Raw genomic sequence first — 56,262 nt, forward strand, 5'->3', positions numbered from 1 at the left:
GTCCCAAGGTGGCGTTTTTGTCCGCCACCGAAAGCCCGATCGACAGCGTGCCATCGTCGGTCGAAGGCCGCGACTTGCGGGACTGGGCGGCGGACAACATCGCGGACGCCGATTTCTCCGGCCCCTTGGCGTTTGATCTGATCATGTCGCCCAAGGCCGTTGAGGCCAAAAAAATCACAGGTGACCCCGTGGCCGGACAGGCGGATGCAATCATTGTGCCCGACATCGTATCGGGCAATGCGCTTTTCAAATCCTTCGTCTACCTTACCGGTGGCTGTGCGGGTGGCATCGTTATGGGGGCCAAGGTCCCAATCCTGCTGACGTCCCGCGCTGACCCTGCGGCGGCGCGCCTGTCGTCCATCGCCCTTGGGGCCATTGTGGCGGCTGGCTGATGATTTTGGTCGTCAATGCCGGATCGTCCTCGATCAAGGTGGCGGTGTTCCAGCCCACGGACACGGCTGACCTGACGGAGGTCATGGCAGGCCAGGTCAGCGGCATCGGCGGCCCCTTGGCCCATATCGATCTGGGCACCGACGACAAAGACATCGCAGCCCCCGATCATGACGCCGCCCTGACAGCGATCCTGACCAGCCTTGCCGCCCAAGGCATCACAACGCAGACACTGACAGCCGCCGCCCACCGCGTGGTCCACGGCGGTACGACCCTTGTGGCCCCCTGCCGCGTCGATGACGATGTGGTCGCAGGGATCGAGGCGGCCATTCCATTGGCCCCCCTGCACAACCCCAACAACCTTGCCGGTATCCGCGCGCTGCAAACGCTGGCGCCGGACCTGCCGCAGTTTGCCAGTTTCGGCACGGCCTTCCACGCGACCAATCCTGATGTGGCCACGTCATATGCGATCCCTGCGGAAGACCGCGCCATGGGTATTCGCCGCTACGGGTTTCATGGACTCAGCTATGCGTGGATCGTCACGCAGTTTGGCGATGACATCCCGTCCCGTTTGCTGGCCCTGCACCTCGGTTCGGGTGCATCGCTTTGCGCGATCAAGGATGGCAAATCCGTCGCCACTTCCATGGGTTATTCACCGCTGGACGGGTTGACCATGGGCACGCGGTCCGGTGCGATTGACGGCATGGCCGTCCTGCGGATGGCTGAAATTCACGGAATGGACGAGGCCGCGCGGCGTTTGAACAAAGACAGTGGCCTCAAGGGGCTTGGCGGGGCTAACGACATGCGCTTGCTGCTGGCCGCTGACACGCCGGAGGCGAATTTCGCCGTCGATCATTTTTGCTACTGGGCCGCACGGCACGCCGGGTCCGCACTGGTCGCCATGGGCGGCATTGACGCGGTCGTCTTTACGGGCGGCATCGGCCAGAACTCCGCTGACATTCGCGACCGGATCATGGCGCATCTGGCCTTTCTGGGCGACATCCCTGTCCACGTCGTTGAAACCCACGAAGAACGCCAGATCGCACTGGATGCCGTTAAACTGGGGGCCGCGTAATGGACTGGGCCTTGCAGATCACCGACCTGAGCCAAGGGACATTTCTAGCCCTCGTCGCGATCACATTTGTCGCGGGCATCGTGCGCGGGTTCTCGGGCTTTGCGCTGTCGGCCTTGGTGATGGCATCGGCGGCGACATTCCTTGCCCCCGTCCTGTTGATCCCCATCCTGTGGTTTTTGGAAATGTCCGCCAGCCTGATGATGGCGCGCGCGGGCATCAAAGACGCGGATCGCGGTGTGGCGATGTTGTTGGTGGCGGGGTCCGTCATCGGCTGGCCACTGGGGCTGTGGCTCACGCTTTCGATGCAGGTCGACACCTCCCGCGCGGTGGCCCTGTCGATCATCGTGGTCCTCGCTGTGCTGCAGCTGGGTAAGGTCCGTATCCCCGGCCTGCCGTCCAAGGCAGGCACCCTCACACCAGGCATTCTGGCAGGCATCGGATCAGGGCTGGCCCACGTCGGCGGCATGGTCATCGCGCTTTACGTGTTATCACTGGGCAGTGCGGCGCGGTCCATGCGCGGCACACTGGTGCTGTTTTTGTTTGCCTCAGGCTTTTTCTCTCTCTTCATCCAACTCGGGTTTGGCACCATGACGACCACCGCCGCTGCCCGTGGGCTACTGCTGATCCCGCCGACGCTGCTTGGCGTCTGGCTGGGCACCAAGTTGTTCATCCCCAGATGGGAATCCTACTATAAACCCTTCTGCCTCTCCCTTCTGATCGGCCTTGCATCCCTAGGCCTGATCCGCACCCAAATCGTCTGACATTGAAAGGTCCTGATATGCCCAAAGATCAACCGGTCCTCGACACATCCCCCAAGGTCTCAGACGAGGTGCGCAAAACCACCTGCTACATGTGCGCCTGCCGCTGCGGCATCAATGTGCACATGAAGGACGGCAAAGTCGCCTATATCGAAGGCAACAAGGACCACCCCGTGAACCAAGGCGTTCTGTGCGCGAAAGGCTCCGCCGGGATCATGCAGGTCAACGCGCCATCCCGCTTGAAGGCACCGTTGAAACGGGTCGGCCCGCGCGGGTCCGGCGAATTCGAGGAGATCAGCTGGGAAGAGGCCCTGACCATCGCCACCGACTGGCTGAAACCTGTGCGCGAAAAGCACCCCGAAAAGCTCGCGTTTTTCACGGGCCGCGATCAGTCGCAATCGTTCACGTCGCTTTGGGCGCAGGGCTTCGGCACGCCCAATTATGCAGCCCACGGTGGCTTTTGTTCGGTGAATATGGCCGCCGCTGGCATCTACACCATGGGCGGCGCGTTCTGGGAATTCGGCCAGCCCGATTGGGACCATACAAAAATGTTCGTTCTCTTTGGCGTCGCCGAAGACCACGACAGCAACCCGATCAAAATGGGGATCGGCAAAATCAAGGCCCGCGGCGCGCGTGTTGTGGGCGTGACCCCGATCCGGTCCGGCTATAACGCCGTGGCCGACGATTGGTTTGGCATCACACCAGGCACCGACGGTTTGCTGATCATGGCCCTGATCCATGAGTTGTTTAAGGCGGGCAAACTGGACCTCGACTACCTTGCACGTTTCACCAATGCGTCTTGCATCGTAAACGAAGACCCAAACAGCCCAGACAACGGCCTGCTGCTGCGTGACGGCGACGGCCAGCCGCTGGTCATCGACCGCAACACCGGCGAACTGGCCCCTTGGAACGGTCAAGGCGTTGAACCCGACCTGCGCGCCACCCACCGCCACGCAGGCGTCACCCACCGCCCTGTCTTCCACCTGATGGCCGACCGGTTCCTCGACGTGAAATACGCGCCTGAAAACGTAGCCGCCCAGACAGGGATCGAGGCGTCGCGCATCAAACGCCTTGCAGCCGACATGGCGCGCGTCGCCTTTGACGAAGCGATTGAACTGGACCGTCCATGGACAGACTTCCGTGGCAAAAAGCACGACAAAATGGTGGGCCGCCCCGTTTCCATGCACTCCATGCGCGGGATTTCGGCGCATTCCAACGGGTTCCAGACCTGCCGCGCGCTGCACACGCTGCAGATCACCTTGGGCGCCGTGGAAACGCCCGGCGGCATGCGCTTCAAACCGCCCTACCCCAAACCCGCCACAGCCCACCCCAAACCCCACGGCAAAGTCACACCGGGTGAGGCGCTGAACGGCCCGCACCTTGGCTTCACCCACGGGCCGGATGATCTGCTGCTGCACGACGACGGCTCCGCCATCCGCATCGACAAGGCGTTCACGTGGGAAAACCCCCTGTCGTCCCACGGTATGATGCACATGGTTATCGCGAACGCCCACGCGGGCGATCCGTACAGGATCGACACGCTGTTTATGTATATGGCGAACATGTCGTGGAATTCGTCCATGAACACGACCGCCGTGATGGACATGCTGACCGACAAGGACGAGGAAACAGGCGAATACGTCATCCCGCGCATCATCTATTCGGATGCCTATTCTTCGGAAATGGTGGCCTTCGCGGACCTGATCCTGCCTGACACCACCTATCTGGAACGCCACGATTGTATCTCACTCCTCGACCGTCCGATATGTGAGGCCGACGCCGTCGCTGACGCCATCCGCTGGCCCGTGGTGGAACCTGACCGCGACGTGCGCGGCTTCCAATCTGTGCTGTGCGACCTTGGCGCGCGCCTTGGCCTGCCCGGCTTTGTGAACGAAGACGGCACCCAGAAATACGAAGACTACGCCGATTACATCACCAACCACATGCGCCGCCCTGGCGTGGGGCCCTTGGCGGGTTGGCGCATGGGCGACGACGGCCTGACCGAAGGCCGCGGCCAACCCAATGATGCCCAGCTTGACGCCTACATCAAGAACGGCGGCTTCTGGATGAGCCACGTCCCCGAAGAGGCCGCCTATTACAAACCTTTCAATATGGCCTATCAGGATTGGGCGGTGAAAATGTCGTTCTACGACAGCCCCCAGCCCTATATCTTCACGCCTTACGTGGAACCGCTGCGCCGGATGCAACTGGCCGCCGAAGGTCATGGCGCAGTGCAGCCACCAGATCACCTGCGCGCGCGCATCACAGACACGATGGATCCGTTGCCTATGTGGTACGCGCCCCTCTCGGATGAGCTGACGGATACGTCCGAATACGACGTCCACGCCCTGACCCAACGCCCCATGGCGATGTATCACAGCTGGGGCACCCAGAACGCATGGCTGCGGCAAATCCACGGGGTGAACCCGCTTTATGTGCCCACCAAAATCTGGGAAAAGCATGGCTTTGCTGACGGCGACTGGGCCAAAGTCACCTCCCCCTCCGGCGTCATCACCGTGCCCGTCGCCCATATGGCCGCGCTCAATGAAAATACCGTCTGGACATGGAACGCTATTGGCAAACGCAAAGGCGCGTGGGCGCTGGACAATGACGCGCCCGAAACAACCAAAGGCTTTTTGCTGAACCACCTGATCCACGAACTCTTGCCCGAACAGGCCGACGGCATGCGCTGGTCCAATTCGGACCCGATCACAGGCCAAGCCGCTTGGTTCGACCTGCGCGTCAAGATCGAGAAAACCGCAGCCCCCAAAGGCCAGCAATCCCAGCCTGCGGCAGCTGCCCAAAAGGCCCCCGTGCCCAAAGGCCCCAAGGACCTGACATGGAAGGTGGGCAAATGAATAAAACCCTCGCCCTTATCTTCGCGGCACTGGCCCTGATGATCGGGTCCTTCGTCTGGTTCGTCGCCACATGGGATGCCTCCAAAGAGGAACCGATTGGTTTCGTTTTGCCAAAAATACTCGCCCCGCAGGGTCCATCCTCTGCCACAGGCACCGTCTTCATCGCAAAGGGAACAACATGACAACGCTCCCCACCTCCACCGACAAAAAGCTCGGCCTGGTTATCGATCTTGATACCTGTGTCGGCTGCCACGCCTGTGTGATCTCCTGCAAAGGGTGGAACACCGAAAACTATGGCGCGCCCTTGGCCGATACCGACGCCTATGGCGCGAACCCCTCGGGCACGTTCCTTAACCGCGTCCACTCGTACGAGGTTCAGCCGTCCGAAGGGGCAGCGCAGCTGATCCACTTCCCCAAATCCTGCCTGCACTGCGAAGACGCGCCTTGCGTCACCGTGTGTCCGACAGGGGCAAGCTACAAACGGGTCGAAGACGGTATCGTGCTGGTCAACGAACAAGACTGCATCGGCTGCGGGCTATGTGCATGGGCCTGCCCCTACGGCGCACGCGAAATGGACGCCGTCGAAAAGGTCATGAAAAAATGCACCCTGTGCGTCGACCGCATCTATAACGAAAACCTCCCCGAAGAGGACCGCGAACCGGCCTGCGTGCGCACCTGCCCCGCAGGCGCGCGCCACTTCGGGGACTTCGCGGACCCAACATCCAACGTCTCTACCCTGTCCGCAGAACGGGGCGGCATGGATCTGATGCCCGAAATGGGCACCAAGCCCGTGAACAAGTACCTGCCACCGCGCCCCAAAGACCGCGACAGGTCCGAAGACGTAGATATTCTGGCGCCTTTCCTTGAACCCGTCGCAGCCGAGGCCACCGGTTTCCTAGGCTGGCTGGACAAAGCCCTCGACGCCATGCCCGGAGGTAAGACCTAATGCATCCCGCACCATCCGTTATCCTGTTTTCCACGCTTTCCGGTCTGGGCTTCGGCCTGCTGGCCTTCCTTGGGTTTGGCATTCCGCAACCCACCGGTTTCTCGGCGTTCATCTGGTTTTTCAGCGCCTATGCACTGGCTGTGGGCGGCCTGATTTCATCGACGTTCCACCTCGGACACCCAGAACGCGCGCTGAAAGCGTTCAAACAATGGCGGTCCAGCTGGCTCAGCCGTGAAGGCATTTGTGCCGTGGCCGCCCTACTGGTCATGGGGCTTTACGCGAGTGCGGCCATCTTCTTTGCAACCCCCCTGCCTGTGATCGGGGTCATTGGCGCGGTCCTGTCCATCCTGACGGTGTTCACGACGGCAATGATCTATACCCAGATCAAGACCGTCCCGCGGTGGCACAACATCACCACACCCGCAATGTTTCTCAGCATCTGTATCGCCGGCGGCGCACTGTTGGCGGGACAAGCGGCCATCGCCATTCCCCTGCTGATCGTCGCGGCACTGGCGCAACTGGCCCATTGGATCATCGGGGACAAGGCGCTTGCGCAATCGGGCACCACCATGGCGACAGCGACTGGGCTGGGCGACCGTGGAACGGTCCGCGCCTTTGAACCACCCCACACAGGCACAAACTACCTGCTTAAGGAATTTGTCTATGTGATTGGCCGCAAACATGCCGCCAAACTGCGCATCATGTCGATGGCGTTGATGGTCATCATCCCAATTGTTTTCTTGGCGCTTACACAATTGGACAGCGTCAGCGGCAGCACCGATCACATCCTTGCAGGATTGGCCGTGCTGAGCCACCTTGTCGGCGTCTTTACGGCCCGCTGGCTGTTCTTTGCGCAAGCCGAACACGTGGTCGGGCTCTACTACGGCAAACGTTAAACGCAAAACGGGCCCCTAGCTGGGGCCCGTGTTCATTGGAGGGGGACCAAATCCTCCCAGAGGATTTGAAGTGACAGACTTTCAAAGAAAGTCTGCGCCCCGTGCGCTTTACGTACGGATGCGCATTTCTGTTTCACCGTCGAACAGATAAACGCGCTTGGTCTCAAAGGTGAGGCCAACCATCTGGCCTTCGCTCACCCGTTCATCACCACGTTCCTCGACAACAATCCGGTCGCCCGCCGGGCTGACCAGATAGGCGTAGCTGACGCCGCCAAGGCTTTCGACCAAATCAACGCGCAGCGCGCCGCCCGCATGATCAATGGCCAGATGTTCGGGTCGCAGACCCACATCCACCGACTTGCCTTTGTAGGCAGGTGCAATGCCGATCTCGATCGTTTGCTCCAGCCCCGGAACCTCAACCGCGCCGTCACCTGCGGTGCCTTTGATGAAATTCATCGCAGGCGATCCAATGAAGCCCGCGACGAATTTGTTGTCGGGGTCGCGGTACAATTCCATCGGCGCGCCCACCTGTTCGATATGGCCCAAACGCAGCACGACGATCTTGTCGGCCAAGGTCATCGCCTCAACCTGATCGTGGGTCACGTAGATCATCGTGGCGCCAATTTCTTTGTGCAGCCGCGCGATTTCCACGCGCATTTCTACCCGCAGTTCGGCATCAAGGTTGGAAAGGGGTTCGTCAAACAAGAACACCTCTGGCCCACGGACAATCGCACGGCCAATGGACACACGTTGACGTTGACCGCCGGACAAGGCGGCGGGCCTACGATCCAGATATTCATCAAGTTTGAGGATACGCGACGCTTCGGCCACCTTTTCCTCAATCACCTTTTTGGGGTGACCGTTCATCTTCAGGCCAAAGCCCATGTTCTCTTTCACGGTCATATGCGGGTAAAGCGCATAGGTCTGGAACACCATGGCCACACCACGCTGGGATGGGTCCATGTGGGTGACGTCGCGTGTCCCAATGCTCATGGAGCCGCCCGTTGTTTCCTCCAGCCCCGCAACCATCCGCAGCAAGGTGGACTTGCCGCAGCCCGACGGGCCGACAAAGACGCAGAACTCGCCGTCATCAATCTCAAGATCGATGCCATGGATCACCTGCACATCACCGTACTTCTTGATGACTTTGTTCATTGTTACGCCGGACATGTCTTAGCCCCTTTCTTAAGAAGTTGTCGCCGTGGCCGGAAAGTGCCAGGAACTGGCCTCTTTCGAGATGGCTTCAACAGTTGTTTGGATGCGCGGGACAAGGCTTTCCAGCCCCGCAAGGTTGGTGCGGGTCGTTGTGCTGGTGACAGACAAAGCCCCCAGCACACGGTTCGTTTCAGTCAGAATCGGCACTGCCACGCAGATGATGCCGGGTTCATGTTCTTCGCGATCAAAACCGTAACCGTTGGCGCGGATATCAGCGAGTTCATCACGCAGGCTTTCCGCCGATGTATGGGTTGTGTCCGTAAAGGCGTGGTAGCTTTGCTGGTCGAGAACCTGATCCAGTTCAGCATCGGGCAGATAGGCCATCATCGCTTTGCCCACGCCAGTGCAATAGGCCGGGCCGACTTTGCCCGATTGGCTGTACATCTGCACAGGTTCCGCCGCGTTGCGCTTGTCCACATAGATCACTTGCGCATGATCCAGCTGGGCCAGATGCACCGTTTCGCCCACATCCGCGCTCAACTGATCGATCTGCGCGCGTGCGATCGGGGCCAGTGACGCTGTTTGCCATGCCGCATGGGCAAGCCGGACCAGACGGACACCCGGTGAATAAGTCCCGCGTTCCGGATCGAACGACAGCATCCGTTGATTTGTGAGGGTTTGGACAAACCGGTAGAGAGTGGCCTTCGGAAAGGCAGACCCCTCCAGCAATTCGGCAAAACGCACCGGACGGCCATAAGATGCGACCTGATCCAGAACGTCCAATGCTTTACCAACTGTGCCGTCGCCCGACGTACTCACGGTATTTCCTCCCAATTCAGCGTGTCCTCCAACCTCGCCTGTTGACAACCATGGGCGAGTCGCGATTAAATTTCAATATTCAAAACCAAGTTTCAAATAATGAGACTGGTTAAGATGGAAGCTAAGGGAGGAAACCATGCATTCCATGATGAAAGCGTCCGTTGCGGCGCTCGCTTTGGGTGTCGCATCGACATCCGCATTCGCTGACGGTCACGCACTGTCCGGCGATCTTCGTATCGTATCCGATATGTCCAACCCTGCACCACGTGCAGTGATGGAAGGCCTCGTGGCCGACTTTGGGGAAATGCACCCCGACCTGAACATCGAGCTGACGATCGTTGATCGCGAAGCTTGGAAAACACAGATCCGGAACGCTCTGACGGCTGACGCGCCTGACGTTGTGAACTGGTATGCCGCGAACCGTATGGGTCCATACGTTGAAGCCGGTCTGTTCGAAGACGTGTCTGACATGTACGAAGACGGCAGCCTGCCAGGTCTGGACGCTGTGAAAGGCGCAATGACGCTGAACGGCGCACAGTGGGGCGTGCCATACACGTTCTACCAGTGGGGCATCTACTACCGCGAAGACATCTTCAACGAGCTGGGCCTGACTGAGCCCACCACGATGGAAGAAGAAATGGCCAACTGTCAGGTTATCCTCGACAGCGGTCGCAAGTGCTACGCCATCGGCACCAAGTTCCTTTGGACTGCTGGCGGTTGGTTCGACTACATGAACATGCGCACAAACGGCTTTGATTTCCACATGGAACTGGCCCGCGGCGAAGTTGAGTGGACAGACCCACGCGTTGTCGAAACATTCGAAAACTGGGCTCAACTGATCGAAATGGGCGCATTCATCGACGACCACCAGTCTTACAGCTGGCAGGAAGCGTTGAAGTTCATGACAGACGGTGACGCAACAGCATACCTCATCGGTAACTTCGCTGTGGCACCTATGCGTGACGCCGGTCTGGACGATAGCCAGATCGACTTCTACCAGTTCCCAACGATCGCAGACGTTCCACAGGGCGAAGACGCACCAACGGATACGTTCCACATCCCGGCTCAGGCGTCTAACAAAGACAACGCCCGTGCATTCCTGTCCTTCGTCGCATCTGCCGACGTTCAGACAGAAATCAACTCCGGTGACGCACTGGGTCAGCTGCCAATCAACGCAGACTCCAGCGTCGACGCAGACGAGTTCCTGGAGCAGGGCTTCGACATGCTGTCCAACAACGCCCAGGGCGGTGTTGCTCAGTTCTTCGACCGTGACTTCCCAGCCGAAATGGCATCTGTCGGCATGGAAGGCCTGCAGGAATTCATGGTGTTCCCCGAGAACCGTGACGACATCCTGGCCCGTCTGGAAGAAGCACGTCAGCGCATCTACCAGTAAGCTTTGACTTACCGGGGGCGGGCCGTTTGGTCCGCCCTCACCCCTGCCCTTCGCACCAACCCATCTGCAAGCCGCGCCAAGGCGATTTCCACATGTGTTGACCGTCAGGAGACCAAGCCATGACCGCACCCGCCGTGCCTGATACCCATCCGCCAGTAAAGCGCAGCTGGTATAAGGAAAACGAAATCGCGGTGACGCCTTGGCTGTTCTTGCTGCCCGGCATCCTGTTTTTTGCCTTCTACGTCGTCATCCCGATTTTTCAGTCCTTCTGGATTTCGTTCCATCAATGGGACGGTCTGGGCGAAAAGACATGGGTTGGTCTTGGCAACTATGAACGTCTGCTGGGCGGGGACCGCAAGTTTGAGGTGTCGTTCTGGAACAACCTGAAATGGCTGGTGCTGTACCTTTTGGCCATCCCCATGGGCCTGTTCATCTCGCTGTTCCTGAACCAGACGGTGCGCGGTATCCGTCTGTATAAATCTTTGTTCTTCTTCCCATTTGTGATTTCACAAGTGGTCGTGGGCCTTGTGTTTTCATGGTTCTACCTGCCCGGCGATCAGGGTCTTTTGAACAATGTCGTCGGCGTGTTCGGCCTTGGGCCGTACAACATCCTCGGCAGTCCTGACAGCGCCACTTACGGCATCATCGCCGCCGGTCTGTGGCCACAGACAGCCTATTGCATGATCCTGTATCTCACCGGTTTGAACGCCGTTGACCCCGAACAGGTCGAAGCCGCCCGACTGGACGGCGCTAAGGGTCACAAAATGCTGTGGTACGTGATTATCCCACAGCTGAAGCCTGCGACCTTCATCGCTTTCGTCGTGACGATCATCGGCGCGCTGCGGTCCTTTGACTTCATCGCCGTGATGACCAACGGCGGGCCGTTCGGATCCACCCGCGTGCTGTCGTTCTACATGTTCGAGGAATCGCTGTCTGAATTCGGGTTCCGCATGGGCTATGGCGCTGCCATTGCGGTGGTTCTGTTCTTTATCATGCTTGGCTTCATCACCTACTTCCTGTGGTCCATGTACCAAGACGAAAAAGGAGCACGCTGATGTTTCCGACACCTATCGAAAAAACGTCCCGCAGCTGGCAGATCACCTATCAATGGCTGCTGCCTGTCGTCCTGATCATCTGGCTGCTGCCGCTGATTGCAGTTGCCGTGTTCTCCATCAAACCGGATGCGGATTTCACCAACGGCAACTATTGGGGCATCCCGTCGTCATTCGAGATGTTCAACAACTACGGCAAAGTCTTTTTCGAAAGCGATATGCCACGGTATCTGCTGAATTCGTTCATGATCACGATCCCGACCGTGATCGGCGCTGTGGCCCTGTCGTCGATGACCGGCTTTGCGCTGGGCGTGTATAAGTTCCGCGGCAACCTGCTGATCTTTTTCATGTTCATCGCGGGTAACTTCGTGCCCTTCCAGATCCTGATGGTGCCGGTCCGTGACCTGACCCTGTCGCTGAACCTTTATGACACGAAAACAGGCCTGATCTTGTTCCACGTGGCGTTCCAGACCGGGTTCTGTACCTTGTTCATGCGCAACTTCATCCGCGCCCTTCCATTCCCACTGATTGAGGCCGCGCGCGTCGAAGGCGTCGCAGAATGGCGCATCTTCATTTACGTGGTTCTGCCCTTGATGAAACCTGCGTTGGCGGCCCTTGCGGTGCTGATTTTTACCTTCATCTGGAATGACTACTTCTGGGCAATCGTTTTGACCCAAGGTCCGGACAGCCAGCCCGTGACAGCAGGCATCACCTCGTTTAATTCGCAGTACCGTGCGGCCTACCATCTGATGTCCGCCGGCTCCATTGTGGCCGCGTTGCCGCCCGTTGCGATGTTCTTCCTGATGCAGAAGCACTTCATCGCGGGCCTTACACTCGGCGCTGTTAAGTAAGTAACGGAACAGACATGACAACGATTTCGACTTCTGCGGCGGATGCACCCGCCGCAGGCCTCCCCATTGGCGACACTGGCGTCAAACGCAAACCCGTAGACCACACATGGCGCCTTGATGATGGTCGCCAGACCATGGTCATCACAGCCACCGGTGAACGTTTGCCGCAAGTCGTCTATTGGGGCGAACGCCTGCCGTTGGGCGAAGACCTTGTGACGCTGCACAACGCCTATGCCATCGACGTCACCGGCGGGATGTTGGATGAAAATCCCAACCTGTCCTTGTCCCCCGAAGCATCGCGGACCTTCCCCGGCCAGCCGGGTCTGATTGTCCGATCCCAAGACGGCACGCCGCTGCTGCCGAAGTTCTGCTTTGAAAGCGTTGAAAACGGCAAAGACCTGACGATCCGCTACCGCGACGAAGAAAACGGCCTGACGCTGACGTTTGAATTCATCACCGATGCGGAAACACACATCATCCGGTCCAAGACCGTGCTGAACACCGACAATCCCGTGCACCTGCACTGGCTGGCCGCCCCCGTTGTGCCAGCCCCGCAAGCCAGCGATGAAATGATCGATTTCACCGGACGCTGGTGTGGTGAATTCCAGACCAACCGCACCGCGTGGTCGCCTGGTATCCGCTACCGCGAAAACCGCACCGGTCGCACCGGCCACGAACATTTCCCCGGTCTGATCATCCCCTGCAGCGGGGCCACCAACACCCTAGGGGAGGCCTACGCCTTTCACTATGGCTGGTCCGGCGGGCACCGCATGGTGGCTGAGGAACTGCCAGACGGACGTCGCCAAATCCAGTGGGGCCACGCCGCGCGTATGGAACACGACGCCGCGACAGAATTTTCGACAGCTCCCCTCTATATGACCTATTCGAACGAAGGCATGAACGGCTGCGCTTTGTCCTTCCAGCGCCACGTCCGCGACCGGATCGTCACTTGGCCCAAACCCGACCGCCCGCGCCCTGTGCACTACAACTGCTGGGAAGCGGTCTATTTTGATCACAAACTCGACGTGCTGTGCGACATCGCCGATCGCGCCGCGAAGCTTGGCGCGGAACGGTTTGTTCTGGATGACGGCTGGTTCGGCAACCGCGATGACGACACCCGTGCCTTGTCGGACTGGGAAGTCGACCCGCGCAAATACCCCGACGGTCTGACGCCGCTGATTGACCACGTGAAATCCTTAGGCATGTCCTTTGGCATCTGGTTCGAGCCTGAGATGATCAACCCCGACAGCAACATCCACCGCGCCCACCCCGACTGGGCGCTGGGGGCTGAGGACCAACTGTTGGGACGTCAGCAAAAGGCCATCAACATGGCCCTGCCCGAGGTGCGTGATTTCATCTACGATCGCATGTCCTCCATTCTGGCCAACCACGACATCGACTACATCAAGTGGGACCACAACCGCGTGCTGCCTATGCCCGATGCGGCCCAAACGCGCGGGTCCTATCGCCTGATCGACCGCCTGCGCGAACAATTTCCCAATGTGGAAATCGAAAGCTGCGCCTCAGGCGGGGGCCGGATTGATTTCGGCATTCTTGAAAGAACCCAGCGGGTCTGGCTGTCTGACAGCAACGACGCGTTGGAACGGTTGAACATTCAGCACAACGCCGCGCTGTTCTTGCCGCTGTCCATCACCGGCAGTCACGTGGGTCCGCGCCGGTGCCACACCTCTGGCCGGATTTTCGACATCTCGTTCCGCGCCTGGGTTGCCGCCCAGCGCCACATGGGGTTTGAAATGGACCCGCGCGAATTGGACGACTACGAAACCCGTGTCCTGACCGAAGTCACCAGCTGGTGGAAACACAACCGCGACTGGATGGAAGACGCCGACATCCTGCGTCTGGACAGCCACGACCCAGCCGTTATCGCAGAACAACAAATGCCCAGAAGCGGCGACCGCTTTGTCGTTTTCGCGGGCAAGGCCGCCACCTCTGCGCAGATTGCGCCACGGCCCCTGCGCCTGACGGGTCTGAACCCGCATGCCATGTATGAGGTCAATCTGGCCAACCGTCTGACGGCGTCCCACTTGTCACGCGGGATGCCAGCCCTCAAAGATGGGCCAATCACAGTGTCCGGTGCCTATCTGATGCGCTACGGCGTGACCTTGCCTTGGTCATTCCCGGACACCATGTGGGTCTTGGAAGGAAAGCGCCTATGACACCGACCTGGCTTGCCGCAGACTGGGGAACCTCGAACATGCGCCTTTGGGCCATTGCGGAGGATGGCGCAGTTCTGGGCGAACGCACGTCGGATCAAGGTATGGGTCAGCTTGACCCGTCCGAATTCGAAGACGTCCTTGTGACAGTCGCGGGCGATTGGCTGGATACGGCGGACCATGTTGTCGCTTGCGGAATGGTCGGTTCCCGCCAAGGCTGGATTGAGGCCCCCTATCAGACCGCCCCATGCGCCGTCTGTCCGCGCACCATGGTCACAGCCCCGGTCAAACGCACAGGTCTGACCGTGCATGTCATTCCAGGTATCCGCCAGATGGACCCCGCCGATGTCATGCGCGGCGAAGAAACCCAGATCGCGGGCTTTCTGGCCCAGAACGACGGCTGGGACGGCGTCTTGTGCTTGCCCGGAACCCACACCAAATGGGTCCATGTCTCAGCCGGAGAGGTCGTCAGCTTCCGCACCTTCATGACAGGTGAACTGTTCGCCCTTCTGTCGGGCCAATCCGTGCTGCGTCATTCCATTGCGGACAGCGGTTGGGACGACGACGCCTTCATGGAGGCGATGTCGCAAACCCTGTCGAAACCCGAAGGCATGGCCGCACGACTGTTTGCGCTGAGGGCAGGGCAACTGGTTCATGGTACCGACACAGTGACCGCGCGCGCGCAGCTCAGCGGGCTTTTGATCGGTGCCGAACTGGCCGCCGCAAAACCCTACTGGCTGGGCCAGCAGGTCGCGATCATCGGCGCCGATGCCATCTCCGCGCCCTATGTCTCAGGCCTGCAGGCACAAGGCATCACGGCCCCCCGTGCGGACGCAAAATCCACGACACTGGCAGGCATCAAGGCCGCCCAAGCCCTGTTGAAAGGCTAACCCATGACCCAGCGCACCCTTATCGCCATTCTGCGCGGCATCACCCCTGCAGAGGCCGTGCCCGCAGTTGAGGCCCTGATCGATGCGGGCATCACCTCAATCGAGGTCCCGCTGAACTCCCCCGATCCCTTCGACAGCATCAAAGCCATGGCGGATGCCTTCGGGTCTCAGGCCCTCATCGGGGCCGGCACGGTGCTCAGTGTTGAGGACGTAAACCGCGTCGATCAAGCGGGCGGCAAACTGATCGTGTCCCCTAACATGGACCCCCGCGTCATCCACGCAACCAAGACCGCCGGTATGCAAAGCTGGCCCGGCGTCATGACCCCGACCGAATGTTTCGCCGCCCTGAAAAACGGCGCCGATGGGCTGAAAATTTTTCCTGGCACGTTGTTGGGGCCGAACGGCCTGAAAGCGATCCGCGCGGTGCTGCCCAAGGGCACTCAAGTCTACGCCGTGGGCGGCGCTGGCCCTGAGAATTTCAAAGAATGGATCGACGCCAGTGCAGATGGTTTTGGCATCGGCTCAGCTCTGTATAAGCCGCGAATGTCCACCGCCGACATCGCCGCACGCGCAAAGGACATTGTCGCGGCCTATGATGCCGCTGTAGGCTAGCGCGATGATTTATGACGATACGAAATGCACCTTGGGCGAAGGCCCATTGTGGCACCCCGACCGAGGTGAATTGTTCTGGTTCGACATCCTGTCCAAACGGCTGCATATCAAGGGCCGGCATTGGCAGTTTGACCGCCATGTCTCCGCTGCGGGCTGGATTGATGATGATACGCTCTTGATGGCCGACAGCATCGGGCTGCACATCATGAACCTTGCCACCGGCAAGACCGAACAGGTTGCCGCCATCGAAGACGACAATCCTGTTACGCGCTCCAATGACGGGCGCGCCGACCCTTGGGGTGGGTTCTGGATTGGCACGATGGGCCTGAACGCCGAACGCGGCGCGGGCGCGATCTATCGGTTCTACAAAGGCGAAGTGCGCAAACTGCACGCGGGTATCACGATCTCAAACGCGATCTGTTTTGCCCCCGACGGGGCCTGCGCCTACTTTTGCGATACGACCACCCGCAAAATCATGCGTCAGAAACTGGACGAAATTGACGGCTGGCCCGTGGGCGACGCCGAGGTTTGGTTGGATTTCGGGCGCACCGATTGGGGCCCCGATGGCGCCGTCGTAGACGCGTCAGGCAATTTCTGGAACGCCCAATGGGGTGCCAACCGCGTGGCCTGCTATGCCCCTGATGGCACCTTGACCCAGACCGTGGCCTTCCCCGGTGTTCAAACCAGCTGCCCCGCCTTTGGTGGCCCCGACCTCAAGACCTTGTTCTGCACATCTGCGGCAGACGGGCTGATCGGGGACGATGATGGTAAAACCTTTGCCACACCCGTGGACGCCGTGGGCCAAGCCGAACACCAGATCATTCTGTAACGCTGGTCCCCCCTTCATCTGGCCAGAAAAACTCAAATCCCGACCCCGACCCCAGTCCGGAGCCCTGACATGAAACGCACCCTTGGCGTCTGCTATTACCCTGAACACTGGCCCGAAGATATCTGGGCCGAGGACGCCGCGCGCATGGTGGCGGCGGGGATTTCATGGGTGCGGATCGGGGAATTCGCATGGTCGCGGATCGAACCAAAGCCCGATCAGTTCGACTTTGATTGGCTGGACCGCGCCATCGACACGCTGGGGGCTGCAGGCCTCAAGGTCATTCTGGGCACCCCCACGGCGACCCCGCCCCGTTGGATGCTGGACAAACACCCCGATATGCTCGCCGTCGACGCCGAAGGCCGCCCGCGCGGTTTCGGGTCGCGCCGTCATTATTGTTTCAGCCACCAAGGCTACCGCGCCGAAAGCAAACGCATCACTGCGATCTTGGCGGACCGCTACGGCAAAGACCCCCATATCGCCGCATGGCAGACAGACAATGAATACGCCTGCCACGACACCACGCGCAGCTATTCCTTTGCCGCCACCCAAGGGTTCCAGCAGTGGCTGGCGCAGAAATACCAATCCCCGGATGCACTGAACCGCGCTTGGGGCAATGTATTCTGGTCCATGGAATACGACGATTTCGCGGACATCGACCTGCCAAACTTGACGGTCACAGAACCCAACCACCCCCATGTGCTGGATTTCTACCGCTACTCATCGGACATGGTCGCTGAATTCAACCGCGAACAGGTGGCTGAAATCCGCGAACGCTCCACCGCGCCGATCATCCACAACTACATGGGGCGTGAGACCTCGTTCGATCACTTCAAGGTCGGGGCGGATCTGGATATCGCCAGCTGGGACAGCTACCCCATCGGGTTCCTGTCGGACCGGCTCGAGGGGGATCCCGATTTCAAAGCGCGCTTCATGCGCCAAGGCCATCCCGACAATCAAGCCTTTCACCACGACCTTTACCGTGCGGTAGGTCGCGCCGGTGGCAACCCGTCGCCTGCAGGCGGGCGCTGGTGGATCATGGAACAACAGCCCGGCCCCGTGAACTGGGCACCCTACAACCCAGCCCCCCTGCCCGGCATGGCGCGTCTTTGGGCATGGGAGGCCTTCGCCCATGGTGCTGAAACCGTGTGTTATTTCCGCTGGCGACAGGCCCCCTTCGCGCAAGAACAGATGCACGCAGGCCTTTTGCGCCCCGACAGCGCCGACGCCCCCGCCTTGGCCGAATGCCTGCAAGTGGCGCGCGAAATCGAAGACATGCCCGATGTGGGCACCGCCAAAGCAGATGTGGCACTGGTCTTCGACTACGAAAGCGCCTGGGGCTGGGAGGCCCAGCCACAAGGCGCCGATTTCGATCAATTCCGCTTGGCCTTCGCCGCCTACCGCGCTTGCCGCCGTCTTGGCCTGAACGTAGACATCGTGCCGCCAAATGCGACAGACCTGTCGGACTACAAATTCGCGCTTGCACCGGGCATCATGGCCCTGAGCGCGCCTTTGAAAAAGGCGCTTGGCACGACGGTCTCACTGATCGGGCCGCGGACGGATACCAAAACCGAACACATCTCAATCCCGACGCCCATGGGTCCCAATATCGATGGGCTTGATGTAACGGTGACCCTGACGGAATCCATCCCGCCGCAGGCATCCATCCCGTTGGAAAACGGCGGCCAGTTCGTCCATTGGCGTGAGGTTCTGGAAGGCGATGCAACTGTCCGCCTGCGCACCGCAGAGGGCATCCCCGCCATCGCCGGTGACACGGTCCGCTACCTTGCGGGCTGGCCAGATGATCCCACGTGGGAGACGATCCTGCGCGATCTGTGTGACGAAATCGGCCTGACCCATCACACCCTGCCCGACGGGCTGCGCATCCGCGACACGGACACCCACCGCTTCGTGTTCAACTATGCGCCGGAACCAATGCACTGGAACGGCACGGAAATTCCAGCCGCCGACGTGCATTGGGACACGCTATGATCCTCTTCGGCACCACCAAACAGGGTGAGGATGTCCACGCCGTCACCCTGTCAGGCCACGGCCTTTCGGCGACGGTCCTCACCCTTGGGGCCATCGTGCAGGACGTGCGTCTTGACGGAATAGACCGATCCCTCACAGTCGGGTCGGACCGGCTGGCCGATTACGAGGGCGATTTGTGCTATCACGGGGCCATCGTCGGGCCCGTGGCGAACCGGATTTCTGGCGGCACCGCGACGATCAACGGATTTGAACACCAGCTTGAACGCAATTTCGTGGGCAAACACACGCTGCACAGCGGTGAACGTGGTCTGCATACCCGTGTCTGGTCGGTTGAGGACCAGACCGACAATTCGCTGACCCTCGCCCTTTCTGTGCCCAACGGGGATTTCGGACTGCCCGGCAATCGCACATTCACAGGCAAGTTTTCAATCACGCAGGGCCCTGCCCTGACGTTATCGATCACCTCCACCACCGATGAGAACACCTTCGTCAACGCCACTAACCACAGCTACTGGTGTTTGGGCGACACGGGCACCATGGCAGGGCACACCCTGCGCATTGATGCCGAAACATATCTGCCCACAACGGATGAGGCCCTGCCCACCGGTGAGGTCGCAGAGGTGGCAGGCACGGGCTTCGATTTTCGAACCACCACGCCCCTGACGCTTGGGATGACGCCTTATGACAACACATTCGTCGCCGCCCGTGCGCGCCGCGCCCTGACACCGGTGCTGACGCTGGCGACCGATGCGATTGAAATGACCGTGGCGACCACAGAACCGGGCGTGCATATCTACGATGACAGGCCCAATTACGGGGCCATTGCGGTGGAATGTCAGGGCTGGCCCGATGCGCCCGCGCACCCGCATTTTCCATCGATTTTGCTGACGCCGGACGCCCCTGTCACCCAGACCACACGGTGGACCTTCGCCCGCCGTTAATCCCGCATCAAAAACCGTCAGAATCGGTTTGACAGCGCGGCCCCGTCCGACTATTCCGCCCGCTGTGCATGGCGTTATAGCTCAGTTGGTTAGAGCGAACGACTCATAATCGTTAGGTCCCTGGTTCAAATCCAGGTAACGCCACCACACTCCCCCATTCGCCTTTTGACATCACGCTCAGGTTGCGTAGTGTTTCCACCTCGGGGGAGGCACAAGAAATGGCATTGGTTCAGGACTTCGCAGCGATCATAGGCGAAGCAAACGCGCTGACAGGCGCAGACACGGCCCGCTGGTCGAAAGACTGGACGGGCAAATATTGCGCCGAACCGGGCGTTGTGTTGCGCCCTTCCTCCACGCTTGAGGTCAGCCAGATCATGACGCTCGCCCATGCCCAAAAACAATCGGTTACGCCTGTGTCCGGGTATACCGGTCTCGTGGGCGGCACCTACGCGCCCGGCGGTGTGATGTTGTCGCTGGACCGCCTCAACACCATCCACGACGTGAATTCCACGGCGCGCATCGCCACCGTGGACGCGGGCGTGATCCTGTCCGCGCTGCATGATGCGGCGGAGGCGCAGGACCTGATGTTCCCGCTGACGTTTGGGGCCAAAGGGTCCGCCATGATCGGTGGGGTCCTGTCCACCAACGCAGGCGGATCGAATGTCCTGCGCTACGGCAACACCCGCGACATGGTGCTGGGGCTTGAGGCCGTGTTGGCCGACGGGCGGATCGTCAATCTGATGTCGTCCCTGCACAAAGACAATTCCGGCTTGAACCTGCGGCAGTTGCTGGTGGGGTCAGAAGGCACGTTGGGCATCATCACCAAAGCAGTCCTGAAACTCGCCCCCAAGCCCCGCAACCGTGTGACGGCCATGGCGGCCCCCAAATCTCTTGATGCTGCCTTGGCCCTGTTGAACCGCCTGCAAGACGCCACTGGCGGGGCGGTTGAGGCGTTTGAATACATGCCCAAACACTACATAGACGTGCACTTGGGCCGTATCGCCAAATCACGCCCTCCGTTTTCCAAATCCTACGCCATCAACATCATGATAGAGGCCGCGACGACCACCGACATGGACGTCACCGATATCGTGCAAAGCGAACTCGCCGCTGAGATGGATGCGGGCCGGATCCTTGATGCCACCGTCGCCCAGAACGACACCCAACGGGCTGAGATGTGGGAACGCCGAGAGGCCGCCGCCGAACTGACCTTCTGGCGCCACCCGATCGTCGACACGGACGTGGCCGTCCCGCTGGATAAGGTGCAGACCTTTTTGGACAGGGCGGCCGACAAAGTGGCCCAGATCGACCCTAAGGCCGACCCGTTCTATATCGCCCACTTGGGCGACGGAAACATTCACTACGGCGTCTACCCATCACAGGACGAGGCCGACTTGAAAGACCGGATCGTTGAAGCGATCGAAGATGTGGTTGAAGAAGTGGGTGGCAGTTTCAGCGCCGAACATGGCGTGGGCCTGTCCAAACTGAACACCATGCGCCGCCGCAAAGACCCTGTCGCCCTTGATATGATGCGCAAGATCAAAGGGGTGTTGGACCCCCACGGTATCCTGAACCCCGGAAAGACGATCCCGGATTAAGGGGCCCTACCCCTCAGCCACGGCCTTGAAGAAATCAGGGCCTGCCTTGCCCAAAAGCTCCTGCGCGAGGTCACGGCCCATCGCCGCACCCTCCGCAATCGCGCCACGGCGTTCACCGGTAAAGACCATCTGCCCATCTGGGCTAAGGATTTCGCCCCGCAGCCAAAGCTGGTCACCATCGAGCAGCGCCAGACCGCCAATCGGCGTTTCACAGGACCCATCAAGGGCGGCCAGAAACGCGCGTTCCGCTGCAAGGCGTTGCCCAGTTTCTGTGTGATGGATTTTGCCCAACATCTGCGCCGCGCGAGTATCATCGGCGCGGTATTCAATCCCGATTGTGCCCTGCGCAATGGCGGGCAGCATGTCTTCTGGTGCGATGGCATGGGCCGGCACATCTGTCATGTCCATCCGGTTCAGGCCAGCCATGGCAAGAAACGTCGCATCGGCCACGCCATCGCCCAGCTTTTGCAATCGTGTCTGCACGTTGCCGCGGAATTCGACCAGTTTCAGGTCAGGACGTTTCACCTGCAACTGCGCACGACGACGAAGGGATGACGTGCCAACGACGGCCCCCTCAGGCAAATCCGCGATCCCGCTGTATTTCAGCGACACAAAGGCATCGCGCACATCTTCGCGGGGCAAAAACACATCCAGCACCAAGCCGTCGGGCTGTTCCACGGGCATATCCTTGGTGGAATGCACGGCGATATCAATGCGGCGGTCAATCATCGCCTCTTCGATCTCTTTGGTGAACAGCCCCTTGTTACCGATCGTCTTCAACGCAATATCCGCATCAATCAACGTCCGATCGTCGCCGGTTGTTTTGATCACGCAAATTTCAAATGCCTCTTGCGGCAGGTCGAAGGCCTCCATCAGGCGGGTGCGTGTTTCATGGGCCTGGGCCAGCGCCAAAGGCGATCCACGGGTTCCGATCTTAAGGGGTGCGGCGGGTGTTGGCAGTGCATATTCCATGAAAACCACCTTTAGACCTGTCAACCAAACCTGACAACTCTCTTGACACGATTGCCCACAAAAGGGACACCAAAGACAAGTTAAGGAGTAGCTATGACAAAGACGATCCTGCGTGCCCTTGCGGGCGAAACCCTGCCCACGCCCCCGATCTGGATGATGCGTCAGGCGGGCCGCTATCTGCCCGAATACCGCGCCACACGGGCCGAGGCGGGGGATTTTCTGTCGCTGTGCTACAACTCCGAACTGGCAGCTGAGGTCACGTTGCAACCGATCCGCCGCTACGGGTTCGATGCCTCCATTTTGTTTGCCGACATTTTGTTGTTGCCGCAGGCCCTGGGTGCAGATTTGTGGTTCGTCACGGGTGAGGGGCCGCGGCTCAGCACTGTGACCACGGCAGATGACCTCAAGAAACTCAAACCCGCGACAGACATCCACGACCATTTGGCGCCCATCTATGAGACCGTCAAAATCCTGTCTCGTGAGTTGCCCGATGAGACAACCCTGATCGGCTTTGCGGGCGCGCCGTGGACTGTCGCGACCTATATGATCGCGGGTCAAGGCACCCCAGACCAAGGCCCCGCACACGCACTGAAGGCCGAAGACAAAGCCACGTTTGAGGCCCTGTTGGACCTGATCACCGAGGGCACCATCGACTACCTCAGCAAACAGATTGAGGCCGGGGCCGAGGTTGTGAAAATCTTCGACAGCTGGGCGGGATCGCTCAAAGGCGATGATTTCGTGAACTATGCGGTCAAACCTGCCGCCAAAATCACCGCTGCCCTAAAGGCGCGCCACCCCGACACGCCTGTCATCGCGTTCCCCCGTGGGGCCGGTGACAAATACGTCGGGCTGCACGAAGCCATCGGGGCCGATTGCATTGCGCTGGACGATGGTGTCACGGCAGATTGGGCTGCAGCCAACGTGCAAACCGGCGGCTGTGTTCAGGGCAACCTTGCCTCATCGCATATGGTCACAGGGGGCGATGCGCTGGTGTCTGAGACCCGCAAGATCGTCGATGCCTTCAAAGGCGGGCCGCATATTTTCAACCTTGGTCATGGCATCACGCCAGACGCAGACCCTGAAAACGTGCAGTTGATGATCGACACAGTGCGCGGCGGCTAAGGGCGAAAGACCGCCACCGTCAAAGCACACTCTGGTTTTTGTGCAAACATGGGGTAACCTGACCCCATCTTCCGTATTGTTCTGTTTCTGTTGTTGGCCCTCACCACCCCCGCCCACGCCCAAAACAGGGCCGAGGTTGAGGGGATGTTTCGTGACTGGCTGAACACCACCATCTGGCCAAGGGCTGAGGCCGATGGCGTAGCACGCGCAACCTTTGATGCGGCATTCGACGGTGTGACATTGAACTGGGACCTGCCCGATCTGGTCCCGCCGGGCACTACGCCCCCTGAACGGCGGGTCCAAACGCAAAGCGAATTCCGATCCCCCGCGCGCTATTTCCGCCCCAATACCGTTGACCCCACCGTACGGATCGGGCGTGACTATGCTGCGCGCCACGCGACCGAATTGGCAGAAACTGAGGCCGCAACCGGCGTGCCTGGGCACATCATTCTTGCCATCTGGGGCCGCGAAAGCGGCTATGGGCAGGTATCGATCCCCCACAACACCTTCCGCGTGCTCGGCACCAAGGGGTTCATGTCCACACGGGCCGAATATTTCACCGAAGAACTGATCGCCGCCCTGCGGATTGTTGAGGCCGGTCACATCGCGCCGGATCAAATGCGGTCGTCATGGGCGGGGGCCATGGGCCAGCCCCAATTCGTGCCGCGCAGCTTTGAATATTACGCCCGTGATGGGGATGGCGACGGGCGCGCTGACATCTGGAATTCAGAAGCCGACACGATCCGGTCTGTGGGCAATTTCCTAGGGCTGAATGGCTGGGACCCCGCCCGCGATTGGGGGTTTGAGGTGAATGTGCCCGCGTCCTTGTCCTGCACTCTTGCAGGTCGCGATCAGGGCCGCACCATCGCAAACTGGGAAGACATGGGGATCACCCGTGCCAATGGCCGCCCCTTTCCTGCGGCCGAACAACAGGGCGAGGCTTTTTTGCTGATGCCTGCGGGACGAAACGGGCCTGCGTTCTTGGTCACGCCCAATTTCTACATCATCAAGACCTACAACAATTCGGACCTCTACGCATTGTTCGTGGGCCATGTGGGCGACCGGATCGCCTATAATGTGCCTGCCTTCCGCGCTGGATGGCAGCCCGTGGACAGCCTGCTGCGGTCCGATATTGCGGCCCTGCAACGCGGGCTTGAGGCGCAGGGGCTCGACGTGGGCGGGGCCGATGGGCTGGCCGGTTTCAAGACCCGGCGCGCCATCGGTCAGTGGCAAGAGGCGCAAGGCCTGCCGCCCACATGTTTCCCGTCACGGTCCGTCGTAACGGCCTTGGGTGGTTAGTGCCACTTGGCCAAGGGTGGCAGGCTCATCAACACGGCGTTGGCATCGTGGCCTGTTTCCAACCCGAACTTCGTGCCGCGATCGTAGACAAGGTTATACTCTGCATAGAGGCCGCGATGGACCAGTTGCGCGTCCTTCTCAGCCTCACCCCAAGGATCATTGCGGCGCTTTTCAACCAATGGCACATAGGCTGGCAAGAACGCCCGCCCGATGTCTTGGGTCAGGGTGAAATCGGCGACCCAGTCGCCGGTGCACAGATCATCCATAAAGATACCACCAACGCCACGGGCGCGGTTTCGGTGCGGGACGTAGAAATATTCATCCGCCCAAGCCTTAAGCTTGGGGTAATGATCCTCCCCATGGGGATCGAGCCAGGCCTTCTGCGTTGCATGAAAATGCGCCGTGTCCTCATCGTATTCCAGACAGGGGTTCAAATCCGATCCGCCACCAAACCACCACGCATGGGGCGTCCAGAACATGCGGGTGTTCATGTGGACCGCAGGCGCATGGGGGTTTTGCATATGCGCGACAAGGCTGATCCCTGCCGCCCAAAAACGCGGATCATCTTTCATCCCCGGAATGCCCTTGCGCGCGGCCATGGCCATCTGTGCGCGGTCGCCCAAGGTGCCATAAACGGTTGAGATATTGACGCCCACCTTTTCAAACACACGCCCACCGCGCATGACCGACATCAGGCCACCGCCTGCGTCCTCGCCCGCGTCGCCGGTGCGCTTGGTCTCGGTCACTTCGAACCGACCGGCGGGCAGGTCTGCGTGGGGGCCAACCTCTTGCGTGTCCTCAAGGGCCTCAAAGGCCGCGACAATCTCATCCCTTAGGGTTCGGAACCATGCAGAGGCCTCTGCCTTCTCAGAAATCATGTCGTCAGCGGCCATGTCGCACCTATGTTATTGCCTATCAAAGAGACCTAACATTACTTCAACGGGCAGGCCAACACCTGTCATGTCGCTGCGACATGAAGACTGTCTAAGGAACCATACATGATCCGAACAACCCTCCCCCTTCTTGCGCTGGCCACCGTCGCCGCCTGCGCCACACCGCGCGAACAATGTATCCGTGACGCCAATCGCGGCCTTGCCCCATTGGACCGGCTGATCGCCACAACCCAAGGCAACATCAATCGCGGTTTTGGCTTGGCCGAAGTGCAGGACGTCCGTGTGCTGCGAACCACCTGTGAAGGCACGAACGAAGACGGATCGACCTTCCGCTTCCCTTGCGAAGAGACCGAGACGTTCACCCGACAGGAACCTGTGTCCATCAACATCGCGGAAGAACGCACCAAACTGGCCCAGCTGCAACAGCGCCGCGCCGAACAGGGCCAAGCGGCCCAACAGCGCATCCAGCAATGCGTGGCCATTCACCCGGAATGATTAGGGCCTGTGGACACTCACCATGCCTCACCAGTTTCTGTCCAAAATTGCTCAGTGCTAGGAAAATGAGCGAGGCACTAACGGGTTAATGCAAGCGAATTTGACAACGGGCTAGGCAATTTTGGCGAAACCCCGAAGGGGCGCGGCCCATTTTGCCCCTGTCTGCTCTGATTTTCGCTAACGATACCCATATCGCTGCACTCAAATCAGTTAGCCAAAGGCAAAATGGGACTCGCGCTGGTAAGACATGGTGAATGTCCGCAGGCCCTAGTGCGCGGGGGCTGAGGCGGGATCAATCAACGTCCGCCCCCCATCCACTGTGATGATCTGGCCTGTGACAAAGCTTGACGCGTCAGAGGCGAGGTATTGCACCGCATCCGACACTTCTCCAGGACCAGCAATGCGGCCCAAGGGCGTGTGGTCGATGATGTCGTTGCGGTATTCGTCATGTTCCTTAAGCTGATGTTTCAGACTTGAAGACATGACTGACCCAAAGGCCACTGCATTCACGCGGATACGGTGTGGGGCCAGTGCCACGGCCATGGACCGTGTCATTTGATCCAGTGCCGCCGTGGAAATCGAATAACCCAACAGATCGGCGTTGGCCCGACGCGCCGCGATCGAACTGAGGTTGATGATCGACCCCACCGGCCCGTCTTCTTGATCCTCGGCTTGTTTCATCATCCGTTTTGAAATGGCTTGTGTCAGCCGCAGGGCGGTCATCAGGTTTTGGTTCAACAAAGCCTCAACCTGGTCTTCTTTGGGGTTCAACGGGTCCGAATGCATCATCTGCCGCGACGCATTAACCAGAATATCGACCCGTTCAAAGCTATCGACAGTCATCGACAGCAGGTTGTTGATCGACAGTTTTTGCCGCAGATCGCAAGCGAAGGTGCGGTAGCGTTCGGGTTCAACCTCGGCCGATCCCAGCTCCTCCTCAAGGCGGTTCTCATCCATATCCGCGAAGACGACATTTGCACCCTCCGCCACGAAATGCCGCCCGATGGCAAGGCCGACCCCATTGGCCGCACCCGTGACGATTGCGGTTTTGCCTGAGATTGAAAACGTCATGTGAACTCCTGCGGCGATGCCTGCGGTTTGGTTCTATCGTTTTGATTTCGTGGCGCGGAACAATTTGAACGCACCTGATCCATCCAGTTCTTCGACACGGCCAAACTTGGCCTCAAGCGTGGATTCGTAGGGCAAATGCCTGTTTGCCACCATCATGAACGTGCCGCGTGGCGTCAGCAAACGCGCAGCTGTGGCGATGAAACCACGGCCCAGATCAGGGTCGCCGTCGCGCGATGTGTGGAACGGCGGGTTCGACACGACCACATCATAAGGCCCACCCTGAAAGGTCAGTGCATCGGCCCAATGGGCCGCAGCACGCGGATCGGGGACGTTTTGCGTGGCACACGCCAGCGCGATTTTGTCGGCCTCAACCATGTCGAGCCGCGTCACAGTCTCACTTTGCAACACCACGCGGGACAGATAGCCCCAGCCTGCGCCCAAGTCCGCGACGGCACCCTTCAGCGCGTCCACATGGGGGGCCAACAGGGCAGAGCCCGCGTCAATCCTGCTTTCGGAAAAGACACCGGGGGCTGTGATGAACCCCTCCGGAGATTTTACCGTGGTATCCCAATTCGGGGTCTCACCTGCATCAAACCAGAACAGCCGCCCGTGGCCTTTGGTGACGACGCCGTTGATCTGCGCCACCTTGCGCACATCTTTGTAAATGCTTTCAACGCCATCGGTCTTTTGGCCGTCGACAATGACCAATCCGCCCGCCGCGATGGCCGCATCGACCATAACCCGCGCGAGGGTCTTGGACCGTGGCAGAACCACCATAGTAGCCTCACGCCGTGCGCCGTCCCCGACCAGCCCCATCGCGGACCAATACTGGTGATCGGGGTAGAACACCGCGTCGACGGTGACATCAGTCAGCCCCGCAAGGTCATAGCCTGCTGGTGGGCGCAACACATGCAGCGGCCCTGAAACCGTCAGCCCATCCTGCAGGGCAGTGAATAATCTGGAATGTTTCATGGCCAAAGAGCGGGCAGCAGCCCTTACTCTTTCTCCATCGTGCATTGCAGCGGGTGCTGGTGACGGGCGGCAAAGTCCATGACCATGGCCACCTTGGTTTCAGCGATCTCGTGGCTGAACACGCCGACCACAGCCAAACCCTTTTCATGCACCGTCAGCATCAGTTCCACCGATTGCGCGTGGGTCATGCCAAAAAACCGTTCTAGCACGTGCACCACGAATTCCATCGGCGTGTAGTCGTCGTTGAGGATCATCACTTTATACAGCGGGGGCCGCTTCGTTTTTGGGCGCGTCTCAAGCTTGACGCCGATGTCACCATCGTCGTCACTGTCTTTGTCTGCCATCATCCATGTGCTCATGAGCATTGCGAATCTCTTTGCGGTCTTTGGTGAAGTCTTCCCTTGGCGGCTTAATATAATCTTCATGGCCCTCATGAAAAGGGGGCACGCGCTGCGTCGTTAGGGACAACTATGAACAAACACCGCTGGACCATCGCATTTGATGCCGACGACACCCTTTGGCACAACGAACGCGGGTTCCAAATGACGCAGGCGCGGTTTGCCGACATGGTGTCGGAATGGGTGTCCCATGACGATCTGATGGGGCGTCTTCTTGCTGCTGAACGGCGCAATCTGGCGATCTACGGCTTTGGCATCAAAGGTTTCGTGCTGTCGATGATCGAAACCGCACTGGACGTGACTGACGGCAAGGTGCCAACGGAGGTTATCGCGGAACTGCTCGCGATGGGGCGTCACATGCTCGCTGATCCGGTGGAATTGCTGGACGGCGTGCGCGCGGCGATTGAGGCGGTGAAGCCTGACGCCGATATTTTACTGATCACCAAGGGCGATCTGCCGGATCAGGAACGTAAACTTGCCCAATCCGGGTTGGGCGATCTGTTCGACCGCGTTGAAATCGTCAGCGACAAGACGCCGGACGTCTACGCCCACATCTTTGCTGCACATGATACGCCGCACCATATGATGGTCGGCAATTCAATCAAATCAGACGTGATCCCCGCGATTGAGGCTGGCGCTTGGGGCGTCCATGTCCCCCACGATTTAACATGGGCCTATGAGGCGGCGGATGCGCCCGTCACCCACCGCAGGTTCCGGCAAATCACCGCGCTGTCGGGCCTGCCTGATTTGCTGGCTGATCTGCGAAACCTTGCTTAACCTTTCGTTAACCAAACTGCCCCATTCCTGCCACAATCGGCCATATTGCGTCTTATTTTCGCCGCACCCCCTAGATGTGGCCCCATGTGCGCGAAAGACACACCAAAAGCCTTTGATATAAAGGTATTTTCCCAAATCACTGCGCGTGCTACCTTGGCGGAATAACAAATGAGACCCCACAAAAAATCGGGGCTCACGAGGCAGTAAAGAGGCAGGTGTCGTGGCACGACGTATAAATCACCCCGCGTTGGCGGGCATTCTTCTATTGTTTACGCTACTGTTGGCCGCAATCGCGCCAATGTCAGCCAAAGCCGCCCCCTATGCGGCGATGGTGATGGACGCCCGCACGGGTGAGGTTCTGCATTCGCGCAACGCTGACACGCCCCTGCATCCGGCGTCGCTGACCAAGATGATGACGCTTTACATTGCGTTTCAAGCGGTTGAACGGGGTGAGATCGGCCTTGACGACATGGTCACGATCACACCGCTCGCCGCCAATGAACCGCCCTCGAAATTGGGGCTGCGTCAGGGCCAGCGCATCCAGTTCCGCTACCTGATCCGCGCCGCTGCCATCAAATCCGCCAATGACGCTGCCACGGCCATTGGTATTGCCCTTGAAGGCAACGAAGCCGCCTTTGCCCGCCGCATGACCGCGACCGCCCGCGCCATGGGCATGACCCGTACGACCTTCCGCAATGCCCACGGCCTGACAGAATCGGGCCATATGTCGACAGCCCGCGACATGACCACATTGGGCCGTCACATGATTTACGATTTCCCTGAATACTATAACATCTTCTCGCGTCGTTCGACCGATGCAGGCGTGCGCGAAGTGGCCAATACGAACCGCCGCTTCCTGAACGCCTATCGCGGCGCGGACGGGATCAAGACGGGCTATACCCGTGCGGCTGGATTTAACCTCGTGGCTTCTGCCGAACGTGGTCAGGAACGGATCATCGCGACCATGTTTGGCGGATCGTCCACAGCCCAGCGCAATGCCCGCGTGGCTGAACTGATGGACATGGGCTTTGCCCGCGCACCCAGCACCGCCCGTGTGGACCGCCCGACGCCTGTCCGCCCACAAGGGGCTGGAAATGAAACCCCGCCCCCCGGTACAACGGCCCGTACGGTGCGTGTAAACGGCCTTGTGGCACGGTCTTTGCGTCCGCAGGCCCGTGCCGTGCCAGAACCCGAAGCGCCCGCCGCCGTCCTGATCGTTGATGCGGATGTTATCGAAAACGCGGTGAGTGAGGTCCTCCAGACGGCCTCTGTGCCGGACGCGACCCCAACACCGCCAAGCCGCCCCAGCGGTGACGTGGTTCTGGCCGCCGTGCAGCAGGCCACACCGGTGCCAACAGAACCGGAGGTCGTGACACGCATCTCTACCTCTGGCAGTCGCTTGTGGGGCATCAATGTGGGCCGGTACGGGTCACAATATCAGGCTGAACGCGTGTTGCTGCGCGTCGCGTTAAACGAAATGTCCACGTTGGATGGATCGCTACGCCGCGTGAACCGGTCCCCCCAAGGGTATGATGCGAATTTCATGGGGCTAACCCGTGATGGCGCGGAATTGGCCTGTGCCCGCTTGCAAGCGCGCGGCACCACGTGTTTCATGATCGGGCCTGATTAACCCCCGACCCGAAGGACCACCCATGACCCAGATGATCGTCACGCCCCCGCCCCTGCCCACCTTGCAGACCACCAGAGGCGACATCATCGGCGTGCACCGCATCTTTTGCGTCGGCCAGAACTACGCTGATCACGTGGCAGAAATGGGCGGCGATGCGAAATCTGACCCACCGATCTTCTTTACGAAGCCCGCCAGTGCGATCGTGGCCGACGGCGATACAATCCCCTTCCCTCCGGCAACGCAGGACCTGCACCATGAGGTCGAATTGGTCGTGATCCTAAGCGACGGCGGCAAAGATATCGATGAGGCGGACGCCTTGGGCCATGTCTTTGGCTATGCCGTCGGCAACGATTTGACCCGCCGCGATATTCAAGGGGCCGCGAAAGCGAAAGGCGCGCCTTGGGATATGGCCAAAGGTTTTGACAATTCCGCCGTCATTGGGTCTGTCGTGCCAGCCTCAGACGCAGGCGATATGGCCAAGGGCGCTGTGCGCTGCTCGGTCGACGGCGGCGTGCGCCAGAACGGCGATCTGAACCAAATGATCTGGTCCGTGCCTGAGATCATCGCCACGTTGTCGCGCACTGTCACCCTTCAGCCGGGGGACGTGATCATGACAGGCACCCCTGCGGGCGTGGGGCCCATCACTGCGGGCCAAACCTGTCTGTGCGAAATCGAAGGTCTGCCCTCCGCGACAGTGACCTTCGCGGCCTAAATTTCGCGAAATTTAGCCGAACGCGGCGGCCATCAGTTCGCGGGTATAATCGGTTTCGGGGCGATCAAAGATCGCCTCGGCCTCACCGGCTTCAACCACGTCACCGCGTTTCATGACCATCACCTTGTGGGACAAGGCGCGCACGACTTTCAGGTCGTGGCTGATGAACAGATAAGCCAGCTGATATTTCTTCTGCAAATCGCGCAGAAGATCGACGATTTGTACCTGCACGGTCATATCCAGCGCCGATGTGGGTTCATCCAGAACAACCAGTTCCGGCCGCAGGATCATGGCGCGGGCAATCGCGATCCGCTGACGTTGTCCGCCTGAAAACTCGTGCGGATACCGGTCCATCAAAGCGGGGTCCAAACCGACCTCGCCCATGATCTCGGCCACCATATCGCGGGGGTTCTTGCCCGGTGCAGTGCCGTGGATCGCAAGACCTTCGGCGATGATCTGTTCCACCGTCATCCGCGGACTGAGGGAGCCGTAAGGGTCCTGAAACACGATCTGCATCTCGGACCGCAGGGGCCGCATCTGACGGTCACGGAACCCTTGAATATCGCGCCCCATGAACACAATGCGTCCTTCGGATTTGATCAGCCGCATCATCGCCAGCGCCAAGGTGGTCTTGCCTGAGCCAGATTCGCCCACAATCCCCACGGTTTCACCCGCACGCACGCTGAATGTGGCGTCATTGACGGCCTTCACGTAGCCCACCGTCCGGCGCAGCAGTCCGGCCTGCACGGGAAACCAAATCTTGAGGTGCTCAGCCTCGGCCACCACCTTGGCGGCAGGGTCCACGGGGTCTGGCACGCCCACGCTTTCAGCCTCAAGCAACATGCGGGTATAGGGATGCTGGGGATTGGCGAACAGCTCAGCCGTGGGGCCAGTCTCAACGATCTCACCGTCTTTCATCACACAGACCCGGTCGGCAATTTTGCGCACGATGGTCAGGTCATGGGTGATGAACAGCATGGACATACCCAAATCCCGTTTCAGATCGGCCAAGAGGTCTAAGATCTGCGCCTGAATGGTCACATCCAGCGCCGTCGTGGGTTCATCCGCGATCAGCAGCTCCGGCCCGTTGGCCAGCGCCATGGCGATCATCACGCGCTGACGTTGCCCGCCGGAGAGCTGGTGCGGATAGGACGTGAGCCGCGTTTCAGGGTCTTGGATGCCCACCTGCGTCAGCAGTTCGATGATCCGCTGGCGGACCTTGTCGCCGCGCAATCCCTGATGCAGTTCGATGGATTCACCAAGCTGCTTTTCGATGGTGTGCAGCGGGTTCAGCGACGTCATCGGTTCTTGGAAAATGAAACTGATGTCGTTGCCACGCACCCGGCGCAGGGTCGCCTCAGCGGCGCCGATCATTTCCTCACCGTCGTAGGCCACGGACCCGCCAAGGGTCGCGCTGTCGCCCAGAAGCTGCACGGTGGACAGGGCCGATACGGACTTCCCCGACCCCGATTCGCCAACCAGCGCGACCGTCTCCCCCTTGTCCACGTGAAACGATACGCCGCGCACCGCATGGGTCACTTCGCCGTCCTGCCGGAAATCGACGGTCAGGTTTTTGACATCCAGCACGAGGGTCATGAGAATGTCTTTCTGGGATCGAACGCGTCACGCACGCCTTCAAAGATGAACACCAACAGCGACAACATGATCGCGAAGGTGAAGAAGGCGGTAAAGCCCAGCCAAGGGGCCTGCAGGTTCTGTTTGGCCTGCAACGTCATCTCCCCCAGCGACGGGGCGGAGGACGGCAAGCCGAAGCCCAGAAAATCCAAGCTGGCCAGCGTGGCGATGGTGCCGGTGATGATGAAAGGCAGCATGGTCAACGTCGCCACCATGGCGTTGGGCAGCATGTGGCGGAACATGATCGTCCGGTCGCGCACGCCCAGCGCCTTGGCCGCGCGCACATATTCAAGGTTCCGCGCCCGCAAGAACTCCGCGCGGACCAGCCCCACCAAGGCGGGCCAGCCGAACAGAATGGTCAAGAACACAAGGAGCCAGAAGGAGCGCCCCAAAATCGCGAACAAGATGATGATGACATACAGCGACGGGGTGGAGCCCCAGATTTCCAGCAAGCGTTGAAACACCAGATCGACCCAACCGCCAAAATATCCCTGCACCGCACCGGCAATGATACCGATCACCGACGCCACAGACGTCACGATGATGGTGAATAAAATCGACAGCCGGAACCCGTGGATCACCCGCGCAACAACGTCCCGCTTGGTATCGTCAGTCCCCAGCCAGTTGTTGCTGTCAGGGGGGGACGGGGCCACGCCGGGGGTGTCGACAATGGTGTTGTAGCTGTAGGGAATGGGCGGCCAGATCAGCCAGCCTTTCTGAAAATCCTCGGCCTCAAGCGTGCCGTCATTGGCGGCTGCGATCAGCGCCTCAGGTTCGAAAAAGCAATCCTCAAGCCCGCCGGTTTCAATCAGGCATTTAACTTCGATGTCCTTGTATTCAGCCTCGGTCGGGAAATCGCCGCCGAAGTCACGTTCAGAATAGAAGTTGAATATCGGCATGCGGATTTCGCCGCGGTAGCTGACGAGGATCGGTTTGTCGTTGGCCAGAAATTCGGCAAACAAAGACAGCCCGAACAGGATCATGAAGATCCACAGCGACCAATAGGCCCGCCGGTTGCGTTTGAAATTCGTCCAGCGACGACGGTTCAATGGCGACAAGGACAGACGGCGTTTGCGCGCGGGAAGGGTCTGCATGGCGGCTTCGGTGGTATTGGCCATTATCCCCTCCTCTCAAAATCAATGCGCGGGTCGATGAGGACGTAGGTGATGTCCGTGATGATCCCCACGATCAGCCCCATCAACGAGAATGCAAACAGCGTGCCGAACATCACCGGATAATCCCGCTGCAACGTGGCCTCAAAACCCAAGCGTCCCAACCCGTCGAGGGAGAACAGCGTCTCAATAATCAGCGATCCGCCGAAGAACACACCGATGAACAGCGCCGGAAAGCCGGAGATCACGATCAGCATCGCGTTGCGGAACACATGGCCGTACATCACGCGGGATTCAGACAGGCCCTTTGCCTTAGCGGTGATTACATATTGCTTTTTGATCTCATCGAGAAAGCTGTTCTTGGTCAGCAAGGTCAACGTCGCAAAGGCGGAGATGGTCGAGGCCAGAACCGGAAGCGCGATGTGGTGGAAATAATCGACGATTTTGCCCCATGTGCTGAACTCCTCCCAATCGGGCGACGTCAGGCCGCGCAGCGGGAACAGCCGCGCGCAGGTGGGGTTGATGTCATAGAAGAACCGCGCGTTATCGCGCAGCCAGTCGGAAATGCCGAACGGAAAGCGGAAACAATTGTTTGATGCAAAAAGCACAATCAACAAGATCGCGAACAAAAAGCCTGGAATCGCATAGCCCACGATGATCGCTCCGGATGTCCACGTGTCGAAGGACGACCCATCGCGCACCGCCTTGCGGATGCCCAAAGGGATTGAGACGAGGTAGGCAATCAACGTGGACCACAGGCCCAACGTCACCGACACGGGCATCTTTTCCAGCACCAGATCAACAACGGACACAGACCGGAAATAGCTTTCGCCAAAGTCGAACCGCACATAATCCCACATCATCAGGAAGAACCGTTCAAACGCTGGGATCGGCACAGCGGAGCAAGCCTCTGCTTCTAGATCAGGCTCCCCCTCATATCCAGCGTCACAGACCACACGGGCGAAGTTGAATTCAACCTGCAACTGGTCAAGGAATTCCTGCGGCAACCCCCGCGCACCAACGCTGTCGTTGCTGCTGTCATCTACCAATTCCGACCCACCGCCGGAGATGCCTTCGAAGACGTCACCGCCCCCTTCCATCTGGGCGATGATCTGGTCGATCGGGCCGCCGGGCACAAATTGCGTGAGCGCGAAATTGACGATCATGATCCCCAGCAATGTGGGGATCACAAGCAGCAATCGTTTGAGGATATACGCGCCCATTCAGCCTGTGCCTTTATCGGTCATCTTTTGGCCCGCCACCACGCTTACAGCGCGCCGTCGGCTTCCAGTTGCTCTGCCTTGTCGGCGTTGTACCACCAGAACGACAGGTTCCCCAAAGAATACGGCGGCAGAGGGTCGGGATATTCGTACATGTCGTAATAGGCGACCGTGTGGGCCGATTTATACCACTGCGGCACCCAGAACCCTTTGGCGCGCAAGGCACGGTCCAAGGCATTGGTAGACACTTGCATATCTTCGAGGCTCTCGGACTCAATCACGGCGGTCAACAGCCGGTCAATCGCCTCATCTTCAAGCCCCATCAAGTTGCGGGAACTGTCGGCCGCGGTTTCAGACCCGAACCATTGGCGCATCCCGACACCGGGTTCAAAGCCTTGCGTCATCGTGTGGTTGATGAATTCAAAATCGACGGGCGCCTGCAACCGATCAACATATTGCGCGTAATCGACCCGGTTCAACGAGGCATCAACGCCAAGCCGTTGCAGGCTTTCGATATAGGGGTTCACGATACGGTCAAACGCAGGCGAAATCTGCAAAAATTCAACCGTCAGAAGTTCACCGTCCTTGCGGCGCATCCCGTCATCACCGGCCATCCAGCCGGCCTCATCCAACAGATCAGACGCGCGGCGCAGGTTGGCGCGATCCGTCGGGCGGCGCGCATCCGACGTCGGCGGCAAAATCGCCTCACTTGTCAGGATGGACGCATCCAGAAGACCTTCGTCGACGAGCGGTTGAAGCAAGGCGATTTCCCCCTCACTCGGCATCCCCTGCGCCTGAAGGTCTGTCCCCTGCCAGAAAGATTCGACGCGGTCATAAAGGCCGTAGAACAACGTCTCATTCGACCATTCGAAGTTGAACATCAGGCGAATCGCCTCACGCACGCGGGGGTCTTGGAATTTTTCTTCGCGCAAGTTGAAAATGAACGCCTGCGCTGATCCGATGGTGCCGTCTGGCAATTCCTCAGTCTTCACCCAGCCGTTTTCAACAGCGGGAAAATCGTATCCCGTGGCCCACTGCAGCGACGAATTTTCATTGCGGAAGGTATATTCACCAGCCTTGAACGCCTCAAACGCGGCGGCACCATCGGTGAAATATTCGTAACGGATCGTGTCGAAATTTGCCTGTCCGATATTCAGGGGATGCTCAGCACCCCACCAGTCAGGATCGCGTTCATAGATGATCTGACGGTTGGTGTCGAAGCTGCCCAGAACATAGGCACCGGTACCCAGAAACGGCACGTCTGTGCTTTCGTCCAGACGGGCGCCGGTTTCTTCGAACCACGCCTTTGAAAACGCACGCGTGCCGCCTGCAAAACCGATCACGTCGCGGCGCGGCGCCTCTTCGGTGAAGTTGAATTTGATGCGGTAGGTGTCGAGCAATTCAACACTGTCCACAAACCCCGAAACCACATTCCGGTACTCAGCGATGCCCTGCTCCATAATCAGATCATGGGTGAACAACAGATCCTCAGCCGTCAGTGGCGTCCCATCGGAGAACGTCACATCATCACGGATGTTAAAGATCACCCAGTCACGGCTTTCGGGGTATTCGATGGTCGTGCACAGATAGCAGTAAGACCCATAAGGGTCATCCGCCGTCGCCGTCATGATGCTTTCATACAGGATCGTGGTGCCCGCTGCCGCCGCACCTTCGCGTGCAAAGTTGTTGAAGGTGTCGAACGTCCCGCGGGACCAAACGCTGATTTCGCCACCCTTGGGTGCATCAGGATTGACGTAGTCTAGATGGGCCATGTCGGCCGGATATTTCAATTCGCCAAAGTTGGTGTAGCCGTGGCTCGTGATGACGTCTTCGTGGCTGTCCGCCCGCACAAGGGTTGCGGCACCGATGGCCAGAACGGATCCGGCGAGCAGCATCATCCATTTGGAAGATTGGGCCGATTTCGATGCAGCGACGGCTTTGGCGGTTTGACGGGACTTCACGGGCATAGGGGCACTCCTGTTCGGACGGGGTTTATGCATATGTGAAGCTAAATCGCGGATTGTCGAACATTCAAGTTGAGATTGCGTGACTTCGCCGTGATCAGCCGCTTTTGCGCAAAGAAAAAGCCGCCCCCGAAAGAGCGGCCCAGTGTTTTCCGATCTGACGCGACTTAGTCGTCGAGGCTGTCGAGATACGCGATCAAGTTTGCACGGTCCTCGATGCGGCGCATCCCGTTGTAGCCCATGGCTGTACCCGGTGCGTAGTTCCTTGGATTCTCGAGAAACGCGTTCAGCTCTTCTGCGGTCCAGACGTCATTCACAGCGATCAAGGCGCCGGAATAATTGTAGCCACCAACAGCCGCCACATCACGACCCACCACCCCGTAAAGGTGCGGACCTACGCCGTTTACGCCGTCTTCAAGGGCGTGACAGGCGGAACAGGCGCGCCATTGGCTTTCGCCGTCAGCCGCACTTGCTGCTGCAAAGACTTCGGCAAATGCAGGGCCTTCTTCAACTTCGGCGCCCGCATCTTCGTTAGAGGCAACCTCGATGGTATAGCCTGCAACACGGTCATCACCATACCCATCGGCGTGATACACTTCTTCGGCCAACCAGCCGCCGAGCAAAAAGACCAACAAAGTGCCGCACACGCCGCCCAGAACTTTGGTCATTGTCATTGTGTCGAACATGTCGCGTTCCATTTTCTTCCTGATTCAAGCGCCATGTATCCGCTTCCCCCGCCAATGATCAAGGTGTAGCACCGCGACGAAATGCCCATTTTTCGCAAACCGCGTCGAATGTGGGTCAGATGGGGGTAAAAATGTCGAAACGCATCGCATTTCAGGGTGAACCGGGCGCCTACGGCCATCAGGCCTGTGTTGAGGCCCGGCCAGATTTTGAGCCCCTCCCCTGCCCCACATTTGAGGCCGCCATTGATGCCGTGCGCACCGGTGAGGCCGATCTGGGCATGATCGCAGTGGAAAATTCCACCTATGGTCGCGTGGGCGATGTGCACACTTTGTTGCCCAGCAGTGGGCTGCACATCGTGGATGAGGCATTCGTGCGGGTTCATATCAACCTTCTTGGCAAACCTGGTGCGCAGCTTGACCAGATCCGGACCGCCAGCGGCCATGTTGTGATTCTGCCCCAGTGCGGAAAATTCCTACGCAGCCACGGGATTGCGACCCAAGTCAGTCCGGACAATGCCCGTGCCGCCATGGATGTGGCCGATGGCGACGACATGACCGCAGGCGCCTTGGCGTCTGAAATGGCGGCTGAGATTTACGGCCTCAACGTCATCGCGCGCCACATCGAAGACCACGATCGCAACACGACGCGGTTTTTGATTATGGCACGGGAGCCCGATTTCAACCGACGCGGCAAACACGGCATGGTCACCAGTTTTGTCTTCCGCGTGCGCAACATTCCCGCCGCCTTGTACAAAGCCATGGGCGGGTTTGCGACCAACGGCGTCAACATGACCAAATTGGAAAGCTACATGGTCGGCGGCCAATTCACCGCCACGCAGTTCTACGCCGAAGTCGAAGGCCATCCCGATGACCGCAACGTCAAACTGGCCATGGATGAACTGGATTATTTCACAGACCACATCCGGCTGATGGGTGTCTTCCCCGCAGCCCCGCGCCGTCTGGAAAAAGGCGACACTTAGGTCCGGTAACGTTTTTCGACGTCTTCAGCGAACCCCGCGACGGCCGCCTTGAACCGGCTTTGCGTCTTTTGCCGCGCGAATTTCAGGGATTGGAACAACAGTTTCGCGGGAATGGATTTCGCCGTCGCTTCAAACTGGACGTTCAGCCGCGTCCGCGCCCGAGACAGGGCCACCAAGTCAACCCGCAAGGCCCCGTCTGCACTTTTGGACTTCAAAGTCATTTCCATGGCGTTGGGTTTATCGGCCTGCGTGACCTCGCCCACGATTTTGCGTTCCACCCCACGCATCAAGAATTTGACGCGCCATTTCGCGCCCAGCCCGTCGTCGTCGCCCTTTTCAAGCCGTTCAACATCGCCGCCGCGACGCATCACAGATCTTTCGAAGGTCGCAAAATCAGTGATTTGATCGAAAACAAATGCAATCGGTGCTTCGATATCTTCGTGCGTCGTAAGATCCATGTGTCACTGCCCATCGTCCGGCCCTTTACGAACCTGTTCTACTGTCTAGACCGTTAATCTAGCGTGTCCGCCAACCAATTCTCTAGCAGAAAATGCGCGATCGCGCCTTTTCGGGCCGGTTTGATCGTCGGGTGTTGTCCCTGCGCCGCTTTGGCCATGTCTTCGCGGCTGACCCAGATCGCGTCTTCCAACTCAACAGGGTCCAGTGTGATTGTCGTTGACGTCGCCTCCCCGCGGCAGCCAATCATCAAGGACGATGGAAAGGCCCAGGGCTGGCTTGCCAGATAACTGACCGCCCCCACACGCACACCTGCTTCTTCGAATACCTCACGCCGGACGGCGGCCTCGATCGTCTCGCCGGGTTCAACGAAGCCCGCGAGCAGGGAGTACATCCCTTCCGGCCAACCAGGGGAGCGCCCAACCAGCACATCATCGCCTGACGTGATCAACATAATCACCACTGGGTCTGTGCGCGGAAAGTGGGGCGTCCCACAGGCGGGACAAGACCTGCGCCAGCCTGCGTCGGCGGCTTCGCTCTGCGCGCCACAGGCCGAACAAAACCGATGGCTTTGGTGCCATCCCAAAACCGCCTTGGCGGTGGCCGCCAGTTCCGCGTCACGCGGTGTAAGCCCCATCATGATCGCGCGCAATTCGGCAAAGACCGCGTTGCCCGTTGCGGGGTGCTGCTGCAAGGTTGGGTCCAGAAAACTGCCCATCTGATCGGCCTCTGGCAGGTCGGGGTCCCAATGGTCCAGCGATACCGCAAAGACCGGCCCCGCGTCATCGACCCCCAAAAACAGGCGCACCTCGCCCGCGTCCGCCATCACCGGATGGTCCAGCGGCACCCGCAACAGCGGCCCGCCATCCCCATCAGTCAACACCTTACCGCGCCAGATCACGATGCACCGCGCTGCCAAGTCCGCCGCCGTCGCCGCAATATCGCCCCGCAACTGCGCTGCACGATCAAGGCCGGAGCCCCCGAAGGTCACTGTCTCTGCATGTTTCATACCTGCCAAGTTGCACGGGATATGGCCACGCACAAGACCACCCCTTGCATGGCGCCTCTCTCATTCGTATATGACCGATGAGGGGTTGGCGCGGGCAAGTGCCTCGCCAACCTGGTCAGGTCCGGAAGGAAGCAGCCACAACGAGCCCCACTTGGGTCGATGTCCAACCTCTCACCCACGTCGCTTTTTTGCGCAGCAAAAGCCTTGGCTTTCGCGAACGACAAAAGAACGCTATCTCCTGCGCATGACCCAAACCCTCACCACCCTCGGCTGGTCCGATCATTTTGCCCGTCAGTTGACGCTGGAGGACACCCAGCGTCCCGTGCGGATCACCGCCGTGCACCGGTCCCGTCTGGACGGGCTGACAGCGGACGGCACACCGTCGCTGTCCCCCACAGTTGAGGCGGGGCGCTATGCCGTGGGCGATTGGGTCATCGCCACCGGTGCCTCCGCGTCCGAGCCGTTGGAGCGTACAACTGAAATCACCCGCCGCGCCGCAGGCGAAGAATCAAAACCACAGCTGATCGCGGCCAACGTCGACACCCTTGGCATTGTCACCAGCTGCAACGCCGATTTCAACGTGGCCCGTCTGGAACGGTATCTGTCAATGTGTGCGGCATCCGGTTGTTTGCCGCTGGTGATCCTGACGAAAGCCGATCTGACCGACGATGTGTCGGACTACATCAAACAGGCCGAAAGTCTGTCGCCTGTGCTGACGGCCATCGCGATCAATGCCAAAGATGACGACGACGTGGCGCGCCTTGGACCGTGGTGCAACAAGGGCCAGACGCTGGCCTTGGTGGGATCGTCCGGCGTGGGCAAAACCACGATCCAGAACCGCCTGACGGGCCAGATTGATGCTACCCAAGACATCCGCGAAGACGACGCCAAAGGCCGCCACACCACAACCAACCGCAACCTGCGCGCCACCACCGCGGGCGGCTGGCTAATCGACACACCGGGCATGCGCGAATTGCGTCTGGTCGACGCAGAAGACGGTGTGGATGAGGTCTTTGCCGACATCACAGACTTGGCCGTGCAGTGTAAATTCAACGATTGCGCCCACCGCACTGAACCGGGCTGCAAAGTTCGCGCCGCGATTGAGGCCGGTGATCTGGACGCGGACAGGCTGGAACGTTGGCGCAAGCTGGAACGCGAAAACCGGTTCAACACCGCAACCGTTGGCGAAAATCGCGGCCACCTGAAGCGGCTGCAAAAGATGTATAACGAAGGCAAGGAACGTGGGGCGGCCAAAAGGCGGCGGTAACTACCCCGCCGCCCAGTCAAACTGCGCGTCCCGTTCCACCGCACAGGGCCGCACGGCCCGCAGCCGCGCCAGCGCCTGATCGGCAGGCTCCCCCGCCTCGACCATCAGCCGCAGGGCGACCATGCCCGACCGACCACAGCCCCCAAAACAATGCACCAGAATTTTGCCGCCCCGCGCCAAAACCTCCGCCGCGTGTCCGCTGACATCGGCCCAAAGGGCGCGGACAGGTGGCCGCGGTGCGCCAAAATCTTCAACCGGTAAATGCAGCCAAGTGACGCCAGCCGCCGAGAGGTCATCGCCAAACCCTGCGGCCCCCATGCGGTCCAACTCAGCCCCGGTGGTCATGGTCAAAACCATGTCCGGCCCCCAATGCAACACGGTGGACAGGTCGTTTTCATAGGACCCCGACCGGCCCGGAATGGGCGACAACGCCACCTGCCCTTGGGCCACATCCACCGCAAAAATCCCAAACTCTGCCATTGGCGCGCCCTCGCTTTTGTCGCGGTCTCCGCTATATCTGGGTCATGGGAAAATCAGAAGACCTTGCCGAAAACCGCACCGATTGGGCCGAAGACCGCACGTTGATGGCCAATGAACGTACCTTTGCCAGCTGGACCGGCGGCGGCATGGGCGCGATTGGTCTGGCGCTGGCCTTTAAAGCCGTCTTTGGCGATTTTGAGCCGCTGATTGTGGCCCGCGTGGTGGCCCAAATCCCGCTGATTGCCGCAATCGTTCTGTTCTGGTCGGCCCGCCGCAAAGCCTGCCACACGATTGAACGCCTGAACGAACGCACCGTAGAGTCGGCCTCGACCACGACGCTGACGATCATCACGGTGCTGATGACTGCCACAGCCATCGGCGCGGGCTTCATTCTTTGGTTTGTCTAGTGGACGCCCCGCACCCCCGCGCATAGTCTAGCGCAATGACCGAATCCGACAGCACCCAGTACCAAGTCCTCGCCCGGAAATACCGCCCCGAGACGTTCGCCGACCTCGTCGGTCAAGACGCCATGGTGCGCACCCTGAAAAACGCCTTCGCCGCAGACCGCATCGCGCAGGCGTTCATCATGACGGGCATTCGGGGAACCGGTAAAACGACGACCGCACGGATCATCGCCAAAGGCATGAATTGCATCGGGCCGGACGGAAATGGCGGTCCCACAACGGAACCCTGCGGGGTCTGCGAAAACTGCGTGGCGATCATGGAAGGCCGCCACGTCGACGTCATGGAAATGGACGCCGCATCGCGCACCGGCGTGGGCGACATCCGCGAAATTATCGAAAGTGTGCATTACCGCGCGGCCTCTGCCCGCTATAAAATCTACATCATCGACGAAGTTCACATGCTGTCGACATCTGCGTTCAACGCACTTCTCAAGACGCTCGAAGAACCGCCCGCCCATGTGAAATTCATCTTTGCCACCACCGAAATCCGCAAGGTGCCGGTGACGGTCCTGTCCCGCTGTCAGCGCTTTGATTTGCGCCGGATCGAACCCGAAGACCAGATCGCCCTGCTGCGCCGCATCGCCACCGCCGAAGGGGCCGAGATCACTGACGACGCTTTGGCGCTGATCACCCGCGCCGCCGAAGGATCGGCCCGTGATGCGCAATCGCTGCTGGATCAGGCCATTTCCCACGGGGCTGGCGAAACCACCGCCGAACAGGTGCGCGCCATGCTGGGTTTGGCGGATCGGGGCCGTGTGCTGGACCTGTTTGACATGATCCTCAAAGGTCATGCGGCTGAGGCCCTGACCGAACTGTCCAGCCAATACGCCGATGGCGCGGACCCCATGGCGATCCTGCGCGATCTGGCCGAAATCGCCCATTGGGTCAGCGTGATCAAGATCACCCCCGACGCTGCCGAAGACCCCACCGTGGGACCCGATGAACGCACCCGCGGCGCCGACATGGCCGAGGCGCTGCCCATGCGCGTCCTGACCCGATTGTGGCAGATGCTGTTGAAAGCATTGGAAGAAGTCTCCATGGCGCCCAACGCGATGATGGCTGCCGAAATGGCGGTGATCCGCCTGACCCATGTGGCCGACCTGCCCAGCCCCGAAGAACTCGTGCGCAAACTGGACGGTCAAACACCGCCGCCCCCCACCACAGGCGGCGGCGCCCCCCGCCCTGCGCAATCCGCCCCGCCCGACGCGCGCGGTGCACCGGCCCCCACCCATTCCGGCCCGTCCGGCACGTCCATGTCCGCAGGTGGCGCGGCGGTGGCCATTGCCACGCAAGAAGCGCTGCAACACTACCCGACTTTCGATCATGTGGCCGAACTCATCCGCCGCCACCGCGATGTCAAATTGCTGGTTGAGGTTGAGACCGGCGTGCGACTGGCCGCCTATCAACCGGGCCGGATCGAATTTGAACCGGCCCCCAACGCCCCGCAGGATTTGGCCCAACGGCTCGGCTCTCGTTTGCAGGCGTGGACAGGCAACCGCTGGGCCGTAACCGTGGTCAACGACGGTGGCGCACCCACCATCGCGGAAGTCCGCGACGCCGAAATGAACGCCCTGCGCGACCGCGCCACAACGCACCCCGTGGTGCAGGCCGTGCTGTCCCAATTCCCCGGCGCCAAGATCACCGAAATCCGCAGCCCCAAAGAGCTTGAGGCCGAAGCCCAGCAAGACGCCTTGCAAGAGGTCGAAGACGAATGGGACCCCTTCGAAGACAGCTAACTTGCGGCACCCCGCGCCCCCGCCTATCTAAGGGGCAACACATGAATAGGAGACGACAGATGTTCAAAGGACTTGGCGGGCTTGGCGATATGGCCGGCATGATGAAAAAAGCCCAGCAGATGCAAACCGAGATGGCCGCCCTGCAGGAAGAACTGCACAACGTCATGGTCGTGGGCGAAAGCGGCGCGGGTCTGGTAAAGGCCACGGCCTCTGCCAAAGGTGAACTCAAAGCGCTCGACATTGATCCATCCATCTTCAACGGCGACGACAAAGAAGTGGTCGAAGACCTGATCCTCGCGGCGATCAAAGACGCCCAAGGCAAAGCCTCGGACAAAGCGCAGGAAGAGATGGCGAAGCTGACCGAAAGCCTCGGCCTGCCCGCCGATATGAAGCTGCCTTTCTAAAACGTGTCCCAAGCGCCCAAGGACATCGACGCGCTGATCGACCTCATGGCCCGCTTGCCGGGCCTTGGGCCGCGATCTGCCCGTCGTGCGGTCCTGCATCTGATCAAAAAACGCGGACAACTTCTCAACCCGCTGGCAGACGCCATGGCTACGGTCGGTGCGACGGCGCGCGAATGCCTCAACTGCGGCAACATCGGAACATCCGACATCTGCGAAATCTGTGACAGTGAAAAACGGGCGACGGGCCAAATCTGCGTGGTTGAAGACGTGGCTGACCTATGGGCCATGGAACGCGCAGGCGTCTTTAAGGGCCGTTATCACGTGCTGGGCGGCACATTGTCGGCCCTTGATGACATCGGCCCCGATGAATTGCGCATCCCCAAACTGCGTGACCGGATCACCACGGAAAACGTGACCGAAGTCATCCTCGCTTTGGGTGCAACAATCGATGGGCAGACAACGGCCCACTACATTGCCGACGAATTGCAAGGCATCCAAGTCACATCACTGGCCCAAGGCGTCCCCGTGGGCGGTGAACTTGATTACCTCGACGATGGCACAATCACCGCAGCGATCAACGCGCGCAAAGCCCTCTGACCGCATTCTCGCCTGAAACCCTCCACTGGAGGCTTTACGAGACGGCTCGAACTCTCTGGTTCCCAAATACCTCCGCCGGAGGCTCCAACACCGCCACGTTCGCCCACGTCTGGCACGGCACACACCAGAACCTCAAACGCACCCAATCAAACAAAACAAAACCGCCCCTGCCGTCAGGCGGGGCGGTTTTTCAATTCACCAAATGATGCGTGACGCCGGATCAATCCTCGTCGTCGCTGCCGTCATCGTCGGGCAGGTTAAAGAACGTATCCGCATCCGGCACCGATGTATCTTCCTCGGGCTCGGGCGCGTCAGACAACGTAAACGTCTCAAGACCGGCCATGCCAGCTGGGATCTTGGGCTCATCAGGGTCCGCGCCCAAGCTTTGCTCCGTCGATACCAGTTTGCGACGTTCATCGTCCGTCATAACGCCGCCTTCTTCGGCTTTCTTGGCGTTGGCCTTTTGCACAGCGGCATCCAGTTCGGACTGTTTGCACAGACCCAAGGCCACCGGATCAATCGGTTCGATATTGTTGATGTTCCAGTGGGTCCGTTCACGGATGGCCTGAATGGTGGGCTTCGTGGTGCCTACCAGTTTGGACACCTGACCGTCGGACAGTTCGGGGTGGAACTTCACCAACCAATAGATCGACGCAGGCCGATCCTGACGTTTGGACAGGGGTGTGTACCGCGGCCCACGGCGCTTTTCTTCGCCGGCAGACGCAGGATTATACAGAAGCTTCAGCTTGTGGGACGGATCAGCCTCGGCCTTGTCAATCTCGTCTTGGGTCAGCTGTTTGTTGGCAATGGGGTCAAAGCCCTTAACGCCTTGGGCCACGTCGCCATCAGCGATGCCCTGCACTTCCAATTCATGCAAGCCACAGAAATCCGCGATCTGCTTGAAGGTCATTGTTGTGTTGTCACACAGCCAGACGGCTGTGGCTTTTGCCATAATTGGTGTGCCGCTCATCGCATCTCTCCTTGTCAATTCGACACGCCTCTCCCGCGCCCTTGAAGGGGCAGACCGTTTCAGGCCGGGTTCACGTTGTCGGGGAACTTGAAGTGTATATAGTCGCGCAAACGATTTATGGAAAGACCCGAAATGCTGCGCGCCTTTGCCCTGTTGATGATCCTTGCCCTTCCCGCCAAAGCCCAAGACGTGGCGGGTGAATTCGACTACTACGTTTTGTCCCTGTCATGGTCCCCCAACTGGTGCGCGCTGGAGGGTGATTCCCGTGGATCACCCCAATGCGACGACGACCGCGATTTTGGCTGGGTGCTGCACGGCCTTTGGCCGCAATACGAACGCGGCTGGCCCGCCGATTGCCGCCACACCTTCCGCAACCCGTCCCGCGCGGACACCGCCGCCATGGCCGACATCATGGGCACCAGTGGTCTGGCGTGGTACCAGTGGAACAAACACGGATCCTGCAGCGGGCTGTCGCCGGACGACTATTACGCCTTGTCACGCGAAGCCTACGGGCAGTTCACCCGGCCCGAGGTGTTCCGCCGTCTGACCGACCCGGTGACCCTTCCAGCATCCCTTATCGAAGAGGCTTTCATGCGCGACAACGAAGGCTTGGACGCCGATGAAATCACGATCACCTGCAGGTCTGGCCGCATACAGGAGGCGCGCATCTGCCTGACCCGTGATCTGGAACCGCGCCGCTGCGGGTCTGACGTGATCCGCGATTGCACGCTGGATGACGCGCTGTTCGATCCGGTCCGGTAGCGTGCCCCAACACCTTCAATACCTGTTGAGGGGGGCAATCGCTGCGGCTCTCTTCGCAGGATTCGTCACCACCTATTGGAACACTTGGGCGGTGGATCTGAGCGCGATCTACTTTGCCGCACGGTCCTTTGCACTGGACCAATTCGATCTGATCTATCTGTCCCAGCCGCAATTCTTCGGAACATCGGCCTCGGTCGAATGGCAACGCATGGCAGCGGAGCTAGGCCATGACGGCGTCGTCGTCCTGCCCTACGTCTATGCCCCCATATGGGCGGCAGTTCTGGCACCTGTGGCCGCGGCGATTGGGCCGATAGCGTTCTACAACGCGGTGCTGTGTCTTCATGCGGCGGCCTTGGTTGGATCGATCTGGGCAACTCTGCGTTTGGTGCGACTGCCAAAGGCTGTCGTGCCGTGGGCATGGGCCGCAATGGCGGCGATGGTTTGGGCGCTGCAACCCTATCACCTCGCCTTTTGGCTCAACCAGCCGCACATTCTGGTGACCTTTCTGATCCTTGCAGGCTTTGAACGATATCACGCGGGCCATGCCAAATGGGCGGGTGTAATTCTGGGCCTCGCCACGGCGCTGAAACTTAGCCCGATTATCTTTGGCCTGATCTTTCTGATGGACCGCAGATGGGATGCGGCAGCCGCGATGGCGGTGTCGGGTTTGGCCCTGTTGGGGGTCAGTATCGGCCTGAGCGGTGTGCCGCTTCACCTCGCGTTCTTGGATCAGCTGGCACGGGTTGGCGACAACGTTCTGGTGAACCAGCTGAACCTTGGGCTGGATGCCATTATCATCCGTGCGGCAGACCTGTGGTCCGGTGCGCCGACGTTGCCCCTTGCGGAGATCGATGTGCACGACGCCAACGGCGGCATTGCCGCCATCCGGTTGATCGTTCTGGTGCTGGGCGTGCTGGCCATCTGGCGGCTGCGCATATCGGGCCAAGCAACACGGAATGGTAGCCTGTTGTCCCTCTGGTCCCTCAGCATTCTGTGCGGCCCCTTGGGCTGGAGCCATTATCTGATCGGGCCGCTGATCTTGGCCTTGGCCCTTTGCATCAGCCGTCCGGCACCGCGCCCGATCTTGTGGTTCGGAATTGCCGCGATCCTCGTCTCAACCCCGTTGCGGCGGGTGTTTGAAGGGCGCGATGTTGATCCCATTTGGGTCATGGCAACAGGCGGGCTTTGCCTGTTGATCCTCATCGCCCTCGGCCTGCGGCGCGGCCAGCCTAACCGACCTTGAGGACGATTTTACCGATGTGTGTGCTGCTCTCCATCCGCGCATGGGCGTCGGCGGCATCGGCCAGATCAAACGTCTGATCCATCACAGGCGCCACACGGCCTGAGGCGAGCATGGGCCAAACATGTTGCCGGAGATCATCCGCAATGGCCGCCTTTGCCAAATCGGATTGCGGGCGCAGGGTCGATCCAGTGATCGTTAAGCGCCGCATCATCACTTGGGCGAAGTTCAATTCAACCTTCGGGCCTTGCAAGAATGCGATTTGAACAAGGCGACCGTCATCGGCCAATGCGCGCACGTTGCGCGGCAGATAATCCCCGCCCACCATATCAAGGATAAGATTTGCGCCGCCTTGGGCCTTCATGACCTCCACAAAATCATCCTCGCGGTAATTCACCGCGATTTCCGCGCCCAGATCACGACAGACCGCGCATTTGGCGTCACTCCCCGCCGTGGTAAAAACCCGCGCGCCAAAGGCATGGGCCAGCTGGATCGCTGTCGTGCCGATGCCCGACGACCCGCCATGGATCAACACCCTTTCCCCCGCCTTCAAGCCACCGCGCACAAAGACGTTGGACCAGACGGTAAAGAACGTCTCAGGCAGGCAGGCGGCCTGTTTCAGGGTCAGGCCCTCCGGCACGGGCAAGCAATGGGCCGCAGGTGTCACGACCTCTTGCGCATAGCCGCCACCGGGCAAAAGCGCGCAAACCGCATCGCCCACGGCCCAGTCGGTCACGCCGGGGCCAATCGCACTGATGGTGCCAGCGGCCTCCAACCCCGGCAGGGGGCTGGCCCCTTTGGGCGGATTATAAAGCCCCGCACGCTGCAAGGCATCGGGCCGGTTCACACCGGCATAGGCCACCTTGATCCGGACCTGCCCGTGGGCAGGCTCTGGCGTTGGGACGTCGGTCAGTTTCAGAACCTCGGGGCCACCCGCCGTCGTGATTTCGACCGCCTTCATCGTGGGGTCCGCCATGATCCTGGCAAATCGGATGGCGGCGCACCAGGCGCTGTGATCCGCGACGTCAGCTGGCCCAGAACCGATGCAAAAGGCTTGGTGAAGGGGTTGGCATTAACCGATGCCTTGAACTTTTCGAACTGCATCACATTGTCGATCCGCCGGTCAATGAAAGCCGACGTTGCCTGACCATCCAGACTGTCATCCCCCAACCAATACAGAACCACCGACGCATAGACCGCCGACAGCGTGGCGCGTTTTGTGTACCAGTTCACATCGTCTGATTGGTCGCCCAGGGCCGTCCAAATCGCATCCGCCGTCCCCCAAATAAGCTTCGACCCTTCAGGCGCCATATGCGGCAACGCGAACAAGACCGATCCGCGGCGTACGGCCTCTTTGTCGTCGACAGCATCCAACCGTAGGCGGATCGCATGGGCGACCCTGTCGCGGAACCGCATATCGCCAAGGTCCGCGGCCTCAAGGGCCGCGACCATCGCGCGATCGCCTTCTTTGTGAAACAGGATCGCCAGATCAACAGCCCCGCGTGGGCAGGCGGCGCGGGCCTCATCCGCTGTGAGGTCACTGTCCCCCACAGCCGCGCGGAAGGCGTCATCGGTCCAGCCATCGAAGGCCACATGGGGCAGAATCGCATCCAGCAATTCCAATTGACGGGGGTCAGTTTGGGACGTCATGTCAGCTTGCCTTTCAGGGGTTTGCGGTACTCTAGACAAGATAGAACCCCTTTGCTATACGGCCACTTCCTGCAATTCCTTGCAAATCAAACTTAGAAAGGTGGTGAAAACCACATGCAGGTTAGTGTTCGTGACAACAACGTCGATCAGGCGCTTCGTGCCCTGAAGAAAAAGCTCCAGCGTGAGGGCGTTTTTCGTGAAATGAAGCTCAAGCAGCATTTCGAAAAGCCGTCCGAGAAAAAGGCGCGCGAGAAGGCCGAGGCCATTCGCCGTCAGCGCAAGCTGGCTCGGAAGAAAGCACAGCGTGAGGGGATGCTCTAAGCACCTCTGAACACGTTAAGAATAAGAAAGCCCCCGCACCGATTACCGGCGCGGGGGCTTTTTCGTTTCGCGATCGGCGGTCGGTTTAAGCGATGCCTGCAAGACGCAGGATCACGACAACAACGACGATCAGGCCAATGATGTAAAGAATGTTGCGCATGTCGTTACACCAGATTGATGATTGCAACGACGACAACAACGAGGCCGATAAGGCTGAGAATTCCGCGCATGGTATGTCCCTTTCTAGGTTTGGTTGTATCCATAACCCCCAAAGCGCCGCTTTGGTTCCGCCGCCCTTAAACCGGCAGGGCCGTCGTCTGCCGGACGGTGCGCAATGCGAAAGACGATTGCATCCCCTGCACACCGGGCAGGCTGGCCAGATAACGCCGGTGGATGCGCGCGAAATCTTCGGCGTCTTCGGCGACGACTTTTAACAGATAATCCGCCTGCCCCGCCATAAGATGACATTCCAACACGTCCGGCACCAAGGCCACGGATTTCTCAAACGCCGCCAAAACATCATCCGCCTGTGCACGCAGGGTGATTTCCACGAACACGGTCGTCTTGCGGTCTACTTTGCGTGGATTGACCAAGGCCACATAGCCACTGATAAAGCCGTCCTTTTCCAGCCGTTGAACCCGTCTGTGGCAGGCCGATGGGGACAGGTTCACCTTTTCAGACAGCTCCGCGTTGGACAGACGGCCTTCGCGTTGAAGGGCGGAAAGGAGGCGACGATCCGTCTCATCAAGGTCAGACATGCACTATCTTTCGAAAGTTGGGGCGCAAGGCGCAATAATCTCGCCCAAAGATTACGACCAACATTCCCACAAAGACCAGCCCTGCTGGCCGTTGAAAACACAAAGGCCCGCCGGAAAACCGACGGGCCAGACCTAAAAGTCTTAGGGTTTTTTTTACTTCTGCGCGCGCAGGGCGTCGCGGATTTCCATCAGAAGCTCTTCTTGCGTTGGACCAGCAGGTGCTTCGGGCTCTGCCTCTGGCTCTGGGCCTTTGGCTTTGTTCACGGCTTTGACGAGCATGAACACAACGAACGCAATGATCAGGAAGTTGATCAGGGCCATGATGAAGTTACCATACGCGAAGACAGCACCGTCTTCACCTTCGGACAAGCGATATCCCAGCGACGAGAAATCGATACCACCCATGAACAAGCTGATGATCGGGTTGATCAAGTCAGCAACAAGGCTGGATACGATGGCCGTAAAGGCCGCGCCGATGATGATACCAACGGCCATGTCCATGACATTGCCCTTGGCGATGAAGTCTTTGAATTCTTTAATCATTTTAGTTCCCACTGTTTGGCTACCACGCATTACAATTGTGCACATGCGCTCACGCGCACAGTGTTAACGCATTTTTCGCACACCACCAAAGGGTTATAATCTGTGACATTCCCCCCAAATTCAGTCGGGCAACACGAAAGGAAACCCCGTGACTGACCTGTCGAATTTCCCCATCACCGCCCGTTGGGCCCCGCAGAACCCCGACGTCATTCAACTGTATTCGTACCCCACGCCCAATGGCGTAAAAGTGTCGATCGCGCTTGAGGAAATGGGGCTGGCGTATGAACCCCACCTCGTGACCTTGTCGGACGCCGATGTGAAGTCTGACGCCTTCCTCAGCCTGAACCCCAACAACAAGATCCCCGCAATCATTGACCCCAACGGGCCAGACGGCGCGCCATTGGGGTTGTTCGAAAGCGGCGCGATCCTGATCTATCTGGCAGAAAAGTCCGGCAAGCTGCTGGGCAAAACGGCCTCTGAGAAAGCCAAGATCATCCAGTGGGTGATGTTCCAGATGGGCGGCCTTGGGCCGATGTTCGGGCAGATGGGCTATTTCGTCAAATTCGCGGGTTCCGAGATCGAAGACCCCCGTCCGCGTCAACGCTACATTGACGAAGCCAAGCGCCTGCTGGCCGTTCTGGAAAAAGAACTGGACGGCAAAGACTGGATTGCCGGTGATTTCTCTATCGCGGATATCGCGATTGCCCCATGGCTGAGCGCGCTGGAATTCTACGGCACCAAAGGTGTGGTCGGGTTCAACGATCTGACCAACGTGCCCGCCTACCTTGACCGTTTTATGGCCCGTCCGGCGGTTGAAAAAGGCAAGACGATCCCGGACCCGAAGGGCTAAACCCCGCCCAGATTGGCCCGCAGCGTTTCGTCTGCGGGCCGACTGGCTAGCCTGGAAGCGTTCCGGTCAAAACATACCGCAGGATTTGGACAACCTGTGACGGCTCCCGCGCAACGGCGAGGGCTGCGGCATCAACCTCCTTCAAGGCATGGTCGTGATCGGGTTGCTGCAACACGATCAGGGATTTCCCCAAAGCCGCCGCATAGCCCGCGTCAAACGCCGCATTCCATTGGCGGTACTTTTCGCCAAATCGCACAACAACCACGTCTGCATCCGCGATCCCCTTACGGGTGCGGATCGCGTTGACCATGGCACCCTTATGGTCATGCCAATACTTGTCATCCTCCGCCCCAAGGATCGCGACCCCGCAATCGTCCGACGCGCCGTGATCGGTCACGGGGCTGTGGAACGCAATCTCAAGGCCCTTGGCACCCTCAATAATCTGATCGCGCCAATCCGTGTGGATTTCACCGGATAGGTAAACGTTAAGCATGTGTCGCCTCCTCTTTGGCGACCACTTAGCACGTCACTGTTTGCGCGCCACGATGTAGCGGGACATGGCGGGGAAATTTCCGGCCTCCACAATGTCGAAGCCTGCAAATGTCAGGCTGTCCTCAAAGTACTTCTGCGTGAAAAACCGCACGTCAGGCGCTTTGCCCAGCATCTTCATCGGCGGGATCATGGCGCGGATCAGATGACGTTTGAACCCGATGACGGGATCGGCAAGGCAGGGCGTTTTGCTGATCAGATAGCCCCCTTTCGGCAATTGGCGGTGAATGTCGGCAAGGATGTCTTCGAACTTGGCGACCAGATGGAACAGGTTGAAGGCGAGGACCACCTCGAAGGGACCGGGCAGTTTGACGGCTTCTTCCGCGGACATCGCCTCAAACCGGACGTCACCGGTCGTGGGGCGGGCGCGTGCGATGTCGATCATTGCGGGCGAAATGTCCGTACCGGTGATCTGCCCCACATGGGGCGCGATCTGCGTCGCGGTGTTGCCCGTTCCGCAGCCAACCTCAAGAACGCGGTCCATCGACATTAAATACGACAACGTGCGGCCCAAGGTGTATTCATAGGACTCCATATCCTTGATCGGGTCGGTGGCGTATTTGGGCGCGATCTTGTCCCAGAATGATGCGGCGTTTGTCATGGGTCTCTCCTTACTGGGGTATGTATAACCCAATGACCTGACCCAAGGAATTGACGAAAAACGCAAGACATCTATACGTTTACGTATGGATATTGATGCCAACCGGTTGGACTGGAACCACCTGCGCGCGTTTCTGGCCGCCGCAGAGGCGGGGTCCTTGTCGGGTGCCGCCAAGACACTGACCCTAACGCAACCCACGCTCAGCCGCCAGATTGCGGCGCTTGAAGACAGTTTGGGGCTGCTGCTTTTTGAACGGGTCGGGCGCGGTCTGGCGATCACCCAAGCGGGGCGTGAATTGCTGTCCCATGTTCAAGATATGGGGGCCGCGGCCCAACGTGCAGGCCTGACCGCAAGCGGCCAACGGTCTGACCTCAGCGGGTGGGTCACCATCACCGCCAGCGATATCATGGCCGCCAACCTATTGCCGGGAATTGTGGTCGATCTGCGCAAAGTCGCCCCTCAGTTGGCGATTGAGGTGGTGGCCACCAACGACATTTCCGATCTAATGCGCCGTGAGGCGGATATCGCCATCCGCCACATGCGCCCCGAAGAACCCGAACTTGTCGCACGACTGGTGCGTGAGGCCGTGGGGTATTTCTACGCCAGTACGGAGTTTCTGGACCGCGTCGGGCGGCCGCGAACACTCGAAGATATCAACGTCATGGATTGGGTCAGCTACGGCAACACCGACCGGATGATTGATTATATGACGGGCCTTGGACTGACCCTGACGCCGGCCAATTTCCGTGCCTCATCCGAGGACGGATTGGTGGCGTGGGAAATGGCCAAGGCGGGTCTTGGCGTTTGCCCCATCGACGATGTGGTGGGCAGCGCGACGCCGGGTATGGAAAAGGTCCTGCCCGACGTTCTGAAAGTCGCCTTCCCCATTTGGCTTGTCGCCCATCGGGAGCTTCACACCAGCCCGAAAATCAGGCTGGTGTTTGATCTGGTCGCCAAAGCGCTAAAGGACCGTTAACCGCGCAAAGTGCCGCCGGTGGCCTTTGTCACCTTGTCGATAATCTTGGCGCTGACGGCCTCAATATCGGCATCTTTCAACGTGGCATCCACGGGCTGCAAACGCACCGTCATAGCGAGGGATTTTTTACCCTCACCCAGACTACCACCGATGAATTCGTCAAAGACGCGCACATCATCGATCAGCGCCTTGTCGGCCCCCACGGCGGCGTTGACAGCCGTCAACGCATCCACGGTCGTGTCCATGACAAAGGCAAAATCCCGTTCAACCGCTTGAAGATCAGGAATGTAGGCCGCACCACGGTTGGCGGTTTGTTTCTTCGGCAACGGGATCTCAGCGGGGAACAGGGTAAAGCCCACGACCGGCCCTTTCACGTTCAGCGCGTTTAGGATCTTGGGGTGAATTTCACCGAAAATCCCAAGCATCTTCTTTGGGCCCAGACAGATTTTACCGTGACGGCCCGGATGCCATTCTGGCCCCGCATCCCGCAGGATCTGCACCTTCGCTGGCGCACCCATGGCGGACAGGATTGCCTCGGCGTCGGCCTTGGCATCGTAGATATCGACGTCACGGGATGCCCCGTGCACGTCCTTGGCGGTGGTTTTACCGACCAAGATACCGGTCACGCGGGTGTGCTGTTCGCCGGGCTCACCGCCCTGAAAAACATCGCCAGCCTCAAACAGGGCCATGTTGTTGAGGCCACGGGCCTGATTGCGGGCTGCGGCCTGCAACAGACCGGGCAACAAGGCGGGCCGCATGTGCGACATTTCAGAACTGATGGGATTGGCCAGCATGGTCGCGTCGGTGCCGCCACCGAACAATTCAGCCGCCGCTTTGTCGATAAAGCTGTAGGTCACGCATTCGTTGTACCCCAAGGCCGCCGTGGTCCGGCGTGCCATGGACAGACGTTTTTGCATAGGTGTCAACACGGGCGCAGGCACGCCGGCGCGCTGGCGGGCCATAGGCTGGGGTTTGAGGTTGGTGAGCGACGCCATGCGCGCGACTTCCTCGACCAGATCAGCCTCCCCCATGACGTCAGGGCGCCAAGACGGCACCTGCGCCATATCGCCATCCATGACAAAGCCAAGGGCAGTCAATGTGGCGCGCTGTTGATCGGCAGGGATGTCCATGCCCACAAGCGATGAACACCGCGCCGTATCGAGTTTGTAGGCACGTGAGGTGTCGGGGATTTCACCGGCCTGCACGACCTCAGACGCGTCACCGCCTGCGATATCCACGATCATGCGCACGGCATGTTCCAGACCCTCAGGCGTGAACGCGGGGTCAATGCCCCGTTCGAAACGGTACCGCGCATCGGAATTGATCTTCATCGCGCGGCCCGTGTAGGCCGTGCGAATGGTGTCGAAATAAGCGGCCTCCACAAAGACATTCACCGTGTCTTCGGTCACGCCTGTGCGCAGCCCACCCATGACACCGGCAATGGATTCCGGACCTTCGGCATCGG

57 protein-coding genes, 1 tRNA gene and 1 other RNA gene (2 of these 59 only partly in view) are annotated in these 56,262 nt (G+C 59.7%); 36 read left to right on the forward strand and 23 right to left on the reverse strand.

Annotation, left to right across the window (positions count from 1 at the left end):
• The 7 genes in view from ACTG36_RS04245 to ACTG36_RS04275 are tightly spaced (at most 17 nt apart) and all read left to right on the forward strand, a layout consistent with a single transcriptional unit that may run on beyond the window.
• Window positions 1-392 carry the 3' portion of a phosphate acyltransferase gene (locus ACTG36_RS04245; protein ID WP_375279921.1) on the forward strand. It extends 526 nt beyond the left edge of the window, so the window shows 392 of its 918 coding nt (coding positions 527-918); the start codon falls outside the window, past its left edge; its stop codon occupies window positions 390-392.
• On the forward strand, window positions 392-1,465 hold the full coding sequence (locus ACTG36_RS04250; RefSeq protein WP_375279922.1) for an acetate/propionate family kinase: 1,074 nt from the start codon (window positions 392-394) through the stop codon (window positions 1,463-1,465). Before ACTG36_RS04245 ends, ACTG36_RS04250 begins: the two co-directional genes overlap by 1 nt.
• Window positions 1,465-2,226 carry a TSUP family transporter gene (locus ACTG36_RS04255; protein ID WP_439141540.1) on the forward strand — a complete coding sequence of 254 codons (762 nt, stop codon included), beginning with the start codon at window positions 1,465-1,467 and terminating at the stop codon, window positions 2,224-2,226. The genes ACTG36_RS04250 and ACTG36_RS04255 overlap by 1 nt, the downstream gene beginning before the upstream one ends.
• Before the next feature lie 17 nt (window positions 2,227-2,243).
• On the forward strand, window positions 2,244-5,081 hold the full coding sequence (locus ACTG36_RS04260; protein ID WP_439141542.1) for a molybdopterin oxidoreductase family protein: 2,838 nt from the start codon (window positions 2,244-2,246) through the stop codon (window positions 5,079-5,081).
• Window positions 5,078-5,263 carry a hypothetical protein gene (locus ACTG36_RS04265; RefSeq protein WP_375279925.1) on the forward strand — a complete coding sequence of 62 codons (186 nt, stop codon included), beginning with the start codon at window positions 5,078-5,080 and terminating at the stop codon, window positions 5,261-5,263. The genes ACTG36_RS04260 and ACTG36_RS04265 overlap by 4 nt, the downstream gene beginning before the upstream one ends.
• On the forward strand, window positions 5,260-6,027 hold the full coding sequence (locus tag ACTG36_RS04270; protein ID WP_375279926.1) for a 4Fe-4S dicluster domain-containing protein: 768 nt from the start codon (window positions 5,260-5,262) through the stop codon (window positions 6,025-6,027). The genes ACTG36_RS04265 and ACTG36_RS04270 overlap by 4 nt, the downstream gene beginning before the upstream one ends.
• Window positions 6,027-6,923, forward strand: coding sequence for a dimethyl sulfoxide reductase anchor subunit family protein (locus ACTG36_RS04275; protein WP_375279927.1), 897 nt, complete (start codon window positions 6,027-6,029; stop codon window positions 6,921-6,923). Before ACTG36_RS04270 ends, ACTG36_RS04275 begins: the two co-directional genes overlap by 1 nt.
• Window positions 6,924-7,031: 108 nt before the next feature.
• On the opposite strand, the gene ACTG36_RS04280 is transcribed toward ACTG36_RS04275, so the two are convergent.
• Together ACTG36_RS04280 and ACTG36_RS04285 are read right to left on the reverse strand one after the other, a co-directional pair.
• Window positions 7,032-8,093: an ABC transporter ATP-binding protein gene (locus ACTG36_RS04280; RefSeq protein WP_375279928.1), complete on the reverse strand. Its 1,062-nt coding sequence runs from the start codon at window positions 8,091-8,093 to the stop codon at window positions 7,032-7,034.
• A gap of 15 nt (window positions 8,094-8,108) precedes the next feature.
• Window positions 8,109-8,897: an IclR family transcriptional regulator gene (locus ACTG36_RS04285; RefSeq protein WP_375279929.1), complete on the reverse strand. Its 789-nt coding sequence runs from the start codon at window positions 8,895-8,897 to the stop codon at window positions 8,109-8,111.
• Between the two features lie 136 nt (window positions 8,898-9,033).
• Between ACTG36_RS04285 and ACTG36_RS04290 the strand changes: the two genes are divergently transcribed.
• From ACTG36_RS04290 to ACTG36_RS04340, 11 genes are all read left to right on the forward strand, one after another.
• Window positions 9,034-10,290 carry an ABC transporter substrate-binding protein gene (locus ACTG36_RS04290; protein WP_375279930.1) on the forward strand — a complete coding sequence of 419 codons (1,257 nt, stop codon included), beginning with the start codon at window positions 9,034-9,036 and terminating at the stop codon, window positions 10,288-10,290.
• Between the two features lie 119 nt (window positions 10,291-10,409).
• On the forward strand, window positions 10,410-11,345 hold the full coding sequence (locus tag ACTG36_RS04295) for a carbohydrate ABC transporter permease (RefSeq protein ID WP_375279931.1): 936 nt from the start codon (window positions 10,410-10,412) through the stop codon (window positions 11,343-11,345).
• Window positions 11,345-12,193 carry a carbohydrate ABC transporter permease gene (locus ACTG36_RS04300; protein WP_375279932.1) on the forward strand — a complete coding sequence of 283 codons (849 nt, stop codon included), beginning with the start codon at window positions 11,345-11,347 and terminating at the stop codon, window positions 12,191-12,193. Before ACTG36_RS04295 ends, ACTG36_RS04300 begins: the two co-directional genes overlap by 1 nt.
• 134 nt (window positions 12,194-12,327) lie before the next feature.
• Window positions 12,328-14,370: an alpha-galactosidase gene (locus ACTG36_RS04305; protein WP_375280064.1), complete on the forward strand. Its 2,043-nt coding sequence runs from the start codon at window positions 12,328-12,330 to the stop codon at window positions 14,368-14,370.
• A complete protein-coding gene (locus ACTG36_RS04310; protein ID WP_375279933.1) occupies window positions 14,367-15,257 on the forward strand; it encodes a 2-dehydro-3-deoxygalactonokinase in 891 nt (296 codons plus the stop codon). Before ACTG36_RS04305 ends, ACTG36_RS04310 begins: the two co-directional genes overlap by 4 nt.
• A gap of 3 nt (window positions 15,258-15,260) precedes the next feature.
• On the forward strand, window positions 15,261-15,869 hold the full coding sequence (locus tag ACTG36_RS04315; protein ID WP_375279934.1) for a 2-dehydro-3-deoxy-6-phosphogalactonate aldolase: 609 nt from the start codon (window positions 15,261-15,263) through the stop codon (window positions 15,867-15,869).
• A 4-nt stretch (window positions 15,870-15,873) separates the two neighbouring features.
• Entirely contained in the window at window positions 15,874-16,698 is an 825-nt protein-coding gene (locus ACTG36_RS04320) for an SMP-30/gluconolactonase/LRE family protein (protein ID WP_375279935.1), read from the forward strand.
• Window positions 16,699-16,767: 69 nt separating this feature from the next.
• Complete coding sequence (locus tag ACTG36_RS04325; RefSeq protein WP_375279936.1) at window positions 16,768-18,687, forward strand: beta-galactosidase; 1,920 nt, start codon at window positions 16,768-16,770, stop codon at window positions 18,685-18,687.
• The gene (locus ACTG36_RS04330) at window positions 18,684-19,628 is read left to right on the forward strand and encodes an aldose epimerase family protein (RefSeq protein ID WP_375279937.1); all 945 of its coding nucleotides are present in this window, start codon (window positions 18,684-18,686) and stop codon (window positions 19,626-19,628) included. The genes ACTG36_RS04325 and ACTG36_RS04330 overlap by 4 nt, the downstream gene beginning before the upstream one ends.
• A gap of 70 nt (window positions 19,629-19,698) precedes the next feature.
• Window positions 19,699-19,775 (forward strand) — tRNA-Met (locus ACTG36_RS04335).
• A gap of 71 nt (window positions 19,776-19,846) precedes the next feature.
• Window positions 19,847-21,226, forward strand: a complete 1,380-nt coding sequence (locus ACTG36_RS04340; RefSeq protein WP_375279938.1) for an FAD-binding oxidoreductase — start codon at window positions 19,847-19,849, stop codon at window positions 21,224-21,226.
• 6 nt (window positions 21,227-21,232) lie between these two features.
• Here ACTG36_RS04340 and hemC read toward each other — a convergent pair whose 3' ends face one another.
• Complete coding sequence (gene hemC, locus ACTG36_RS04345) at window positions 21,233-22,198, reverse strand: hydroxymethylbilane synthase (protein ID WP_375279939.1); 966 nt, start codon at window positions 22,196-22,198, stop codon at window positions 21,233-21,235.
• A gap of 93 nt (window positions 22,199-22,291) precedes the next feature.
• Between hemC and hemE the strand changes: the two genes are divergently transcribed.
• Together hemE and ACTG36_RS04355 are read left to right on the forward strand one after the other, a co-directional pair.
• Complete coding sequence (gene hemE, locus ACTG36_RS04350) at window positions 22,292-23,320, forward strand: uroporphyrinogen decarboxylase (RefSeq protein WP_375279940.1); 1,029 nt, start codon at window positions 22,292-22,294, stop codon at window positions 23,318-23,320.
• Between the two features lie 144 nt (window positions 23,321-23,464).
• Window positions 23,465-24,619: a lytic murein transglycosylase gene (locus ACTG36_RS04355; protein WP_439141548.1), complete on the forward strand. Its 1,155-nt coding sequence runs from the start codon at window positions 23,465-23,467 to the stop codon at window positions 24,617-24,619.
• Here the strand turns inward: ACTG36_RS04355 and hemF are convergent.
• Entirely contained in the window at window positions 24,616-25,512 is an 897-nt protein-coding gene (gene hemF, locus ACTG36_RS04360; RefSeq protein ID WP_375279942.1) for an oxygen-dependent coproporphyrinogen oxidase, read from the reverse strand. The genes ACTG36_RS04355 and hemF overlap by 4 nt on opposite strands.
• Before the next feature lie 105 nt (window positions 25,513-25,617).
• Here hemF and ACTG36_RS04365 point away from each other — a divergent pair, with 105 nt between their 5' ends.
• Window positions 25,618-26,007, forward strand: a complete 390-nt coding sequence (locus ACTG36_RS04365) for a hypothetical protein (RefSeq protein WP_375279943.1) — start codon at window positions 25,618-25,620, stop codon at window positions 26,005-26,007.
• Window positions 26,008-26,274: 267 nt separating this feature from the next.
• On the opposite strand, the gene ACTG36_RS04370 is transcribed toward ACTG36_RS04365, so the two are convergent.
• Genes ACTG36_RS04370 through clpS form a run of 3 tightly spaced genes read right to left on the reverse strand, consistent with a single transcriptional unit; the run spans window position 26,275 to window position 28,415 of the window.
• Window positions 26,275-27,078, reverse strand: coding sequence for an SDR family NAD(P)-dependent oxidoreductase (locus ACTG36_RS04370; protein WP_375279944.1), 804 nt, complete (start codon window positions 27,076-27,078; stop codon window positions 26,275-26,277).
• Between the two features lie 33 nt (window positions 27,079-27,111).
• Window positions 27,112-28,050 (reverse strand): class I SAM-dependent methyltransferase, encoded by a 939-nt coding sequence (locus ACTG36_RS04375; RefSeq protein WP_439141551.1) that lies wholly within the window; start codon window positions 28,048-28,050, stop codon window positions 27,112-27,114.
• Between the two features lie 23 nt (window positions 28,051-28,073).
• Window positions 28,074-28,415, reverse strand: a complete 342-nt coding sequence (gene clpS / locus ACTG36_RS04380; protein ID WP_375279946.1) for an ATP-dependent Clp protease adapter ClpS — start codon at window positions 28,413-28,415, stop codon at window positions 28,074-28,076.
• Window positions 28,416-28,520: 105 nt separating this feature from the next.
• Here clpS and ACTG36_RS04385 point away from each other — a divergent pair, with 105 nt between their 5' ends.
• The 3 genes from ACTG36_RS04385 to ACTG36_RS04395 all read left to right on the forward strand — a co-directional run bounded on the left by ACTG36_RS04385 (window position 28,521) and on the right by ACTG36_RS04395 (window position 31,567).
• Window positions 28,521-29,225: an HAD family hydrolase gene (locus tag ACTG36_RS04385; RefSeq protein WP_439141553.1), complete on the forward strand. Its 705-nt coding sequence runs from the start codon at window positions 28,521-28,523 to the stop codon at window positions 29,223-29,225.
• Between the two features lie 220 nt (window positions 29,226-29,445).
• A complete protein-coding gene (locus ACTG36_RS04390) occupies window positions 29,446-30,855 on the forward strand; it encodes a D-alanyl-D-alanine carboxypeptidase family protein (protein ID WP_375279948.1) in 1,410 nt (469 codons plus the stop codon).
• 22 nt (window positions 30,856-30,877) lie between these two features.
• The gene (locus ACTG36_RS04395) at window positions 30,878-31,567 is read left to right on the forward strand and encodes a fumarylacetoacetate hydrolase family protein (protein ID WP_375279949.1); all 690 of its coding nucleotides are present in this window, start codon (window positions 30,878-30,880) and stop codon (window positions 31,565-31,567) included.
• A gap of 12 nt (window positions 31,568-31,579) precedes the next feature.
• On the opposite strand, the gene ACTG36_RS04400 is transcribed toward ACTG36_RS04395, so the two are convergent.
• The 5 genes from ACTG36_RS04400 to ACTG36_RS04420 form a co-directional block, all read right to left on the reverse strand.
• Complete coding sequence (locus tag ACTG36_RS04400; protein WP_375279950.1) at window positions 31,580-33,163, reverse strand: ABC transporter ATP-binding protein; 1,584 nt, start codon at window positions 33,161-33,163, stop codon at window positions 31,580-31,582.
• Window positions 33,160-34,266 carry an ABC transporter permease gene (locus ACTG36_RS04405; RefSeq protein WP_375280065.1) on the reverse strand — a complete coding sequence of 369 codons (1,107 nt, stop codon included), beginning with the start codon at window positions 34,264-34,266 and terminating at the stop codon, window positions 33,160-33,162. Before ACTG36_RS04405 ends, ACTG36_RS04400 begins: the two co-directional genes overlap by 4 nt.
• Before the next feature lie 53 nt (window positions 34,267-34,319).
• The gene (locus ACTG36_RS04410) at window positions 34,320-35,537 is read right to left on the reverse strand and encodes a microcin C ABC transporter permease YejB (protein WP_375279951.1); all 1,218 of its coding nucleotides are present in this window, start codon (window positions 35,535-35,537) and stop codon (window positions 34,320-34,322) included.
• A 44-nt stretch (window positions 35,538-35,581) separates the two neighbouring features.
• Window positions 35,582-37,501: an extracellular solute-binding protein gene (locus tag ACTG36_RS04415; RefSeq protein ID WP_375279952.1), complete on the reverse strand. Its 1,920-nt coding sequence runs from the start codon at window positions 37,499-37,501 to the stop codon at window positions 35,582-35,584.
• A 164-nt stretch (window positions 37,502-37,665) separates the two neighbouring features.
• Complete coding sequence (locus tag ACTG36_RS04420; RefSeq protein WP_375279953.1) at window positions 37,666-38,184, reverse strand: c-type cytochrome; 519 nt, start codon at window positions 38,182-38,184, stop codon at window positions 37,666-37,668.
• A 131-nt stretch (window positions 38,185-38,315) separates the two neighbouring features.
• On the opposite strand from ACTG36_RS04420, the gene ACTG36_RS04425 reads away from it, so the two are divergent.
• A complete protein-coding gene (locus tag ACTG36_RS04425; RefSeq protein WP_375279954.1) occupies window positions 38,316-39,164 on the forward strand; it encodes a prephenate dehydratase in 849 nt (282 codons plus the stop codon).
• Here ACTG36_RS04425 and ACTG36_RS04430 read toward each other — a convergent pair.
• Together ACTG36_RS04430 and nudC are read right to left on the reverse strand one after the other, a co-directional pair.
• Window positions 39,161-39,622: an SRPBCC family protein gene (locus ACTG36_RS04430; protein WP_439141557.1), complete on the reverse strand. Its 462-nt coding sequence runs from the start codon at window positions 39,620-39,622 to the stop codon at window positions 39,161-39,163. The genes ACTG36_RS04425 and ACTG36_RS04430 overlap by 4 nt on opposite strands.
• A gap of 53 nt (window positions 39,623-39,675) precedes the next feature.
• Window positions 39,676-40,629, reverse strand: a complete 954-nt coding sequence (gene nudC, locus ACTG36_RS04435) for an NAD(+) diphosphatase (protein WP_375279956.1) — start codon at window positions 40,627-40,629, stop codon at window positions 39,676-39,678.
• A gap of 78 nt (window positions 40,630-40,707) precedes the next feature.
• Here nudC and ffs point away from each other — a divergent pair.
• Together ffs and rsgA are read left to right on the forward strand one after the other, a co-directional pair.
• An RNA gene (ffs, locus tag ACTG36_RS04440) (signal recognition particle sRNA small type) lies at window positions 40,708-40,806 on the forward strand.
• 67 nt (window positions 40,807-40,873) lie between these two features.
• Window positions 40,874-41,896 carry a ribosome small subunit-dependent GTPase A gene (rsgA, locus tag ACTG36_RS04445; RefSeq protein ID WP_439141559.1) on the forward strand — a complete coding sequence of 341 codons (1,023 nt, stop codon included), beginning with the start codon at window positions 40,874-40,876 and terminating at the stop codon, window positions 41,894-41,896.
• Here the strand turns inward: rsgA and ACTG36_RS04450 are convergent, their stop codons facing one another.
• The gene (locus ACTG36_RS04450) at window positions 41,897-42,376 is read right to left on the reverse strand and encodes a phosphatase domain-containing putative toxin (RefSeq protein WP_375279958.1); all 480 of its coding nucleotides are present in this window, start codon (window positions 42,374-42,376) and stop codon (window positions 41,897-41,899) included.
• A gap of 44 nt (window positions 42,377-42,420) precedes the next feature.
• Here ACTG36_RS04450 and ACTG36_RS04455 point away from each other — a divergent pair, with 44 nt between their 5' ends.
• From ACTG36_RS04455 to recR, 4 genes are read left to right on the forward strand one after another with little or no spacing between them, the layout of a single operon-like run.
• Complete coding sequence (locus ACTG36_RS04455; protein WP_375279959.1) at window positions 42,421-42,783, forward strand: DUF202 domain-containing protein; 363 nt, start codon at window positions 42,421-42,423, stop codon at window positions 42,781-42,783.
• Between the two features lie 35 nt (window positions 42,784-42,818).
• Window positions 42,819-44,576 (forward strand): DNA polymerase III subunit gamma/tau, encoded by a 1,758-nt coding sequence (locus ACTG36_RS04460; RefSeq protein WP_375279960.1) that lies wholly within the window; start codon window positions 42,819-42,821, stop codon window positions 44,574-44,576.
• A gap of 59 nt (window positions 44,577-44,635) precedes the next feature.
• On the forward strand, window positions 44,636-44,980 hold the full coding sequence (locus ACTG36_RS04465; protein WP_375279961.1) for a YbaB/EbfC family nucleoid-associated protein: 345 nt from the start codon (window positions 44,636-44,638) through the stop codon (window positions 44,978-44,980).
• Between the two features lie 3 nt (window positions 44,981-44,983).
• A complete protein-coding gene (recR, locus tag ACTG36_RS04470; protein WP_375279962.1) occupies window positions 44,984-45,577 on the forward strand; it encodes a recombination mediator RecR in 594 nt (197 codons plus the stop codon).
• A 220-nt stretch (window positions 45,578-45,797) separates the two neighbouring features.
• Here the strand turns inward: recR and ACTG36_RS04475 are convergent, their stop codons facing one another.
• Entirely contained in the window at window positions 45,798-46,547 is a 750-nt protein-coding gene (locus ACTG36_RS04475) for a DUF1013 domain-containing protein (RefSeq protein ID WP_375279963.1), read from the reverse strand.
• A 117-nt stretch (window positions 46,548-46,664) separates the two neighbouring features.
• Between ACTG36_RS04475 and ACTG36_RS04480 the strand changes: the two genes are divergently transcribed.
• Entirely contained in the window at window positions 46,665-47,309 is a 645-nt protein-coding gene (locus tag ACTG36_RS04480) for a ribonuclease T2 family protein (protein ID WP_375279964.1), read from the forward strand.
• 1 nt (window position 47,310) lies between these two features.
• Entirely contained in the window at window positions 47,311-48,552 is a 1,242-nt protein-coding gene (locus ACTG36_RS04485) for a glycosyltransferase family 87 protein (protein WP_375279965.1), read from the forward strand.
• Here ACTG36_RS04485 and ACTG36_RS04490 read toward each other — a convergent pair.
• Window positions 48,539-49,510, reverse strand: coding sequence for an NAD(P)H-quinone oxidoreductase (locus tag ACTG36_RS04490; protein WP_375280066.1), 972 nt, complete (start codon window positions 49,508-49,510; stop codon window positions 48,539-48,541). The genes ACTG36_RS04485 and ACTG36_RS04490 overlap by 14 nt on opposite strands.
• Window positions 49,507-50,199 carry a COQ9 family protein gene (locus ACTG36_RS04495; protein ID WP_375279966.1) on the reverse strand — a complete coding sequence of 231 codons (693 nt, stop codon included), beginning with the start codon at window positions 50,197-50,199 and terminating at the stop codon, window positions 49,507-49,509. Before ACTG36_RS04495 ends, ACTG36_RS04490 begins: the two co-directional genes overlap by 4 nt.
• Before the next feature lie 114 nt (window positions 50,200-50,313).
• Between ACTG36_RS04495 and rpsU the strand changes: the two genes are divergently transcribed.
• A complete protein-coding gene (rpsU, locus tag ACTG36_RS04500; RefSeq protein ID WP_009159816.1) occupies window positions 50,314-50,520 on the forward strand; it encodes a 30S ribosomal protein S21 in 207 nt (68 codons plus the stop codon).
• Window positions 50,521-50,816: 296 nt separating this feature from the next.
• On the opposite strand, the gene ACTG36_RS04505 is transcribed toward rpsU, so the two are convergent.
• Together ACTG36_RS04505 and mscL are read right to left on the reverse strand one after the other, a co-directional pair.
• Window positions 50,817-51,278, reverse strand: a complete 462-nt coding sequence (locus tag ACTG36_RS04505; RefSeq protein WP_375279967.1) for an Lrp/AsnC family transcriptional regulator — start codon at window positions 51,276-51,278, stop codon at window positions 50,817-50,819.
• A gap of 153 nt (window positions 51,279-51,431) precedes the next feature.
• Complete coding sequence (gene mscL / locus ACTG36_RS04510; protein ID WP_375279968.1) at window positions 51,432-51,821, reverse strand: large-conductance mechanosensitive channel protein MscL; 390 nt, start codon at window positions 51,819-51,821, stop codon at window positions 51,432-51,434.
• Between the two features lie 148 nt (window positions 51,822-51,969).
• Here mscL and ACTG36_RS04515 point away from each other — a divergent pair, with 148 nt between their 5' ends.
• The gene (locus ACTG36_RS04515; RefSeq protein ID WP_375279969.1) at window positions 51,970-52,671 is read left to right on the forward strand and encodes a glutathione S-transferase family protein; all 702 of its coding nucleotides are present in this window, start codon (window positions 51,970-51,972) and stop codon (window positions 52,669-52,671) included.
• Between the two features lie 46 nt (window positions 52,672-52,717).
• On the opposite strand, the gene ACTG36_RS04520 is transcribed toward ACTG36_RS04515, so the two are convergent.
• A complete protein-coding gene (locus ACTG36_RS04520; RefSeq protein WP_375279970.1) occupies window positions 52,718-53,164 on the reverse strand; it encodes a YtoQ family protein in 447 nt (148 codons plus the stop codon).
• A 33-nt stretch (window positions 53,165-53,197) separates the two neighbouring features.
• Entirely contained in the window at window positions 53,198-53,821 is a 624-nt protein-coding gene (locus ACTG36_RS04525; RefSeq protein ID WP_375279971.1) for a class I SAM-dependent methyltransferase, read from the reverse strand.
• 85 nt (window positions 53,822-53,906) lie between these two features.
• Here ACTG36_RS04525 and ACTG36_RS04530 point away from each other — a divergent pair, with 85 nt between their 5' ends.
• Window positions 53,907-54,797 carry a LysR family transcriptional regulator gene (locus ACTG36_RS04530; RefSeq protein ID WP_375279972.1) on the forward strand — a complete coding sequence of 297 codons (891 nt, stop codon included), beginning with the start codon at window positions 53,907-53,909 and terminating at the stop codon, window positions 54,795-54,797.
• On the opposite strand, the gene pheT is transcribed toward ACTG36_RS04530, so the two are convergent.
• A protein-coding gene (gene pheT / locus ACTG36_RS04535) for a phenylalanine--tRNA ligase subunit beta (RefSeq protein ID WP_375279973.1) crosses the window boundary here: on the reverse strand, window positions 54,794-56,262 show its 3' portion. 931 nt of this gene lie beyond the right edge of the window; 1,469 of the gene's 2,400 nt are visible here — the last part of the coding sequence; its start codon lies beyond the right edge, outside the window — the gene reads right to left on this strand; its stop codon occupies window positions 54,794-54,796. The two genes, ACTG36_RS04530 and pheT, sit on opposite strands and share 4 nt — an antisense overlap.

It is taken from the genome of Pseudooctadecabacter sp. (assembly GCF_965657175.1).
In the GTDB taxonomy this organism is placed as follows: domain Bacteria; phylum Pseudomonadota; class Alphaproteobacteria; order Rhodobacterales; family Rhodobacteraceae; genus Octadecabacter.

Coding starts and splice junctions, on each gene's coding strand:
- ACTG36_RS04250 (WP_375279922.1), top strand. CDS start 392: ATGATTTTGGTCGTCAATGCCGGATCGTCCTCGATCAAGGTGGCGGTG.
- ACTG36_RS04255 (WP_439141540.1), top strand. CDS start 1,465: ATGGACTGGGCCTTGCAGATCACCGACCTGAGCCAAGGGACATTTCTA.
- ACTG36_RS04260 (WP_439141542.1), top strand. CDS start 2,244: ATGCCCAAAGATCAACCGGTCCTCGACACATCCCCCAAGGTCTCAGAC.
- ACTG36_RS04265 (WP_375279925.1), top strand. CDS start 5,078: ATGAATAAAACCCTCGCCCTTATCTTCGCGGCACTGGCCCTGATGATC.
- ACTG36_RS04270 (WP_375279926.1), top strand. CDS start 5,260: ATGACAACGCTCCCCACCTCCACCGACAAAAAGCTCGGCCTGGTTATC.
- ACTG36_RS04275 (WP_375279927.1), top strand. CDS start 6,027: ATGCATCCCGCACCATCCGTTATCCTGTTTTCCACGCTTTCCGGTCTG.
- ACTG36_RS04280 (WP_375279928.1), bottom strand. CDS start 8,093: ATGTCCGGCGTAACAATGAACAAAGTCATCAAGAAGTACGGTGATGTG.
- ACTG36_RS04290 (WP_375279930.1), top strand. CDS start 9,034: ATGCATTCCATGATGAAAGCGTCCGTTGCGGCGCTCGCTTTGGGTGTC.
- ACTG36_RS04295 (WP_375279931.1), top strand. CDS start 10,410: ATGACCGCACCCGCCGTGCCTGATACCCATCCGCCAGTAAAGCGCAGC.
- ACTG36_RS04300 (WP_375279932.1), top strand. CDS start 11,345: ATGTTTCCGACACCTATCGAAAAAACGTCCCGCAGCTGGCAGATCACC.
- ACTG36_RS04305 (WP_375280064.1), top strand. CDS start 12,328: ATGGTCATCACAGCCACCGGTGAACGTTTGCCGCAAGTCGTCTATTGG.
- ACTG36_RS04310 (WP_375279933.1), top strand. CDS start 14,367: ATGACACCGACCTGGCTTGCCGCAGACTGGGGAACCTCGAACATGCGC.
- ACTG36_RS04315 (WP_375279934.1), top strand. CDS start 15,261: ATGACCCAGCGCACCCTTATCGCCATTCTGCGCGGCATCACCCCTGCA.
- ACTG36_RS04320 (WP_375279935.1), top strand. CDS start 15,874: ATGATTTATGACGATACGAAATGCACCTTGGGCGAAGGCCCATTGTGG.
- ACTG36_RS04325 (WP_375279936.1), top strand. CDS start 16,768: ATGAAACGCACCCTTGGCGTCTGCTATTACCCTGAACACTGGCCCGAA.
- ACTG36_RS04330 (WP_375279937.1), top strand. CDS start 18,684: ATGATCCTCTTCGGCACCACCAAACAGGGTGAGGATGTCCACGCCGTC.
- ACTG36_RS04340 (WP_375279938.1), top strand. CDS start 19,847: ATGGCATTGGTTCAGGACTTCGCAGCGATCATAGGCGAAGCAAACGCG.
- hemC (WP_375279939.1), bottom strand. CDS start 22,198: ATGGAATATGCACTGCCAACACCCGCCGCACCCCTTAAGATCGGAACC.
- hemE (WP_375279940.1), top strand. CDS start 22,292: ATGACAAAGACGATCCTGCGTGCCCTTGCGGGCGAAACCCTGCCCACG.
- ACTG36_RS04355 (WP_439141548.1), top strand. CDS start 23,465: ATGTTTCGTGACTGGCTGAACACCACCATCTGGCCAAGGGCTGAGGCC.
- hemF (WP_375279942.1), bottom strand. CDS start 25,512: ATGGCCGCTGACGACATGATTTCTGAGAAGGCAGAGGCCTCTGCATGG.
- ACTG36_RS04365 (WP_375279943.1), top strand. CDS start 25,618: ATGATCCGAACAACCCTCCCCCTTCTTGCGCTGGCCACCGTCGCCGCC.
- ACTG36_RS04370 (WP_375279944.1), bottom strand. CDS start 27,078: ATGACGTTTTCAATCTCAGGCAAAACCGCAATCGTCACGGGTGCGGCC.
- ACTG36_RS04375 (WP_439141551.1), bottom strand. CDS start 28,050: ATGAAACATTCCAGATTATTCACTGCCCTGCAGGATGGGCTGACGGTT.
- clpS (WP_375279946.1), bottom strand. CDS start 28,415: ATGCTCATGAGCACATGGATGATGGCAGACAAAGACAGTGACGACGAT.
- ACTG36_RS04385 (WP_439141553.1), top strand. CDS start 28,521: ATGAACAAACACCGCTGGACCATCGCATTTGATGCCGACGACACCCTT.
- ACTG36_RS04395 (WP_375279949.1), top strand. CDS start 30,878: ATGACCCAGATGATCGTCACGCCCCCGCCCCTGCCCACCTTGCAGACC.
- ACTG36_RS04400 (WP_375279950.1), bottom strand. CDS start 33,163: ATGACCCTCGTGCTGGATGTCAAAAACCTGACCGTCGATTTCCGGCAG.
- ACTG36_RS04410 (WP_375279951.1), bottom strand. CDS start 35,537: ATGGGCGCGTATATCCTCAAACGATTGCTGCTTGTGATCCCCACATTG.
- ACTG36_RS04415 (WP_375279952.1), bottom strand. CDS start 37,501: ATGCCCGTGAAGTCCCGTCAAACCGCCAAAGCCGTCGCTGCATCGAAA.
- ACTG36_RS04420 (WP_375279953.1), bottom strand. CDS start 38,184: ATGTTCGACACAATGACAATGACCAAAGTTCTGGGCGGCGTGTGCGGC.
- ACTG36_RS04425 (WP_375279954.1), top strand. CDS start 38,316: ATGTCGAAACGCATCGCATTTCAGGGTGAACCGGGCGCCTACGGCCAT.
- ACTG36_RS04430 (WP_439141557.1), bottom strand. CDS start 39,622: ATGGATCTTACGACGCACGAAGATATCGAAGCACCGATTGCATTTGTT.
- nudC (WP_375279956.1), bottom strand. CDS start 40,629: ATGAAACATGCAGAGACAGTGACCTTCGGGGGCTCCGGCCTTGATCGT.
- rsgA (WP_439141559.1), top strand. CDS start 40,874: ATGACCCAAACCCTCACCACCCTCGGCTGGTCCGATCATTTTGCCCGT.
- ACTG36_RS04450 (WP_375279958.1), bottom strand. CDS start 42,376: ATGGCAGAGTTTGGGATTTTTGCGGTGGATGTGGCCCAAGGGCAGGTG.
- ACTG36_RS04455 (WP_375279959.1), top strand. CDS start 42,421: ATGGGAAAATCAGAAGACCTTGCCGAAAACCGCACCGATTGGGCCGAA.
- ACTG36_RS04460 (WP_375279960.1), top strand. CDS start 42,819: ATGACCGAATCCGACAGCACCCAGTACCAAGTCCTCGCCCGGAAATAC.
- ACTG36_RS04465 (WP_375279961.1), top strand. CDS start 44,636: ATGTTCAAAGGACTTGGCGGGCTTGGCGATATGGCCGGCATGATGAAA.
- ACTG36_RS04475 (WP_375279963.1), bottom strand. CDS start 46,547: ATGAGCGGCACACCAATTATGGCAAAAGCCACAGCCGTCTGGCTGTGT.
- ACTG36_RS04480 (WP_375279964.1), top strand. CDS start 46,665: ATGGAAAGACCCGAAATGCTGCGCGCCTTTGCCCTGTTGATGATCCTT.
- ACTG36_RS04490 (WP_375280066.1), bottom strand. CDS start 49,510: ATGAAGGCGGTCGAAATCACGACGGCGGGTGGCCCCGAGGTTCTGAAA.
- ACTG36_RS04495 (WP_375279966.1), bottom strand. CDS start 50,199: ATGACGTCCCAAACTGACCCCCGTCAATTGGAATTGCTGGATGCGATT.
- rpsU (WP_009159816.1), top strand. CDS start 50,314: ATGCAGGTTAGTGTTCGTGACAACAACGTCGATCAGGCGCTTCGTGCC.
- ACTG36_RS04505 (WP_375279967.1), bottom strand. CDS start 51,278: ATGTCTGACCTTGATGAGACGGATCGTCGCCTCCTTTCCGCCCTTCAA.
- mscL (WP_375279968.1), bottom strand. CDS start 51,821: ATGATTAAAGAATTCAAAGACTTCATCGCCAAGGGCAATGTCATGGAC.
- ACTG36_RS04520 (WP_375279970.1), bottom strand. CDS start 53,164: ATGCTTAACGTTTACCTATCCGGTGAAATCCACACGGATTGGCGCGAT.
- ACTG36_RS04525 (WP_375279971.1), bottom strand. CDS start 53,821: ATGACAAACGCCGCATCATTCTGGGACAAGATCGCGCCCAAATACGCC.
- ACTG36_RS04530 (WP_375279972.1), top strand. CDS start 53,907: ATGGATATTGATGCCAACCGGTTGGACTGGAACCACCTGCGCGCGTTT.